At 59.8% G+C, this 54,996-nt stretch carries 58 protein-coding genes and 1 other RNA gene (2 of these 59 running past the window's edge); 23 read left to right on the forward strand and 36 right to left on the reverse strand.

Annotated elements, in window-relative coordinates; genetic code table 11:
* The 3 genes from dagF to ACSBQV_RS16480 all read left to right on the forward strand — a co-directional run.
* Window positions 1-294, forward strand: partial view of a 2-dehydro-3-deoxy-phosphogluconate aldolase gene (dagF, locus tag ACSBQV_RS16470; protein WP_099783919.1) — the end only. The gene continues 447 nt to the left of window position 1, outside the view; the window shows 294 of its 741 coding nt (coding positions 448-741); its start codon lies beyond the left edge, outside the window; the stop codon is at window positions 292-294.
* A gap of 285 nt (window positions 295-579) precedes the next feature.
* The gene (locus ACSBQV_RS16475) at window positions 580-1,794 is read left to right on the forward strand and encodes a lactonase family protein (protein WP_099784117.1); all 1,215 of its coding nucleotides are present in this window, start codon (window positions 580-582) and stop codon (window positions 1,792-1,794) included.
* A 51-nt stretch (window positions 1,795-1,845) separates the two neighbouring features.
* Window positions 1,846-3,762: a BglG family transcription antiterminator gene (locus tag ACSBQV_RS16480; protein WP_099783921.1), complete on the forward strand. Its 1,917-nt coding sequence runs from the start codon at window positions 1,846-1,848 to the stop codon at window positions 3,760-3,762.
* Between the two features lie 4 nt (window positions 3,763-3,766).
* Here the strand turns inward: ACSBQV_RS16480 and ACSBQV_RS16485 are convergent, their stop codons facing one another.
* The 13 genes from ACSBQV_RS16485 to ACSBQV_RS16545 form a co-directional block, all read right to left on the reverse strand.
* A complete protein-coding gene (locus tag ACSBQV_RS16485; RefSeq protein WP_033644489.1) occupies window positions 3,767-4,189 on the reverse strand; it encodes a helix-turn-helix domain-containing protein in 423 nt (140 codons plus the stop codon).
* On the reverse strand, window positions 4,186-4,497 hold the full coding sequence (locus ACSBQV_RS16490) for a type II toxin-antitoxin system HigB family toxin (protein WP_004937033.1): 312 nt from the start codon (window positions 4,495-4,497) through the stop codon (window positions 4,186-4,188). Before ACSBQV_RS16490 ends, ACSBQV_RS16485 begins: the two co-directional genes overlap by 4 nt.
* A 294-nt stretch (window positions 4,498-4,791) precedes the next feature.
* Window positions 4,792-5,064, reverse strand: a complete 273-nt coding sequence (npr, locus tag ACSBQV_RS16495; RefSeq protein WP_004937034.1) for a PTS phosphocarrier protein NPr — start codon at window positions 5,062-5,064, stop codon at window positions 4,792-4,794.
* Window positions 5,061-5,915: an RNase adapter RapZ gene (rapZ, locus tag ACSBQV_RS16500; RefSeq protein WP_015379177.1), complete on the reverse strand. Its 855-nt coding sequence runs from the start codon at window positions 5,913-5,915 to the stop codon at window positions 5,061-5,063. Before rapZ ends, npr begins: the two co-directional genes overlap by 4 nt.
* 127 nt (window positions 5,916-6,042) lie before the next feature.
* Window positions 6,043-6,504, reverse strand: coding sequence for a PTS IIA-like nitrogen regulatory protein PtsN (gene ptsN, locus ACSBQV_RS16505; RefSeq protein WP_016930212.1), 462 nt, complete (start codon window positions 6,502-6,504; stop codon window positions 6,043-6,045).
* Window positions 6,505-6,659: 155 nt separating this feature from the next.
* Window positions 6,660-6,947, reverse strand: a complete 288-nt coding sequence (gene hpf, locus ACSBQV_RS16510; RefSeq protein ID WP_004937038.1) for a ribosome hibernation promoting factor — start codon at window positions 6,945-6,947, stop codon at window positions 6,660-6,662.
* A gap of 23 nt (window positions 6,948-6,970) precedes the next feature.
* Window positions 6,971-8,404: an RNA polymerase factor sigma-54 gene (gene rpoN / locus ACSBQV_RS16515; protein ID WP_099783925.1), complete on the reverse strand. Its 1,434-nt coding sequence runs from the start codon at window positions 8,402-8,404 to the stop codon at window positions 6,971-6,973.
* A gap of 52 nt (window positions 8,405-8,456) precedes the next feature.
* Window positions 8,457-9,182, reverse strand: coding sequence for an LPS export ABC transporter ATP-binding protein (gene lptB / locus ACSBQV_RS16520; protein WP_004937040.1), 726 nt, complete (start codon window positions 9,180-9,182; stop codon window positions 8,457-8,459).
* Window positions 9,183-9,188: 6 nt separating this feature from the next.
* Complete coding sequence (lptA, locus tag ACSBQV_RS16525; protein ID WP_025160121.1) at window positions 9,189-9,728, reverse strand: lipopolysaccharide ABC transporter substrate-binding protein LptA; 540 nt, start codon at window positions 9,726-9,728, stop codon at window positions 9,189-9,191.
* Window positions 9,697-10,275, reverse strand: coding sequence for an LPS export ABC transporter periplasmic protein LptC (gene lptC / locus ACSBQV_RS16530; protein ID WP_033644491.1), 579 nt, complete (start codon window positions 10,273-10,275; stop codon window positions 9,697-9,699). The genes lptA and lptC overlap by 32 nt, the downstream gene beginning before the upstream one ends.
* Complete coding sequence (gene kdsC / locus ACSBQV_RS16535) at window positions 10,272-10,826, reverse strand: 3-deoxy-manno-octulosonate-8-phosphatase KdsC (protein WP_099783929.1); 555 nt, start codon at window positions 10,824-10,826, stop codon at window positions 10,272-10,274. Before kdsC ends, lptC begins: the two co-directional genes overlap by 4 nt.
* A 17-nt stretch (window positions 10,827-10,843) precedes the next feature.
* The gene (gene kdsD, locus ACSBQV_RS16540) at window positions 10,844-11,830 is read right to left on the reverse strand and encodes an arabinose-5-phosphate isomerase KdsD (protein ID WP_089197493.1); all 987 of its coding nucleotides are present in this window, start codon (window positions 11,828-11,830) and stop codon (window positions 10,844-10,846) included.
* Between the two features lie 16 nt (window positions 11,831-11,846).
* Window positions 11,847-12,824, reverse strand: coding sequence for a calcium/sodium antiporter (locus ACSBQV_RS16545; protein ID WP_033644493.1), 978 nt, complete (start codon window positions 12,822-12,824; stop codon window positions 11,847-11,849).
* Between the two features lie 302 nt (window positions 12,825-13,126).
* Between ACSBQV_RS16545 and mlaF the strand changes: the two genes are divergently transcribed.
* The 7 genes from mlaF (at window position 13,127) to murA (ending at window position 17,938) form a co-directional block, all read left to right on the forward strand.
* Window positions 13,127-13,942, forward strand: coding sequence for a phospholipid ABC transporter ATP-binding protein MlaF (mlaF, locus tag ACSBQV_RS16550; protein ID WP_033644494.1), 816 nt, complete (start codon window positions 13,127-13,129; stop codon window positions 13,940-13,942).
* A 4-nt stretch (window positions 13,943-13,946) separates the two neighbouring features.
* Window positions 13,947-14,729 carry a lipid asymmetry maintenance ABC transporter permease subunit MlaE gene (mlaE, locus tag ACSBQV_RS16555; protein WP_033644495.1) on the forward strand — a complete coding sequence of 261 codons (783 nt, stop codon included), beginning with the start codon at window positions 13,947-13,949 and terminating at the stop codon, window positions 14,727-14,729.
* A gap of 4 nt (window positions 14,730-14,733) precedes the next feature.
* Window positions 14,734-15,282 (forward strand): outer membrane lipid asymmetry maintenance protein MlaD, encoded by a 549-nt coding sequence (mlaD, locus tag ACSBQV_RS16560; RefSeq protein WP_033644497.1) that lies wholly within the window; start codon window positions 14,734-14,736, stop codon window positions 15,280-15,282.
* 14 nt (window positions 15,283-15,296) lie between these two features.
* Window positions 15,297-15,926 (forward strand): phospholipid-binding protein MlaC, encoded by a 630-nt coding sequence (mlaC, locus tag ACSBQV_RS16565; protein WP_033644498.1) that lies wholly within the window; start codon window positions 15,297-15,299, stop codon window positions 15,924-15,926.
* The gene (mlaB, locus tag ACSBQV_RS16570) at window positions 15,926-16,228 is read left to right on the forward strand and encodes a lipid asymmetry maintenance protein MlaB (RefSeq protein WP_094143378.1); all 303 of its coding nucleotides are present in this window, start codon (window positions 15,926-15,928) and stop codon (window positions 16,226-16,228) included. Before mlaC ends, mlaB begins: the two co-directional genes overlap by 1 nt.
* Before the next feature lie 140 nt (window positions 16,229-16,368).
* Entirely contained in the window at window positions 16,369-16,623 is a 255-nt protein-coding gene (ibaG, locus tag ACSBQV_RS16575) for a BolA family iron metabolism protein IbaG (protein WP_025304370.1), read from the forward strand.
* 55 nt (window positions 16,624-16,678) lie between these two features.
* Window positions 16,679-17,938 (forward strand): UDP-N-acetylglucosamine 1-carboxyvinyltransferase, encoded by a 1,260-nt coding sequence (murA, locus tag ACSBQV_RS16580; protein ID WP_019453131.1) that lies wholly within the window; start codon window positions 16,679-16,681, stop codon window positions 17,936-17,938.
* A gap of 71 nt (window positions 17,939-18,009) precedes the next feature.
* On the opposite strand, the gene degS is transcribed toward murA, so the two are convergent.
* The 3 genes from degS to zapG form a co-directional block, all read right to left on the reverse strand.
* Window positions 18,010-19,068: an outer membrane-stress sensor serine endopeptidase DegS gene (degS, locus tag ACSBQV_RS16585; protein ID WP_033651254.1), complete on the reverse strand. Its 1,059-nt coding sequence runs from the start codon at window positions 19,066-19,068 to the stop codon at window positions 18,010-18,012.
* Window positions 19,069-19,156: 88 nt separating this feature from the next.
* The gene (gene degQ, locus ACSBQV_RS16590) at window positions 19,157-20,527 is read right to left on the reverse strand and encodes a serine endoprotease DegQ (protein WP_025304368.1); all 1,371 of its coding nucleotides are present in this window, start codon (window positions 20,525-20,527) and stop codon (window positions 19,157-19,159) included.
* 173 nt (window positions 20,528-20,700) lie between these two features.
* Complete coding sequence (gene zapG / locus ACSBQV_RS16595) at window positions 20,701-21,102, reverse strand: Z-ring associated protein ZapG (RefSeq protein ID WP_004937074.1); 402 nt, start codon at window positions 21,100-21,102, stop codon at window positions 20,701-20,703.
* A 231-nt stretch (window positions 21,103-21,333) separates the two neighbouring features.
* Here zapG and zapE point away from each other — a divergent pair, with 231 nt between their 5' ends.
* The 5 genes from zapE (at window position 21,334) to sspB (ending at window position 25,046) form a co-directional block, all read left to right on the forward strand.
* Window positions 21,334-22,461, forward strand: coding sequence for a cell division protein ZapE (gene zapE / locus ACSBQV_RS16600; protein WP_072626925.1), 1,128 nt, complete (start codon window positions 21,334-21,336; stop codon window positions 22,459-22,461).
* A 275-nt stretch (window positions 22,462-22,736) separates the two neighbouring features.
* Window positions 22,737-23,165: a 50S ribosomal protein L13 gene (gene rplM / locus ACSBQV_RS16605; protein WP_004937079.1), complete on the forward strand. Its 429-nt coding sequence runs from the start codon at window positions 22,737-22,739 to the stop codon at window positions 23,163-23,165.
* Window positions 23,166-23,180: 15 nt separating this feature from the next.
* Window positions 23,181-23,573, forward strand: a complete 393-nt coding sequence (gene rpsI, locus ACSBQV_RS16610) for a 30S ribosomal protein S9 (protein ID WP_004937080.1) — start codon at window positions 23,181-23,183, stop codon at window positions 23,571-23,573.
* 325 nt (window positions 23,574-23,898) lie between these two features.
* Entirely contained in the window at window positions 23,899-24,540 is a 642-nt protein-coding gene (gene sspA, locus ACSBQV_RS16615) for a stringent starvation protein SspA (protein ID WP_004937082.1), read from the forward strand.
* A gap of 5 nt (window positions 24,541-24,545) precedes the next feature.
* The gene (gene sspB / locus ACSBQV_RS16620) at window positions 24,546-25,046 is read left to right on the forward strand and encodes a ClpXP protease specificity-enhancing factor (protein ID WP_025304365.1); all 501 of its coding nucleotides are present in this window, start codon (window positions 24,546-24,548) and stop codon (window positions 25,044-25,046) included.
* 62 nt (window positions 25,047-25,108) lie between these two features.
* Here sspB and ACSBQV_RS16625 read toward each other — a convergent pair whose 3' ends face one another.
* From ACSBQV_RS16625 to gltB, 3 genes are all read right to left on the reverse strand, one after another.
* A complete protein-coding gene (locus tag ACSBQV_RS16625; protein WP_099783931.1) occupies window positions 25,109-25,588 on the reverse strand; it encodes a hypothetical protein in 480 nt (159 codons plus the stop codon).
* 164 nt (window positions 25,589-25,752) lie between these two features.
* Complete coding sequence (locus ACSBQV_RS16630; RefSeq protein WP_033644505.1) at window positions 25,753-27,171, reverse strand: glutamate synthase small subunit; 1,419 nt, start codon at window positions 27,169-27,171, stop codon at window positions 25,753-25,755.
* Window positions 27,172-27,178: 7 nt separating this feature from the next.
* Window positions 27,179-31,648 carry a glutamate synthase large subunit gene (gene gltB, locus ACSBQV_RS16635; protein WP_434991469.1) on the reverse strand — a complete coding sequence of 1,490 codons (4,470 nt, stop codon included), beginning with the start codon at window positions 31,646-31,648 and terminating at the stop codon, window positions 27,179-27,181.
* Window positions 31,649-32,340: 692 nt separating this feature from the next.
* On the opposite strand from gltB, the gene ACSBQV_RS16640 reads away from it, so the two are divergent.
* The 4 genes from ACSBQV_RS16640 to mtgA all read left to right on the forward strand — a co-directional run bounded on the left by ACSBQV_RS16640 (window position 32,341) and on the right by mtgA (window position 37,330).
* Complete coding sequence (locus ACSBQV_RS16640) at window positions 32,341-33,279, forward strand: TIGR01212 family radical SAM protein (protein ID WP_099783935.1); 939 nt, start codon at window positions 32,341-32,343, stop codon at window positions 33,277-33,279.
* 92 nt (window positions 33,280-33,371) lie between these two features.
* Entirely contained in the window at window positions 33,372-35,711 is a 2,340-nt protein-coding gene (gene arcB, locus ACSBQV_RS16645) for an aerobic respiration two-component sensor histidine kinase ArcB (RefSeq protein WP_033644509.1), read from the forward strand.
* Window positions 35,712-35,948: 237 nt separating this feature from the next.
* The gene (gene elbB, locus ACSBQV_RS16650; protein WP_033644510.1) at window positions 35,949-36,602 is read left to right on the forward strand and encodes an isoprenoid biosynthesis glyoxalase ElbB; all 654 of its coding nucleotides are present in this window, start codon (window positions 35,949-35,951) and stop codon (window positions 36,600-36,602) included.
* Window positions 36,599-37,330, forward strand: a complete 732-nt coding sequence (gene mtgA / locus ACSBQV_RS16655) for a monofunctional biosynthetic peptidoglycan transglycosylase (protein ID WP_033651258.1) — start codon at window positions 36,599-36,601, stop codon at window positions 37,328-37,330. The genes elbB and mtgA overlap by 4 nt, the downstream gene beginning before the upstream one ends.
* Before the next feature lie 57 nt (window positions 37,331-37,387).
* On the opposite strand, the gene ACSBQV_RS16660 is transcribed toward mtgA, so the two are convergent.
* From ACSBQV_RS16660 to ACSBQV_RS16680, 5 genes are all read right to left on the reverse strand, one after another.
* On the reverse strand, window positions 37,388-38,950 hold the full coding sequence (locus ACSBQV_RS16660) for a S10 family peptidase (protein ID WP_099783937.1): 1,563 nt from the start codon (window positions 38,948-38,950) through the stop codon (window positions 37,388-37,390).
* Window positions 38,951-39,066: 116 nt separating this feature from the next.
* Window positions 39,067-39,642, reverse strand: coding sequence for a division/outer membrane stress-associated lipid-binding lipoprotein (dolP, locus tag ACSBQV_RS16665; protein WP_021505102.1), 576 nt, complete (start codon window positions 39,640-39,642; stop codon window positions 39,067-39,069).
* Window positions 39,643-39,651: 9 nt separating this feature from the next.
* Complete coding sequence (diaA, locus tag ACSBQV_RS16670; protein WP_004937103.1) at window positions 39,652-40,242, reverse strand: DnaA initiator-associating protein DiaA; 591 nt, start codon at window positions 40,240-40,242, stop codon at window positions 39,652-39,654.
* A 51-nt stretch (window positions 40,243-40,293) separates the two neighbouring features.
* The gene (locus ACSBQV_RS16675; RefSeq protein ID WP_089192279.1) at window positions 40,294-40,647 is read right to left on the reverse strand and encodes a YraN family protein; all 354 of its coding nucleotides are present in this window, start codon (window positions 40,645-40,647) and stop codon (window positions 40,294-40,296) included.
* On the reverse strand, window positions 40,644-42,683 hold the full coding sequence (locus ACSBQV_RS16680; protein ID WP_033651260.1) for a penicillin-binding protein activator: 2,040 nt from the start codon (window positions 42,681-42,683) through the stop codon (window positions 40,644-40,646). The genes ACSBQV_RS16675 and ACSBQV_RS16680 overlap by 4 nt, the downstream gene beginning before the upstream one ends.
* A 62-nt stretch (window positions 42,684-42,745) precedes the next feature.
* Here ACSBQV_RS16680 and rsmI point away from each other — a divergent pair, with 62 nt between their 5' ends.
* Window positions 42,746-43,609 carry a 16S rRNA (cytidine(1402)-2'-O)-methyltransferase gene (rsmI, locus tag ACSBQV_RS16685; protein WP_004937108.1) on the forward strand — a complete coding sequence of 288 codons (864 nt, stop codon included), beginning with the start codon at window positions 42,746-42,748 and terminating at the stop codon, window positions 43,607-43,609.
* Between the two features lie 41 nt (window positions 43,610-43,650).
* Window positions 43,651-44,028, forward strand: an RNA gene (rnpB, locus tag ACSBQV_RS16690) — RNase P RNA component class A.
* A gap of 57 nt (window positions 44,029-44,085) precedes the next feature.
* Here rnpB and ACSBQV_RS16695 read toward each other — a convergent pair.
* On the reverse strand, window positions 44,086-44,787 hold the full coding sequence (locus tag ACSBQV_RS16695; RefSeq protein ID WP_099783939.1) for a pirin family protein: 702 nt from the start codon (window positions 44,785-44,787) through the stop codon (window positions 44,086-44,088).
* Between the two features lie 107 nt (window positions 44,788-44,894).
* On the opposite strand from ACSBQV_RS16695, the gene ACSBQV_RS16700 reads away from it, so the two are divergent.
* Window positions 44,895-45,791 carry a LysR family transcriptional regulator gene (locus ACSBQV_RS16700; RefSeq protein ID WP_025304355.1) on the forward strand — a complete coding sequence of 299 codons (897 nt, stop codon included), beginning with the start codon at window positions 44,895-44,897 and terminating at the stop codon, window positions 45,789-45,791.
* Window positions 45,792-45,842: 51 nt separating this feature from the next.
* Here the strand turns inward: ACSBQV_RS16700 and ACSBQV_RS16705 are convergent, their stop codons facing one another.
* The 11 genes from ACSBQV_RS16705 to ACSBQV_RS16755 form a co-directional block, all read right to left on the reverse strand.
* Window positions 45,843-46,829, reverse strand: coding sequence for a glutathione S-transferase family protein (locus ACSBQV_RS16705; RefSeq protein ID WP_033651262.1), 987 nt, complete (start codon window positions 46,827-46,829; stop codon window positions 45,843-45,845).
* A gap of 71 nt (window positions 46,830-46,900) precedes the next feature.
* Entirely contained in the window at window positions 46,901-47,296 is a 396-nt protein-coding gene (locus ACSBQV_RS16710; protein WP_033644519.1) for a DoxX family protein, read from the reverse strand.
* 295 nt (window positions 47,297-47,591) lie between these two features.
* Window positions 47,592-47,879 carry a YqjK-like family protein gene (locus ACSBQV_RS16715; protein WP_004937121.1) on the reverse strand — a complete coding sequence of 96 codons (288 nt, stop codon included), beginning with the start codon at window positions 47,877-47,879 and terminating at the stop codon, window positions 47,592-47,594.
* On the reverse strand, window positions 47,876-48,277 hold the full coding sequence (locus ACSBQV_RS16720) for a phage holin family protein (protein ID WP_015379160.1): 402 nt from the start codon (window positions 48,275-48,277) through the stop codon (window positions 47,876-47,878). The genes ACSBQV_RS16715 and ACSBQV_RS16720 overlap by 4 nt, the downstream gene beginning before the upstream one ends.
* A 2-nt stretch (window positions 48,278-48,279) precedes the next feature.
* Window positions 48,280-48,585 (reverse strand): DUF883 family protein, encoded by a 306-nt coding sequence (locus ACSBQV_RS16725; protein WP_004937125.1) that lies wholly within the window; start codon window positions 48,583-48,585, stop codon window positions 48,280-48,282.
* A 164-nt stretch (window positions 48,586-48,749) separates the two neighbouring features.
* Window positions 48,750-49,121: a DUF1090 domain-containing protein gene (locus ACSBQV_RS16730; protein ID WP_033644521.1), complete on the reverse strand. Its 372-nt coding sequence runs from the start codon at window positions 49,119-49,121 to the stop codon at window positions 48,750-48,752.
* Window positions 49,122-49,361: 240 nt separating this feature from the next.
* Window positions 49,362-49,736, reverse strand: a complete 375-nt coding sequence (mzrA, locus tag ACSBQV_RS16735) for an EnvZ/OmpR regulon moderator MzrA (RefSeq protein WP_099783941.1) — start codon at window positions 49,734-49,736, stop codon at window positions 49,362-49,364.
* Window positions 49,733-50,413 (reverse strand): DedA family protein, encoded by a 681-nt coding sequence (locus tag ACSBQV_RS16740; RefSeq protein ID WP_033644523.1) that lies wholly within the window; start codon window positions 50,411-50,413, stop codon window positions 49,733-49,735. Before ACSBQV_RS16740 ends, mzrA begins: the two co-directional genes overlap by 4 nt.
* 136 nt (window positions 50,414-50,549) lie before the next feature.
* The gene (locus ACSBQV_RS16745; protein ID WP_033644524.1) at window positions 50,550-50,996 is read right to left on the reverse strand and encodes a hypothetical protein; all 447 of its coding nucleotides are present in this window, start codon (window positions 50,994-50,996) and stop codon (window positions 50,550-50,552) included.
* A gap of 186 nt (window positions 50,997-51,182) precedes the next feature.
* Window positions 51,183-51,959: a transcriptional regulator ExuR gene (exuR, locus tag ACSBQV_RS16750; RefSeq protein ID WP_033651265.1), complete on the reverse strand. Its 777-nt coding sequence runs from the start codon at window positions 51,957-51,959 to the stop codon at window positions 51,183-51,185.
* Window positions 51,960-52,078: 119 nt separating this feature from the next.
* Window positions 52,079-53,377 (reverse strand): MFS transporter, encoded by a 1,299-nt coding sequence (locus ACSBQV_RS16755; RefSeq protein ID WP_025304349.1) that lies wholly within the window; start codon window positions 53,375-53,377, stop codon window positions 52,079-52,081.
* 284 nt (window positions 53,378-53,661) lie between these two features.
* Between ACSBQV_RS16755 and uxaC the strand changes: the two genes are divergently transcribed.
* A protein-coding gene (gene uxaC / locus ACSBQV_RS16760; protein ID WP_117187582.1) for a glucuronate isomerase crosses the window boundary here: on the forward strand, window positions 53,662-54,996 show its 5' portion. Its footprint extends 78 nt past the window's final position; only the first 1,335 of its 1,413 coding nucleotides appear in the window; it begins with the start codon at window positions 53,662-53,664; its stop codon lies beyond the right edge, outside the window.

Below are 54,996 nucleotides of genomic sequence, written 5' to 3' on the forward strand. Positions count from 1 at the left end.
CTGCTGAAAGACATGGGCGGCAGCTCCATCAAGTATTTCCCGATGGGCGGCCTGAAGTGCAAGGACGAGTACCAGTACGTCGCCAAGGCCTGCGCCGAGCATGACTTCATGCTGGAGCCGACCGGCGGCATCGATCTGGAGAACTTTGAGCCGATCGTCGAGATCGCGCTGGCGGCCGGCGTGAAACGCGTGATCCCGCATATCTACAGCTCGATCATCGACGCCGCCAGCGGCGACACGCGGCCGCAGGACGTGAAAACCTTGCTGGCGATGACCAAAAAGCTGGTGAGCTGAACGCGTAATGGGATGAGGTAAACGCTGGGAGGCGAAGGTTTTCCCGTGGCGCGGCATGCCGCGCCGTTACCTATAGCCTATAGCTTTCAAGTTGCAGCTAGGCGGCAAGCGCAGGAGCCCCAGGAGCTTACTTAAGTAAGTGACTGGGGTGAAAAATCTGCCGGGAGCAGATTTAAACGCTGCTTGCAGCGGCCCCGAAGGGGTGAGGCCCATGGATGGGCCGAGTAACTGCGCAGCCAACAACGCTGCGGCTTGAAAGATGACGGGTATATACTGAGGACTACTATGCGAAACTGGCAGGCTCCAACCCGACGCGCCGCGTTGTTCCTGGCGCTGCTGGCCGTGACCGGCCCGGCGCTGCATGCTGAGGATGCAATGAACTCCACGTCATCTCATTTTGCCTATATCGGCACCTACAATCCCAACGGCGAAGGCGTTTACCGAGTGCGGGTCGATCCGGCCAGCGGCGCGCTGAGCCACGCCACGCTGGTCAGCAACGTGCCGAATCCGGCGCAGCTGACGTTGGGCGCTGATGGCAAAACGCTGTATGTCGCCAGCGAAGTGGCCGATTTCAACGGCGGCAAGCACGGCGGCATCACCGCCTACCGGATCAATCCGGCCGATGGCGCACTGACGCAGCTCAACCAGGTGGATTCGCAGGGGGCAGGGCCGGTGTATCTTACCTCGACGCCGGACGGGCGGCATCTGCTGGTGGCGAACTACGTCAGCGGCAGCGTGGCGGTCTTCCCGATTGAAGCGGACGGCAGCCTGGGCGCCGCCAGCTCGGTGCAGCAGCAACAAGGCCCGGCGGGCGCGGCCAAACCGGCGGCGGCGGTGAACGGCAGCTTCGCCATCAGCGATCACAACGGCCCGCATGCCCATATGATCGCCAGCGATCCGAGCGGCAAGTTCGTGTTCTCCACCGATCTGGGATTGGATCGCATCTATCAATGGCGCTTTGACGCCGCGAGCGGCCGGCTGACGCCGAACGATCCGCCGTGGATCGCCGCCTCTTCCGCCGGCGCGGGGCCGCGTCACTTTGTGTTCCATCCGGACGGCGAAACCGTGCTGCTGGTGAACGAAGAGGCCTCGACGTTGACCAGCTACCGTTTTGATCGCCAAAAAGGTACTCTGAAACAACTGCATGCGGTTTCCGCGCTGCCCGCCGACTATCAGGGCACCAGCTTCGCTTCGGGGCTGGCGCTCAGCAAGAACGGCGGCACGCTGTACGTCGCCAACCGACTGCATAACAGCATTGCCCAGTTCAGCGTGGGCGCTGGCGGTGAGTTGAAACCGGTAGCGGAAACCTGGACGCGCGGCGATTATCCGCGTTCGCTGGCGCTGAGCCCGGATGGCCGCTATCTGTATGCGTTGAACCAGCGCAGCGATAACGTCACCCGCTTCAGCGTCAACCCGACGGACGGCAAACTCAGCTTTGTGGGCGGCTATCTGCCGATCGGCAGCCCCTCGCAAATGGCGTTCCTGCCGCCGGCGAAGTAACCCGTGGCCCGCCCGGTTCGCCGGGTGGGCCACCTGATTGACGGACACAGAATGGTGCGATTTCCTTACCCGCGTTTGGCTTACTTGTTCGATGCTTTGCAAACCGAGACTTTGCCGCAGGATGAGCTGGCGAAGCGTTTCGCCGTGTCTACCCGCACGGTGCGGGCGGATATCACCGCGCTGAACGAGATCCTGGACAAATACGGCGCGCGCTTCGTGCATAGCCGCGGGGCAGGCTATCGTTTGCAGGTCGATAATGCTGCGCTGTTCAGCGCCCTGCAGCATCAGGAGCGCCGCAAACACGCCACCCCGCGCAGCGCGCAGGAGCGGGTGCATTATCTGCTGGTGCGTTTTTTGACCTCAGCCTTCTCCCTCAAACTGGAAGATTTGGCTGACGAGTGGTTCGTCAGCCGCGGCACGCTGCAAAACGACATGGCTGAGGTGAGAGAGCGTCTGGCGCACTATCAATTGACGATCGAAACCAAGCCGCGTTACGGCATGAAGCTGTTCGGCGCGGAGATGGCGATCCGCGCCTGCCTGACCGACCTGCTGTTCCAGCTGCAGCTGGCCGACGCCGAGAACCCGCTGCTCAACAACGAGATCCTGCTGCAGCCGCAGGTGGCGGCGTTCGCCGGATTACTGCACCCGCTGCTGTCGCAATATGCCATTCGTCTGACCGACGAGGGCGAGCAGTACCTGATTTTCTACTGTGCGGTGGCGCTGCGGCGCATCAACGATGGCTATCCGCTGTCGGACTTCGAGGTGGAGGACGGCGACGAGGCGGTGCGCCAGGTGTCGACCCGCCTGGCGGCGGAGCTGCGTGCGGCCTCCGGCAAAGAGATCTCGATGGCCGAAGAGGCCTATCTGCGGGTCAACATCGCCGCGCGCCGCGTGCAGGACGTGCAGCCGACCGAAATCAACGCCGACGATGAAGAAGCGCTGGTGGACTACATTCTTTCCTACATCAACGCACACTATAACTACAACCTGCAGGGCGACGAGCAGCTGCGGGCCGATCTGCTTACCCATATCAAGACCATGATTACGCGGGTGAAATACCAGATCAACATCCCCAATCCGCTGTTGGCCAACATCAAGCAGCACTATCCGATGGCTTACGACGTGACGCTGGCGGCGGTCTCCAGCTGGGGCAAGTACACGCCTTATACGCTGAGCGAGAACGAAATCGGTTATCTGGTGCTGCACATCGGCGTGGGGCTGGAGCGGCATTACAACATCGGTTATGAACGCCACCCGCAGGTGATGCTGGTGTGCGACACCGGCAACTCGACGGTGCGCATGATCCAGGCGCAGATTGCGCGCAAGTACCCGCAGCTGGTGATGACGCGCATCGTCTCGCTGCGCGATTACGAGATGCTCGCGCACATCGACGAAGACTTCGTGATTTCCAACGCCCGCATCGGCGAAAAGAACAAGCCGGTGGTGGTAATGTCGCCGTTCCCGACCGATTATCAGCTGGAGCAACTGGGCAAACTGGTGCTGGTGGATCGCACCCGACCGTACATGCTGGAGAAGTTCTTCGACGCCGAGCATTTCATGGTGCTCAACGAGCCGCTGACGCAGGCGGAACTGTTCAGCCGGGTGTGCGGCCAGCTGGAGCGGGAAGGGTACGTCGGCGCGGACTTTTATCCGTCGGTGGTCGAACGCGAGGCGATCGTCTCCACGCTGCTGGGCGAAGGCATCGCGCTGCCGCACTCGCTGGGGCTGCTGGCGAAAAAAACCGTGGTGGTGACGCTACTGGCGCCGCAGGGCGTCGTCTGGGGCGAGGGCGAGGTCGCGCACGTGATTTTCCTGCTGGCGATCAGCAAGAGCGACTATGAAGAGGCGATGGCGATCTACGAGCTGTTCGTCACCTTCGTGCGTGAACGCTCAATGAGCCGCCTGCTGGGCAGCGACAGCTTCGACAGCTTCAAAGCGGTGGCGCTGGACTGCCTGAGCCGGAGTTGAGGGGCTAATCTGCTTCCGGCAGGAACAGGGCTGGGGGCAGATTGAAGCGTTTGGCCAGCGCCATAATGTGCGGAATGGTCAGCGATCTTTTGCCGTTCAGGATTTGGTTGACCAACGACTTTTTGCCGATCTCATGTTCAAAATCACTTTGGCTGAGTTGGTGCTGTTCCATCAATACGCGAAGCGCGGCCACCCCCTGCGGGAGTTGGGCGATACGCTGGTTGAATGCGGTAAATTCGGCGCTGTTGTCTTCATATTCGGCGATTTTTTTTGCCAACATGTCAATCAGCGGATGGCGTTCATCGTTTTCCAGCAGATATTCCACCAATTCGAGCGCTTCTCGGTAGTCTTGCTGAGCGTGGCTGCCCTGCAATAAGGGTACGGCGCGCAGTAGCGCATCGGCCGCCTTAATGGCATCTGTAATCATGACGAACTCCTTCGATAGTGCTGCATCAGCTTGTCGTATTCGGCGTGGCTAACGATATGCTTTATGAAGACTTTCTGTGTCTCGAAGCTGGCAAAGAACAAGATCCGCAGGTGGTTGCCGCCGACGTCAATGACCCACCATTTCTCTTTGTACTTCATACGATCGAGCGAAGGAAAAAGCGCTTTTAACTCGTCCGGCGTGCGGAACTCACCCCGTCGCAACGCTTTATAAATGGCCTCGAGAGCAGTGGCTTCATTGGGATATTGCTTCGTTGCGTTATTGAACGGTTCCCTGGAAATGATATGCATCGTTCCTTCGATTCCTACCCGGTGAACATTATAGCGACTGCCGGTGAAGTTCACAAATTGTAAACTTTCTGTTGTCCCGCAAGCAAAGCGTGGGGAAACATCCGCCTGTTGTCTGTTTTTGCGTTACACACTATTGCTATTACCGTGGTGGGGGTAAATCCATAACGTGAATTTACAGGCGGTTACGGCTGATTCTGGAAGCGGATTCGCAAAATGAGAAACGGGAGGGCTACGTTATGGGAGGGGCGGAGGCAACACATGCGCCGAGGCGACGCATGGGAAGAGTCTCAGCGACTAATCTTCATCAAACCCGGAGTTGAACAGCTCGACCACCGCCGCCAGCGCGTTGACTTCATCGGGGCCGGTCGCTTCGACTTCGATGTGCCGACCCTGGGCGGAGTCCAGCATCAGCAGCGCGATGACGCTGCTGGCTTCGGCTTCGGTGCCGCTTTCGTTGCGCAGCATCACTTCGGCGTCGAAGCTTTGCACCAGTTCGAACAGTTTCATCGCCGGGCGCGCGTGCATGCCCAGCTTGTTTTTGATTTCAACCGTCTGTTTGACCGTCATTGCTTGCGCTTTTCCAGCGTGCGGTGGCGCGATTGCACGTTCTTGCCGCGCGAGCGGAAGTAATCGGCCAGCTGTTCCGCCACGTACACCGAACGGTGTTTGCCGCCGGTACAGCCGATGGCGACCGTCAGGTAGCTGCGATTGTTGGTTTCCAGCATCGGCAGCCACTGTTCCAGATAGCTGCGGGTCTGGTAAATGAAGTTATGCACTTCGGTATGGCGATCGAGGAACGACGCTACCGGCTTGTCCAGACCGGTCATCGGCCGCAGCTTCGGATCCCAGTGCGGGTTAGGCAGGAAGCGCACGTCGAACACGTAGTCGGCGTCGATCGGAATGCCGTGCTTGAAGCCGAAGGATTCGAACACCATCGTCAGTTCGCGCTCGCGCTTGCCGAGCAGGCGGGTGCGCAGCATTTCGGCCAGTTCGTGCACCGACATTTCCGAGGTGTCGATAATCAGGTCAGCCCGCGAGCGCAGCGGTTCGAGCAGATCGCTCTCTTCGTCGATCGCGCTTTCCAGCGACAGGTTTTTGCTGGAGAGCGGGTGCAGGCGGCGGGTGTCACTGTAACGGCGGATCAGCGTGTTGCGATCGGCGTCGAGGAACAGCAGCTGCGGCGAGAAGCTGTCCGGCAGCTGAGTCATCGCGTATTCGAACACTTCCGGCGATTCCGGCATGTTGCGCACGTCGATGCTGACCGCCGCGGAGATATTGCGTTCCGCCAGCGTATTGGCGAGCTGCGGCAGCAGAACCACCGGCAGGTTGTCAACGCAGTAAAAACCCATGTCTTCCAGCGCCCGCAAGGCGACGGATTTTCCGGAACCGGAACGGCCGCTGACAATCATCAGCACCATGTGGCAACTCCCCTGGCATCGCGGCGGCGTTCATCGCCACCGTTAAACTTTGTTATTCCGGCCGCAGCCGGATCCATCATCGTAAAACAGTATCGTTATCCGGGCTGGAAGTCACGCCGGCCGGGCATCACTCGGTGATGATTTGGTAAAGTTCTTCGTCGCTCTGCGCGGCGCGCAGGCGGCGGCATACGGTTTTGTCTGCCAGGCGTTTGGCGACCAGCGACAGCGTATGCAAATGGGTTTTGCACTGATCGGCAGGCACCAGCAGCGCAAACAGCAGGTCGACCGGCTGATTGTCGATAGCGTCGAAAGCGATGGGTTGGTCGAGACGGATAAACACGCCAACGGCCCGCAGTGTGTCCTCTTCCAGTTTGCCGTGGGGAATGGCGATACCGTTGCCGATACCGGTGCTACCCATGCGCTCCCGGGTGAGAACCGCGTCAAACACCACCTGCGAAGGCAGATTGAGCTGTTTGGCGGCCAGTTCGCTGATAATTTCCAAAGCCCGCTTCTTGCTGGTGCAGTGTACCGAGCTTTTGGTGCACTCGATGTTTAACACCGAGCTTAATTGCATATATTCGTTGTTCATCTCATCTTCACTTAAAACCGCGCCGCCGGGCGAACCCGGCAAGGCGGTTTTTCGTCGGTTTTGACCCTGATTACCGTTCGGCGCGTCACCCATGCGGGTCACGCGCCGAAGGGAGAGGTGGCGACGGATGCCGCCTCACGGAATGGGTCAGGGTGTCAGTGTTGCTTCAATTTGTCTTTATGTTTGTTCAATTGACGTGCCAATTTGTCGATCAGCGTATCAATTGCGGCATACATATTCTCGTCTTCCGAGGTGGCGTGCAACTCGCCTCCATTCACGTGCACCGTTGCTTCCGCAATTTGCTGCACTTTTTCCACACTTAATACAACATACACCTGATTGATGCGATCAAAATACTGTTCGAGTTTGGCGAACTTGTTGTTCACGAACTCGCGCAACGGATCGGTGATTTCGATGTGGTGTCCGGTAATGTTGAGCTGCATAGTGTCTTCCTTCTCAATAGAGGTCAAACCAACTGTTTGCGTTGGTTCGACGGCGGGATGGACAAAGACTCTCGGTACTTGGCGACGGTGCGCCGGGCCACGATGATCCCCTGATCGGCGAGCAGGGTGGCCAGCTTGCTGTCGCTGAGTGGTTTGGCGGGGTTTTCCGCCGCAATCAATTTCTTCACCAACGCGCGGATCGCCGTCGAGGAGGCTTCGCCGCCGCTGTCGGTATTCACGTGGCTGGAGAAGAAATATTTCAATTCGAAAATGCCGCGCGGGCTGTGCAGAAACTTCTGCGTGGTGACGCGCGAGATCGTCGATTCATGCATCTCCACGGCCTGGGCGATATCCGCCAGCACCATGGGCTTCATAAACTCTTCGCCTTGCTCGAAGAACGCCTGCTGCTGATCGACGATGCAGCGGGTGACCTTCAGCAACGTCTCGTTGCGGCTCTCCAGGCTTTTAATCAGCCACTTGGCTTCCTGAAGGTTGCTGCGGATGAACTGGCCGTCGGCTTCGCTGCGGGCGCTGTTGCCCAGCGCGGCGTACTGCTGATTGATCTTCAAACGCGGCACGCTGTCGCTGTTGAGCTCGACCGTCCATTTGTTCTGCGTCTTGCGCACTAGCACGTCCGGAATGACGTATTCCGATTCGCCGGTATTGATTGACTGGCCCGGGCGCGGATCGAGCGACTGAATCAGCAGCATCGCTTCTTTCAGTGTATCTTCTTTTAGCCGGGTTGATCGCATCAGGCTGCGAAAGTCGTGGTTGGCCAACAGATCCAGATGCTCGCTGATGATCAGCCGCGCTTCGGCCAGATAAGGCGTATCTTTGGCGTATTGGGAGAGCTGCACCAGCAGGCAATCGCGCAGATCGCGCGCGGCGACGCCGATCGGATCAAAACGCTGCACGCGCTTCAGCACCGCCTCGACTTCCTCGAGGGTCACGTTCTCGTCGCCCAGGCTTTCCAGAATGTCTTCCAGCGGGACGGTGAGATAGCCGGTGTCATCCACCGCGTCGACGATGGAGGTGGCGATGGCGGCGTCGGTATCGGAAAACGGCGTCAGATCCACCTGCCACATCAGATAATCCTGCAGCGTTTGGGTGGTCTCGCCCTGATAGACCGGCAGCTCGTCGTCGCTGTAGTCGGTGCCGGTGCCGGACGGCGTGCCCGCGGTATAGATTTCATCCCAGGTGGCGTCCAGCGGCAGCTCTTCCGGCATGTCTTTCTGCTCCAAGGCCTCGCGGGTATCGAGCCCCTCGGTCTCCTGGGTTTCTTTGGCGTCGATTTCGTCGTGCAGATCGGTCTGTTCAAGCAGCGGATTGCTCTCCAGCGCCAGCTGGATCTCTTGCTGAAGCTCAAGCGTGGACAACTGCAGCAGGCGGATCGCCTGCTGGAGCTGAGGTGTCATGGCCAGCTGTTGGCTGAGCCTGAGTTGCAAACCTTGCTTCATAGTTTTCTGTCTACTTCCGTTAACGGTGTCGTCCCGCAGGACGCGCCGGCGCTTAGAGGCGGAACTCTTCGCCCAGATAAACGCGTTTAACCTGCTCGTCGGCCAGAATAGCATCCGGCGTGCCGTGGGCAATCAGTTTGCCTTGGCTGACGATGTAGGCGCGTTCACATACGTCCAGCGTCTCGCGCACGTTGTGGTCGGTGATCAGCACGCCCAGGCCGCTGTCACGCAGGTGCTCGATGATTTTCTTGATATCGATAACGGAAATTGGATCCACCCCGGCGAAGGGTTCGTCCAGCAGAATGAATTTCGGGTTGGCCGCCAGCGCGCGGGCGATTTCGACGCGGCGGCGTTCACCGCCGGACAGCGCCTGGCCGAGGCTGTCGCGCAGATGGGAGATATGGAACTCTTCCATCAGCTCTTTGGCGCGGTCTTCGCGCTGTTCGCTGGTGAGATCGGGACGGATCTCCAACACCGCCATCAGGTTGTCGTACACGCTCAGGCGGCGGAAGATCGACGCTTCCTGCGGCAGGTAACCGATGCCGCGGCGCGCACGGGCGTGCAGCGGCAACAGGCTGATGTCTTCCTCGTCGATCACGATGCGCCCGGCGTCGCGCGGCACGATGCCGACCACCATGTAGAAGGTGGTGGTTTTACCGGCGCCGTTCGGGCCGAGCAGGCCGACGATCTCGCCGGATTTCACTTTCAGGCTGACGTCTTCGACAACTTTACGGCCCTTGTAGGCTTTCGCCAGGTTTTCTGCGATGAGTGTTGCCATAAGTGATTAGTTACTCTTTTTTTGCCCGTTTTTGTCTTGCAACTGCGACGGTACCAGAACCGTTGTCACGCGTTTGCCTTTGTCGCTAAACGCCTGCATTTGCTGCTGTTGCACCAGATAGGTGATGCGATCGCCTTTCACGTTGCTGTCGAGCTGCTCCAGATAGGCGTTGCCCGTCAGGGTCACCAGCTGGGTCGCCACGTCGTAACGCACTTTCTGCGCGTGGCCTTTGACCGGCTTGCCGCTGTCCTGCATCTGGTAGAAGGTTACCGGGTTGCCGAACGCTTCAATATAGGTCTTATTCTGATCTCCGCCCGGACGGGTGACCACCACCTTGTCAGCGCGGATATCGATGGTGCCCTGTTTGATCACCACGTTGTCAGTAAAGGTGCTGACGTTGCTTTGCATATCCAACGACTGCTTGAGCGAGTCGATGCTGACCGGCTGGCTGGAGTCGGATTTCAGCGCCAGAGCAGGGGCGCTGGCGGCCAAAACTAAGCTGCCGATCAACAGATTACGGAGTTGGTTTTTGGTTCTGGATTTCATAGTTGGTCTTAACCTTATCAATCAGCTCAGCGGTTTTGGTCCGCAGGTTCCCACGCATTTTCATGCCGTTAGAGGTAAAATTGGTCCCGTAAAGCGTGACTTCGTCATCGGAGGTGACGTCCTGGGTGACCAGGTTTACCTGAGCGTTGTCCGTCTTAATTTTTTCCAGCTGCGAGGTGGTGGTCAGGCTGTTTACCTCGACGTGGCCATACAGATACAGCATCCGGTCTTTTGTCAGTTTGGCGCGATCGGCGCGAACTGACCAGGTGGCCACCGCATTCTCGTCGAACAGCGTCATCACCGGCTGGGTGAACCAGCTCAGCTCGCCGGCGGTGTAATACTTCGCGTCTTCCGCCACCAGCTTATAATTCAGTTTACCGGCCGGATTGTACACCACGGTGACCGTGTGCTGGCTCTGGTAGGTCGGATCCTGATCGTTAGCCGGGCCAGGAGCCGTATCGTCGCTGAAGTCCGTCATGTTCCAGCCGATCAGCGCCAGAACGATCACCGTCAACAGGATGGTGATCCAAAGTTTGGTTTTACTCATATCGACAGCCCTTTGGCGTCCTCCAGCTTATTTTGAGCCAAAAGAATGATGTCGCACAGTTCGCGCACCGCGCCGCGGCCGCCGGCAATGCGGGTGACGTAGTGGGCTCGCGGCGTCAGCAGCGGATGGGCGTCCGCGACCGCGACCGCCAGGCCCACCTGCGCCATCACCGGCCAGTCGATCAGGTCATCGCCGATATAGGCGACCTGATCCGCCGTTAACGACAGTTTATCCAACAGTTCGCGGAAGGCCAAAAGCTTATCGGATTGCCCCTGATACAGATGGGCGATGCCGAGCGTTTGCGCGCGGTCTTCCAGCAGCTTGGCGGAGCGACCGGTAATGATCGCCACCTCGATGTCGGAGGTTTTCAGACAGCGGATGCCGTAACCGTCGCGCACGTTGAACGCCTTCAATTCTTCACCGTTGTTGCCCATGAAGATCAGGCCGTCCGACAGTACGCCGTCAACATCGCAAATCAACAGGCGGATGTTCCCGGCACGCGCCATAACCTCTTGTTCTACCGGCCCGTAGCAGGTTTCTACCATACCCATTCCGTTCTATTCCTTAATTAAACGACGCCGGCGCGCAGCATGTCATGCATATGTACCACACCCAGCAACTGGTCGCCATCGGCAACCAGCAGTGCGGTGATGTGGCGTTGCTGCATCAGATTCAGCGCATCGACCGCCAGGATGTTGGGACGCACCCGCACGCCGCCCGGCGTCATGACATCGGCGATCTTGGCTTCGTGCAGGTTGATGCCCATATCGAACACCCGGCGCAGGTCGCCATCGGTAAAGATGCCGGCGATTTTCATCAGATCGTCGCAGATCACCGTCAGACCCAGATTTTTGCGGGTGATTTCCAGCAGCGCGTCGCGCAATGAGGCGTCGGCGCTGACGTGGGGCATTTCGTCGCCGCTGTGCATGATATCGCTAACCCGCAGCAGCAGCTTGCGGCCGAGTGCGCCGCCCGGATGCGACAGTGCGAAATCTTCCGGCGTGAAACCGCGCGCCTTCAGCAGCGCGACGGCCAACGCATCGCCCATCACCAGCGTGGCGGTGGTGCTGGTGGTCGGCGCCAGCCCCAGCGGGCAGGCCTCCTGCGGCACCTTGATGCACAGGTGGATGTCCGCCGCCTTGCCCATCGAACTTTCCGGATTGTTGGTCATGCAGATGAGGGTGATCCGCTGCCGTTTCAACACCGGGATCAGCGCCAGGATCTCGCTGGACTCACCGGAGTTGGAGATGGCGAGCACGATATCCTGCGGAGTGACCATGCCCAAATCGCCATGGCTGGCTTCCGCCGGGTGAACGAAGAATGAGGGGGTGCCGGTGCTGGCGAAGGTCGCGGCGATCTTGCAGCCGATATGGCCGGATTTGCCCATGCCCATCACCACCACTTTGCCGCCGCAGGCGGCGATCGTTTCGCAGGCGCGGGTGAAGTCTGCGTTGATGTAGCTGTCGAGCTGAGCCAGCCCGTCACGCTCTATCTGAAGCACTTCTTTGCCGGCCTGTTGAAAATCGAAGCCCGGTTGCAACTCAATGTTCGACATACTCATTCCCGTCGGTTTAGCCGAAAGTACTGAAAGGGTTAAAGAACAGCACCGCAAGATACGCAATAAAGCCGCATAATAACAGCGCGCCGGCCAGGTGGCCGATGCGGTGTTTGCGGCCGATGCACAGCACGCTCAGCAGCACGCTGGCCGCCAGCATCACCCAGTAATCGCGCTGGAAGGCGGCGGCGTCCACGCTGCCCGGCGACAGCAGGGCGGGGACGCCCAGCACGATCACCGTGTTGAAAATATTGGAGCCGATGATATTGCCAATCGCCATATCATCTTCGCCCTTTAATGCTCCGGCGATGGACGTGGCCAGTTCGGGCAGGCTGGTGCCGATGGCGATAATGGTCAAGCCGACCACCAGTTCGCTCAGGCCGAAATAGTGCGCGATCACCGTCGCGTTATCGACCACCATTCTGGAAGAGAGCGGCAGAATGATAAACGCCAGCACCAGCCACAGCACCGCCACGGTATTGCTGCTGTCCTGCGGCAGTTCGGCGATCTGCTCCATGGTCAGGCTGTCGCTGCCCTCGCGCTGCGCCAGCCGGGCGATTTTCAGCATCAGCAGGATGAAACCGGCGGCGGCGGTCAGCAGCAGCACGCCGTCCAGCCTGCTCAGGGTGCCGTCCATCAACACGAAACCGCACAATACTGTGACCGCTAACATCAGCGGCAGTTCGCGCCGCAGTATTTCCGATCGTGCAGCCAGCGGGTGAATCAGCGCTGCGACGCCCAGGATCAATAAAATGTTGGTGATGTTGGAACCTAATACGTTGCCAACGGCCATATCTATCTGCCCGTTCAGCGCGGCGGTGGTGGACACGATCAGCTCCGGCAGTGAAGTGCCGATGCCGACGATGGTCATGCCGATGATCAACGGCGGCACGCCAAGCGAACGGGAAATCACGGCAGCACCATAAACTAAGCGGTCTGCACCATACACCAGTAGAAATAAACCAACGATTAATAATGCTATTGCGAGAAACATGCAGGGTCCTTTGTCGGGTATTATCCCGGTTCGTTGGTTAAAGCCGTCAATGCGGCGGTATTGCTTGCCCTCCGGTGCGTGCGCTTGAGCGCAGCAACGGTTTTTCCCGGCTAATTGTTGAACACTTTCGTTTTTTTTCGTTATGGCGCCAATTTTGACCGGGTGGCGCGGAAAAGTAAAACCAATGGCATCATTGGTTGCGAAATGGCAGTAAGTTTTTGTAAAGATGAGACGGATTGCGCCCATTGCTTTAACATCACGGGTAGATTCAGCAAAAGATGAGTCGTAAAGGGTCCATTAACATGCTCCAAAAGGCAGATAATTTGGTCGAAGTGCGCGACATGAGCTTCTCGCGCGGCGACCGGCGGATATTTGAAGACATCAACCTGACGGTGCCTCGCGGTAAGATCACGGCGATTATGGGGCCGTCGGGCATCGGCAAAACCACGCTGCTGCGTCTGATCGGCGGTCAGCTGACGCCGGACCGCGGGGAGATTTGGTTTGACGGCGACAACATTCCCGCGTTGTCCCGCCGTCAGTTGTACGACGCGCGCAAAAAGATGAGCATGCTGTTCCAGTCGGGCGCGCTGTTCACCGATTTGACCGTATTCGAAAACGTGGCCTACCCGTTGCGTGAGCACAGCAACCTGCCTGAGCCCCTGCTGCGCAGCACGGTGCTGATGAAGCTGGAAGCGGTCGGGCTGCGCGGCGCGGCGCAGCTGATGCCCAATGAACTCTCCGGCGGCATGGCGCGCCGGGCGGCGTTGGCGCGCGCGATCGCGCTGGACCCGGAAATGATCATGTTCGACGAACCTTTCGTCGGCCAGGATCCGATCACCATGGGGGTGCTGGTCAAGCTGATCGACGAGTTGAACCATGCGCTGGGCATTACCTGCATCGTGGTGTCGCACGACGTGCCGGAGGTGCTGAGCATCGCCGACTACGCCTATATTGTGGCCGATCACCGGGTGATTGCCGAAGGCACCACGCAGCAATTGCAGAACAATCCTGATGCGCGCGTGCGCCAGTTCCTGGATGGTATAGCGGATGGACCGGTGCCGTTCCGCTATCCGGCCGGGGATTATCAGACTGAACTGCTAGGCTTAGGGAGTAAATAAGCTCATGTTATTAAGAGCGTTAGCGTCTCTGGGGCGCAGTGGCATCAACACCAGCGCCAGCTTCGGCCGCGCCGGGTTGATGCTGTTCAACGCGTTGATTGGCCGGCCGGAACCCGGCAAGCAGTGGCCGCTGTTGTTGAAACAGCTCTACAGCGTCGGCGTGCAGTCGCTGCTGATCATCATGGTTTCCGGGCTGTTTATCGGCATGGTGCTGGGCCTGCAGGGCTATATCGTGCTCACCACCTACAGCGCCGAGGCCAGCCTCGGCATGATGGTGGCGCTGTCGCTGCTGCGTGAACTGGGACCGGTGGTGACGGCGCTGCTGTTCGCCGGCCGCGCCGGTTCCGCGCTCACGGCGGAAATCGGCCTGATGAAGGCGACGGAACAGATCTCCAGCCTGGAAATGATGGCGGTCGATCCGCTGCGGCGCATCGTGGCGCCGCGTTTCTGGGCGGGGATGATCAGCATGCCGCTGCTGACCATCATCTTCGTGGCGATCGGTATTTGGGGTGGCTCGGTGGTCGGCGTGGATTGGAAGGGCATCGACAGCGGCTTCTTCTGGTCGGCGATGCAAGGCGCCGTAGAGTGGAAAAAAGATCTGCTCAACTGCCTGATCAAGAGCGTGGTGTTCGCCATTACCGTAACCTGGATTGCCATTTTCAACGGGTATGACGCCGTGCCTACCTCTGAAGGGATTAGCCGGGCGACGACGCGTACCGTGGTGCATTCGTCACTGGCGGTGTTGGGATTGGATTTCGTGCTGACCGCACTGATGTTTGGGAATTGATTCGATGCAAACGAAGAAGAGTGAAATCTGGGTTGGGGCATTCATGCTGATCGCGCTGTGCGCCATCGTGTTTATCTGCCTGCAGGTGGCGAACCTTAAATCGATCGGCAGCGAGCCGACCTACCGCGTTTACGCGACGTTCGACAATATCGGTGGCCTGAAACCGCGTTCGCCGGTGAAGATCGGCGGCGTGGTGATCGGCCGCGTGGCGGACATCGAACTCGATCCGAAAACCTACACGCCGCGCGTGGCGCTCGATATCCAGAAAAAGTACGACGAAATCCCGGATACCAGTTCGCTGGCGATCCGCACCTCCGGCCTGCTGGGCGAGCAATATCTGGCGCTTAACGTGGGCTTCGAAGATCCTGATATGGGCACCACCATTCTGAAAGACGGCGGCACCATTCAGGACACTAAATCAGCCATGGTTCTGGAAGATCTGATCGGCCAGTTCCTGTATAAAAGCGGCGGTCAGGACAGCGCCAAACCGGGAGACGCGGCCGCTGAGCCGGCTGCCGGCGCTGCACCGCAACCCGCTGTTCCAAATCATTAAGAGAGGATACCTGCATGTTTAAACGTTTACTGATGGTGGCTCTGCTGGTGGTTGCGCCGCTGGCGAGCGCAGCCGACCAAACCAATCCTTACAGCATGATGCAAGACGCGGCGCAGAAGACCTTCAGCCGTTTGAAGAACGAACAGCCGAAGATCAAGCAGGACCCGAACTACCTGCGCTCCATCGTGCATCAGGAACTGATGCCGTTCGTGCAGGTGAAATACGCCGGCGCGCTGGTGCTGGGCCGTTACTACAAAGATGCGACGCCTGCGCAGCGCGAAGCTTACTTCACCGCTTTCCAGGCTTACCTGGAGCAGGCTTACGGCCAGGCGCTGGCGATGTACCACGGCCAGACTTACCAGATCGCGCCTGAACAGCCGCTGGGCAACGCCGACATCGTGGCCATTCGCGTCACCATCATCGACAACGGCGGCCGCCCGCCGGTGCGCCTGGATTTCCAATGGCGCAAGAACAGCAAAACCGGCTACTGGCAGGCGTATGACATGATCGCCGAAGGCGTCAGCATGATCACCACCAAGCAAAACGAGTGGGCGTCTACGCTGCGTACTCAGGGCATCGACGGCCTGACCAAACAGCTGCAGGCCGCTGCCGCGCAGCCCATCTCGCTGGACAAGAAAAACTGATGTCGGCAGCGCTCAGCTTCGAATCAGAGCAGCAGACGCTGATCCTGCGCGGTGAACTGGACCGTGAAACGCTGCTGCCGTTGTGGCGGCAGCGCGGCGCGCTGATGGCGGATAAAACCGCGATCGACGTGGCGCAACTGCAGCGCGTGGACTCCTCCGGGCTGGCGCTGTTGCTGCATCTGCAGGAAGAGCAGCGCCAACGCGGCGTCGCGCTAAAAATTTTCGGCGTCACCGAGCGTCTGAAAACGCTGATCGCGCTCTACAACCTGCAGGCGATAATGCCTGTCGATACCGCCGGTTAGCGGCGTTTTACACCGCCTTTGCGTGGTTAAACGATACAAAGCCTCTGTTATGCAGGGGCTTTTTCTTTAGTTTAAGAAAACATCGTATTCCACTAAGATACTAGGCTGTTTATGATCCTTTAGCGGCAGAACTGGATACTATGGAAACCAACGAGATTAAAGACGTGCTGATGCAGGCATTGGCACTGGATGAAGCGCACGTGACGGGCGACGGCAGCCATTTTCAAGCGATCGTGGTCGGCGAACTGTTCGCCGGCATGAGCCGCGTCAAAAAACAGCAGACGGTTTACGCACCGCTGATGGAATACATTGCGGACAACCGCATTCATGCCTTGTCTATCAAGGCGTACACCCCTGAAGAGTGGCAGCGAGACCGCAAACTCAACGGATTTTAAGGCTGTTTGCCCTGCCGGGCGGGCAGCTTCAGATTAGATAACAGAGAGTAGTCAGATGGATAAATTTCGTGTGCAGGGTCGGACCCGCCTGAGCGGTGAAGTGTCTATTTCCGGGGCCAAAAACGCCGCCCTGCCGATCCTGTTCGCCGCCCTGTTGGCGGAAGAGCCGGTCGAGCTGCAGAATGTCCCCAAGCTGAAGGACATCGACACCACCATTAAACTGCTCAGCCAGTTGGGCACCAAGATTGAGCGCAACGGTTCGGTCTTCGTGGACGCCAGCGGCGTGAACGAGTTTTGCGCGCCTTACGATCTGGTGAAAACCATGCGCGCTTCCATCTGGGCGCTGGGGCCGCTGGTGGCACGTTTCGGCCGCGGCCAGGTTTCCCTGCCGGGCGGCTGCGCGATCGGCGCGCGTCCGGTCGATCTGCACATCACCGGCCTGGAGCAGTTGGGTGCCGAGATCAAGCTGGAAGAAGGTTACGTCAAGGCGTCCGTCGATGGCCGTCTGAAAGGCGCGCACATCGTGATGGACAAGGTGAGCGTGGGCGCGACCGTGACCATCATGAGCGCCGCGACCCTGGCAACCGGCACGACCGTTATCGAGAACGCCGCGCGTGAGCCGGAAATTGTCGATACCGCCAACTTCCTCAATACGCTGGGCGCGAAGATCAGCGGCGCAGGCAGTGACAAGATCACCATCGAGGGCGTCGAGCGTCTGGGCGGCGGCGTGTATCGCGTGCTGCCTGACCGTATCGAGACCGGTACCTTCCTGATCGCCGCCGCGGTTTCCGGCGGCAAAGTGATGTGCCGCAACACCCGTCCGGATACGCTGGATGCGGTGCTGGCCAAGCTGCGTGAAGCCGGTGCCGATATCGAAGTGGGCGAAGACTGGATCAGCCTGGACATGCACGGCAAGCGCCCTAAAGCGGTCACCGTGCGCACCGCGCCGCACCCGGGCTTCCCGACCGACATGCAGGCCCAGTTCAGCCTGTTGAACCTGGTGGCGGAAGGCACCGGCGTTATCACCGAGACCATCTTCGAAAACCGTTTCATGCACGTGCCGGAATTGATCCGCATGGGGGCGCACGCGGAAATCGAGAGCAACACCGTGATCTGCCATGGCGTTGAACAGCTGTCCGGTGCTCAGGTGATGGCGACCGATCTGCGCGCTTCCGCCAGCCTGGTGATCGCCGGCTGCATCGCCGACGGCGTGACCGTCGTCGATCGCATCTACCATATTGATCGCGGCTATGAGCGTATTGAAGACAAGCTGCGCGCGCTGGGTGCGAACATCGAGCGTGTGAAAGGCGAGTAAGGCATTAACGCCGGCGCGGCTGCGTCGGCAGGATGAAAATCAAAGGGCCGGCTATCAATGCCGGCCCTTTTTTAATTGCTGTCTTCCGGGAATTCACCCACCGTCATTTTCAACGTAATGCGCTTGCCGTCACGCAGCACAATAACCGGTATCTCGGTGCCCGGTCTGATCTCCGCCACCTGATCCATGGTCTCCAGCACGGACACCGCCGGTTTGTTATCCACGTTGATGATGATGTCGTTGATCTGGAAGCCGGCGCTGCTCGCCGGGCCGTTCGGCGTAATCTCGGTCACGATGATGCCTTGAAGGCGATCGATGCCGGAATTGGACGAGCGCAGCGGAATGATCTCTTTGCCCTGAATGCCGAAATAGCCGCGGATGACGCGGCCGTCGCGGATCAGCTTGTCCATGATTTTGGTGGCCAGTTCGATCGGAATGGCGAAGCCGAGGCCCTCCGGCGTTTCGCCGTCGGTAATTTTGTCATAGGTCAGGGTGTTGATGCCGATCAGCTCGCCCAGCGAGTTGACCAGCGCGCCGCCGGAGTTGCCGCGGTTGATGGAGGCGTCGGTCTGCAGGAACGTCTGTCGGCCGGTGGTGCTCATACTGATGCGGCCGGTGGCGCTGAGGATGCCCTGTGTGACGGTCTGCCCCAGGTTATAGGGGTTGCCGATCGCCAGCACGACGTCGCCGACGTGGGCAACGCGATTTTTATTGGTCGGGATCACCGGCAAATTGCCGGGATCGATCTTCAGCACCGCCAAATCGGTCAGGCCGTCCGAGCCGACCAACAGCGCTTCGTAGCGGCGGCCATCCTGCAACACCACGGTGATCTGCTGAGCGTCTTTGATCACGTGGCGGTTGGTGATGATATAGCCGCGTTCATTCATGATCACGCCGGAACCGAGCGACAGCACGTTGGCGGCGCCGTTCAGGTTGCGGTTGTAAATGTTCACCACGGCGGGCGCGGCGCGGCGCACCGCTTTGTTGTAGCTCACTGGCGTTTCGTCGCTGGTGCTCTCAGGTTTGTCTGCAAACAGGCCGTTGGAAGAACGCAGCATGGGCAGTGCGGCCAACAGCAGGCCGGCAACGATGAGACCGATAACGACAGAACGCAAGAGCTTAGCAAACATGGAGTTTTCGTGGTGTGGTGAACGATGTTCGGAGGATAGCATGAGTTAACCGGGCGCAGTATGTCACCGAGCCCGGTTTTTGCACAAATTAACGCAGCAGCAGATAAATGGTTTCGTTGCCGCGCACGATATTGAGCGCCATCACCGGTGGCTTGGCCTCCAACACTTTACGCAGCGTGGTGATGTTGTCCACGCGCTGACGGTTGACGCCGATGATCACGTCGCCTTTCTGCAGGCCGATCTGCGCCGCCGTTGACCCTTTATCCACGTTCTCCACCTTCACGCCCTTGTCGCCGCTCGGCAACGCGCCATTGCTGAGGGAAACACCCTGCAGCGCCGGCGACAGCGTTTCGGCGTTGGTCGAGGCGCTCTCGCTGTTGTCCAGCGTGACCGAGACTTCCTGCGGTTTGCCATCGCGCAGCAGGCCCACCTTGAGGGTTTTGCCCGGCGCGGTGGTGCCGACTTTGGCGCGCAGTTCGGCGAAGCTGCTCACCGGTTTACCGTCGACGGAGACCAGGATATCCCCGGCCTTGATGCCCGCCTTGGCGGCGGCGGATTTCGGCAGCACTTCGCTGACGAAGGCGCCGCGCTGCGCGTCGGTGTTGAAGGCTTTGGCCATATCCGGGGTCATTTCGCTGCCCTTGATGCCCAGCAGGCCGCGTTTCACTTCGCCGAATTCAATCAGCTGCTGGCTCAGGTTCTGCGCCATATTGCTCGGAATGGCGAAACCGATGCCAACGTTGCCGCCGCTCGGCGCCAGAATGGCGGTATTAATGCCGATCAGCTCGCCGTTCAGGTTAACCAGCGCGCCGCCGGAGTTGCCGCGGTTGATGGAGGCGTCGGTCTGAATGAAGTTTTCCAGCCCTTCCAGATTCAGGCCGGAGCGGCCCAGCGCCGAGATAATGCCGGAAGTGGCGGTTTGGCCCAAGCCAAACGGGTTGCCGACCGCGACGGCAAAGTCACCGACGCGCAGCTGATCGGAATCGGCCATCTTGATGGCGGTCAGGTTTTTGGTGTCGCTGAGCTGCAGCAGGGCGATGTCGGATTGCTCATCGCGGCCGACCAGCTTGGCGTCCAGCTCGCGACCGTCGTTCAACTGCACGCGGATTTTATCGGCGTTGTTGATGACGTGGTTGTTGGTCAGCACATAACCTTTGGCGGCGTCGATGATCACGCCGGAGCCCAGCCCTTCAAACGGACGGGAGCTTTGCTGCTGGCCGGGGAAGTTAGGGCCGAAGAAGCGTCTGAACTCTTCCGGCAGTTGTTGACGCTGCACCTGAGTGCCGGCGACATGCACGCTCACTACGGCGGGCAAGACTTTTTCCAGCATCGGCGCCAGGCTCGGCAGCGGCTGCCCCTGAACGGCGACGGGCAGGGCCGCGTTGGCCACCGGTACGGAGCTGAGCGTCAGGCCGAGGCTCATTGCCAATGCACTAAGAATTAACGACTTTTTCTTCATTGATTATAACTCTCTCAATACCTGCCGATGAAAATTTGATGATAAGGCAATCACCTTGTCATAGTGAAGGGTAAGACCGTGAATTTGCGTGCAAAGTTCAGTAAAGGTAATACGAGGGAAGGTCAAGACGGTAAACGGAGGAAGCCCGCGGGTGGCCCCGCGGGCGAAGGGGGTCAGTCGCGGCGCGCGCTTTGCCCGCGCAGCAGGCCGGAGGCGCCTTCCGAATAGTCGCGCGGCATTTCCACCGGCGCTTGATCGTTGTCTGCTTCCGCTTCGGTCAGGCGATAGCGGAACGGATTTTCCTGCATCGGCAGATCCGGCAGCAGGTTGTTCGAGCTTTTCGCCATGTGCTGATACAGCTGACGATAATCGCGCGCCATGTTGTCCAGCAGCTCGGCGCTGCGGGCAAAGTGGCCGACCAGCTCCTGACGGTACTCTTCCAGCTCGGTTTTGCTCTTGTCCAGCTCGTTCTGCAGGACTTGTTGTTGACGTAATTTACGGTTGCCAAAACGCATCGCCACCGCACCAATCACGATACCGACGACCAAACCAATCAGCGCATACTCCCAGGTCATGATGACTCCTATTTTGACTTCGTTGTTCCGCAGGGATTTTTCACTTAATAATATCCACTATAACCGTTAACCTTGTCCGAGTGGAATCCTGATGCGCTTCCACCTAATTTTTACAGGGTTTTCAGCGGCGCCCGCAGCGGGCATTTGTGGCGATAACGGTGCGAATCGGCATCAACTTGCCGCCAACGTTGGCTAAATAATTTCTAAGCGTTCTTAGGGAACATCGAACAGATGCAGGCACTATCACCGTTATCTCGCTACCAGCAGGCGCTGGATGCGGGGGAATATCAGGCCGATGAGGTTCAACGCCGGGCCGTCACTCAACTGGATCGCATTTATCAGGCTCTGTTGCAAAAGCCGGCGGCGAGCGCGCCTGCCGGTGGGCTGCGCGGTAAGCTCAGCCGCTTGCTGGGCAAGGGCGGCGACACGGCGCCGCAGCGCCCGGTGCAGGGGCTGTATATGTGGGGTGGCGTCGGGCGCGGCAAAACCTGGTTGATGGATATGTTCTTCCACAGTTTGCCGGGCGATCGCAAAATGCGTCTGCACTTTCACCGCTTCATGCTGCGGGTGCATGAAGAGCTGACCGAGTTGCAGGGGCGGGAAAACCCGCTGGAAATCGTCGCCGACGGCTTTAAGGCCGAGACCGACGTGCTGTGTTTCGACGAATTCTTCGTGTCCGACATCACCGACGCCATGCTGCTGGCCACGCTGCTGCAGGCGCTGTTCGCGCGCGGCATTACGCTGGTGGCCACGTCGAACATCCCGCCGGACGATCTGTACCGCAACGGTCTGCAGCGGGCGCGTTTCCTGCCGGCCATCGATCTGATCAACGAGTACTGCGACGTGATGAACGTCGACGCCGGCATCGACTATCGTCTGCGTACCCTGACCCAGGCGCACCTCTACCTGACGCCGCTGAGCGACCAGACGCGCGAGACGCTGGATCGGATGTTCGTTAAGCTGGCGGGCAAGGCGGGGGATGACGCGCCGGTGTTGCAGATCAACCATCGGCCGCTGCAGGCTATCCGTTCGGTGGACGGCGTGCTGGCGGTGGATTTCCACACACTGTGCGAAGAGGCGCGCAGCCAACTGGACTACATCGCGCTGTCGCGGCTGTATCACAGCGTGATCCTGTATAATGTGCGGGTGATGGGGCCGCTGAAAGAGAATACCGCGCGCCGTTTCCTGGCGTTGGTGGACGAATTCTACGAGCGGCACATCAAGCTGGTGATCGGCGCTGAAGCGTCGATGTTCGAGATCTATCAGGGGGTGCAGCTGAAATTTGAATTCCAGCGCTGCCTGTCGCGCCTGCAGGAAATGCAGAGCGAAGAGTACCTCAAGCTGCCGCATTTGCCCTGAGTCTGCCGGGCTTGCCGCCGCCGTATCGCCGGTTGTCCGCCGCCGGCGATAAATTTATTTTCCATTCAAAAACCGTTCGATCTTTGTGAGCGACTTCTCTATAATCTTGCGACCCCACGTTACAACAAAGTTTTTTTTCCCAAAAACTTTATAGTGCCGGCAATGGCTATTCGAAGGGGTAGGTTTGCTGGACTTGTATGGTCGTGTGAGCCTCAACTGTTTTCGAGCGTTTGGGTGTTCACCAACGTGTAACTAATTATTGGGTAAGCTTTCTAATGAAAACTTTTACAGCTAAACCAGAAACCGTAAAACGCGACTGGTACGTTGTTGATGCAGATGGTAAAACTTTAGGCCGTCTCGCTACTGAACTGGCTCGTCGCCTGCGCGGCAAGCATAAAGCGGAATACACCCCGCACGTGGATACCGGTGATTACATCATCGTTCTGAACGCTGACAAAGTTGCTGTAACCGGCAACAAGCGTACAGACAAAGTGTACTACCACCACACCGGCCACATCGGTGGTATCAAGCAAGCGACCTTTGAAGAGATGATTGCCCGCCGTCCTGAGCGCGTGATTGAAATCGCGGTTAAAGGCATGCTGCCAAAGGGCCCGCTGGGTCGTGCTATGTTCCGTAAACTGAAAGTTTACGCGGGCACCGAGCACAATCACGCGGCACAGCAACCGCAAGTTCTGGACATTTAATCGGGATTAATGGCAATGGCTGAAAATCAATACTACGGCACTGGTCGCCGCAAAAGCTCCGCCGCTCGCGTCTTCATCAAGCCGGGCAACGGTAACATCGTTATCAACCAGCGCAGCCTGGAACAGTACTTCGGTCGCGAAACTGCCCGCATGGTAGTTCGTCAGCCGCTGGAACTGGTCGACATGGTTGGCAAACTGGATCTGTACATCACCGTTAAAGGTGGTGGTATCTCCGGTCAAGCTGGCGCTATCCGTCACGGTATCACCCGTGCACTGATGGAGTACGATGAGACTCTGCGTTCTGAACTGCGTAAAGCTGGCTTCGTCACCCGTGACGCTCGTCAGGTTGAACGTAAGAAAGTCGGTCTGCGTAAAGCACGTCGTCGTCCGCAGTTCTCCAAGCGTTAATTTCCGCTGCTTCGGCAGTGCGATTTACGCAAAAAACCCGGTGCTTCACCGGGTTTTTTTATGCCTGAAATTCGCCTTCCCCGACTAAAATCTGTGGCATATCAGACAATTCAACATGAATTCGCCGCAGCGCCCCCACAAAACAAGCAAAATCTGGTAAACTATCACCCACTTTTGCGCCTGTTCGCCGTGCAGTTGACCTCCTGGGCCGGTTTTTTATGGGTTCGGGTCGCGCTGCGTGCTGCCGGCCTGCGGCAAGATTATTCAGGATAGCAGCCTGTCAGTTGGCTATTCGCAGTATTTTCTAGATAACTTGGAGGTTTTCATGGCTGTCGCTGCCAACAAACGTTCGGTAATGACGCTGTTCTCTGGCCCGACCGACATTTTTAGCCATCAAGTACGCATCGTACTGGCGGAGAAAGGTGTCAGCGTCGAGATCGAGCAGGTCGAAATGGATAACCTGCCGCAAGATCTGATTGACCTCAACCCTTATCAGACGGTGCCTACGCTGGTCGATCGCGAACTGACCCTGTATGAATCCCGCATCATCATGGAATACCTGGATGAGCGCTTCCCGCACCCGCCGCTGATGCCGGTTTACCCGGTTGCCCGTGGTGAGAGCCGTCTGATGATGCTGCGCATCGAGAAGAACTGGTACTCGCTGATGGACAAGATCGAGAAGAGCAGCGGTCAGGAAGCAGAATCCGCCCGCCGCCAGCTGCGTGAAGAGCTGCTGGCGATCGCGCCTATTTTCGGCCAGGCGCCGTATTTCATGAGCGAAGAGTTCAGCCTGGTGGATTGCTACCTGGCACCGCTGTTGTGGCGTCTGCCGCAGCTGGGCATCGAGTTGAGCGGCGCCGGCTCCAAAGAGTTGAAAGGCTACATGACCCGCGTCTTCGAACGCGACGCTTTCCTGGCTTCCCTGACCGAAGCCGAGCGTGAAATGCGCCTGCAAACCCGGGGCTAAGCGCGATGGACATGTCTCAGATGACGCCGCGTCGCCCGTATCTGCTGCGGGCGTTCTACGACTGGCTGCTGGATAACCAGCTGACGCCGCACCTGGTGGTCGACGTGACTCGCCCTGATGTTCAGGTGCCGATGGAGTTCGCGCGCGATGGCCAGATCGTGTTGAATATCGCGCCGCGCGCGGTAGGCAACCTGGCGTTGGGCAACGAAGACGTGCAGTTCAACGCGCGCTTCGGCGGCGTGCCGCGCCAGGTTTCGGTGCCGATGGCCGCCGTGCTGGCGATTTATGCGCGTGAGAACGGCGCCGGCACGATGTTTGAACCGGAAGCCGCCTACGATGAAAGCGAAGGCGTGTTCGAAGGTTTGGACAATGAGACGATCCCTTCGGAAACGTTGATGTCAGTGATCGACGGCGATCGCCCGGATACCGCGGAAGATGACGGCCCGGACGACGAACCGCCGCAGCCGCCGCGCGGTGGCCGCCCGGCGCTGCGCGTGGTGAAATAAGCCCGCGTGAACAAACGAAAAAGCACCCCGTGGGGTGCTTTTTTTTGCCCGGACGAAGTGGATCAGCCTTTCAAGGCGGCAATGCAGGCATCGCGCGGCGCGCTGAGATCGCCTACGCGCACGGTGGACAGCGCGCGGGCCGCGCGCTCACGGAAGCTGGTGATGGCGGTGTCGCCTTGCACTTCCGGCGGCGCGGTGCAGATGTCATTGAGCGGCAGATCGTTGCCTTTGTTGAGCGCCTGCAATACCGCCGCCGGGTTGTAGATCAGGGCGGCGGAGAGGGCAGATTTAATGCCGGCGGTAAATCCGGCATTGCCGCCGCCGGCCAGCTTGGGCGCCAGGGCAATCCAGCTGTCGTCCCCCAACCGGATGCTGTTTTCCACGGCGCCGAACTGCCCGGCCTTGCCCAACTGCGCCACGACCGGCCGCGCGCCGCGCGCTTCGATATTGTAACCAACCTCCTGCGAATCCAGCGCCAGGGCTGAGGCGCTGAAACTGACGGCCAGCAGCGCGCTGGCCAACAGGGAAATGGAGCATTTCATGTTCGCTATCCTTATCTCGGTGTCAGGCGCAGCCGCGCCCTGCAATGGTGCTAACTCAATACTATAGCGCGTTGAGGCAGTGAGGAGGGGGGAGGTTGTTACAAAGCGTGGCCGATTAAAACAAAGGCCCGGCAATGTGCCGGGCCTTTGGCGGTACGGAAGGTTTACACTTCCAGGTAGTTCATGATGCCGTCTGCCGCTTTGCGGCCTTCGGCGATCGCCGTCACCACCAGGTCGGAGCCGCGGACCGCGTCGCCACCGGCGAAGATTTTCGGGTTGCTGGTCTGGAATGCGTTGTCGCTGCCTTCCGGCGCCACGATGCGGCCCTGTTTATCGAGCTGCACGTCGTGCGCCGCCAGCCAGTCCATACGGTGTGGGCGGAAGCCGAACGCCATCACCACCGCGTCGGCGTCGATCACGTGTTCGGACCCCGGCACCTGCTCCGCCGCCTGGCGGCCGTTGGCATCCGGTGCGCCCAGCTGAGTGCGCACCATTTTCACCCCGGCCACGCGGCCGGCGCTGTTCAGTTCGATGCTCAGCGGCTGCAGGTTGAACTGGAAGTCCACCCCTTCTTCCCGCGCGTTCTTCACTTCGCGTTTGGAACCCGGCATGTTGGCTTCGTCGCGGCGGTAGGCGCAGGTGACCTGCGTCGCGCCCTGACGCACCGAGGTGCGCACACAGTCCATGGCGGTATCGCCGCCGCCCAGCACCACCACCCGTTTGCCTTCCATGCTGACATAAGGCTCGTGCTGCTCGGTTTCATACCCCATCAGCTGCTTGGTGTTGGCGATCAGGAACGGCAGCGCGTCGTACACGCCCTGCGCATCCTCATTCTCCAGCCCGCCACGCATCGATTGATAGGTGCCGACGCCGAGGAACACCGCATCGTACTCGCTCAGCAAAGTCTCCATGCTGACGTCTTTGCCCACTTCGGTATTCAGCTGGAACTCGATGCCCATCTCGCTGAAGATGCCGCGGCGTTTGACCATCACTTCCTTTTCCAGCTTGAAGGCCGGGATGCCGAAGGTCAGCAGACCGCCGATCTCAGGATGACGGTCATACACCACCGCCTTGACGCCGTTGCGGGTCAGCACGTCAGCGCAGGCCAGACCGGCGGGGCCGGCACCGACGATCGCCACGCGCTTGCCGGTCGGCTGCACGTGCGACATGTCCGGCTTCCAGCCCATTTCGATGGCCTTATCGCTGATGTAACGCTCGATATTGCCGATGGTGACCGCGCCGAACTCGTCGTTCAGGGTGCAAGACCCTTCGCACAGGCGATCCTGCGGGCATACGCGGCCGCACACCTCCGGCAGGCTGTTGGTCTGATGCGCCAGGTCCGCCGCTTCCATGATGCGGCCTTCGTTGGCCAGCTTCAGCCAGTTCGGGATGTAGTTGTGCACCGGGCACTTCCACTCGCAATACGGGTTGCCGCAGGACAGACAGCGGTCCGCCTGGGCTTTGGCCTGGGTTTCCGAAAACGGTTCGTAGATCTCGACGAACTCGATTTTGCGGATCTTCAGCGGTTTCTTAGGCGGATCAACACGCTGCAGGTCGATAAATTGATAAACGTTCTGGCTCATTAATGACCTACCTCTTACACTGCGCCTGCACCCGCAGCTCGGCTGCGGAACGGCTACGGTGACCCAACAGCGCTTTGACATCGCTGGACTTCGGTTTGACCAGGGCGAACTTCGGCGCCCACTCCGGCCAGTTGGCCAGGATCTCTTCCGCGCGGGAAGAGCCGGTCGCCTGCACGTGTTCGGTGATCAGGCCGCGCAGATGCTCCTCATGGATCGCCAACTGATCGACATCCAGCACTTCCACCAGCTCCGGGTTCACGCGCTTGCGGAACTCGCCGTCTTCGTCCAGCACGTAGGCGAAGCCGCCGGTCATGCCGGCGCCGAAGTTGATGCCGGTTTTACCCAGCACGCAGACGATGCCGCCGGTCATGTATTCGCAGCCGTTGTCGCCGATGCCTTCCACCACGGTGATGGCGCCGGAGTTGCGCACCGCGAAACGCTCGCCCGCGCGGCCGGCGGCGAACAGCTTGCCGCCGGTGGCGCCGTACAGGCAGGTGTTGCCGACGATGCTGGCTTCATGGCTGCGGAAGGCGGAGCCGATCGGCGGACGCACCGCGATGCTGCCGCCGGCCATGCCTTTGCCGACATAGTCGTTGGCGTCGCCGGTCAGGGTCAGCTCGACGCCGCCGGCGTTCCAGACGCCGAAGCTCTGCCCGGCGGTGCCGGAGAAGTGCGCCTTGATCGGATCGGCCGCCATGCCCTGATCGCCGTGCACGTTGGCGATAGCGCCGGACAGCATGGCGCCCACGGAGCGGTCAGTGTTGCGAATGTCGAAGTAGAAGGTTTTACCCTGTTTCGCTTCGATATGCGGCTGTGCCTGCGCCAGCAGCTCTTTGTTCAGCAGGCCCTTGTCGAACGCCGGGTTGCTGCTTTCGGTGCAGTACACCGCTTTACCCGGATGCGGCGTGGCGGTTTTCAGCAGCGGCGACAGATCCAGCTTGTTCTGCTTGGCGGAAATGCCGTCCAGCTCGGTCAGGAACTCGGTGCGGCCGATCAGATCCACCAACTGGCTCACGCCAAGTTGCGCCATGATCTCGCGGGTTTCACGCGCGATAAACTGGAAGTAATTCGTCACGCGTTCCGGCAGGCCGTGGTAGTGATCGCGGCGCAGCTTGTCGTCCTGCGTCGCGACGCCGGTCGCGCAGTTGTTGAGGTGGCAGATGCGCAGGTATTTGCAGCCCAGCGCCACCATCGGCCCGGTGCCGAAGCCGAAGCTTTCCGCGCCCAGGATCGCCGCTTTGACGATGTCCACGCCGGTTTTCAGGCCACCGTCCACCTGCAGGCGGATCTTGTGGCGCAGACCGTTGGCCACCAGCGCCTGCTGGGTTTCCACCAGGCCCAGTTCCCATGGGCAGCCGGCATATTTCACCGAGGACAGCGGGCTGGCGCCGGTGCCGCCGTCGTAACCGGCGATGGTGATCAGATCGGCATAGGCTTTCGCCACGCCGGTGGCGATGGTGCCGACGCCCGGCTCGGACACCAGTTTCACCGAGATCACCGCCTTCGGGTTGACCTGCTTCAGATCGAAGATCAGCTGCGCCAGATCTTCGATCGAATAGATGTCGTGGTGCGGCGGTGGGGAGATCAGCGTCACGCCCGGCACCGAGTAACGCAGTCTGGCGATGTACGGGGTGACTTTGTCGCCCGGCAGCTGGCCGCCTTCGCCCGGCTTGGCGCCTTGCGCCACCTTAATCTGGATCACGTCGGCGTTCACCAGGTAGGCCGGCGTTACGCCGAAGCGGCCGGAGGCCACCTGTTTGATGCGCGACACCTTGTTGGTGCGGTAGCGCGCCGGATCTTCGCCGCCTTCGCCGGAGTTGGAGAAGCCGCCGAGGCCGTTCATGGCGATCGCCAGTGACTCGTGCGCTTCCGGGCTCAGCGCGCCGATCGACATCGCCGCCGTGTCGAAGCGTTTGAACAGCGATTCCGCCGGTTCGACCTGATCGACCGGGATCGGTTCGCCTTTCGGCGTGATGGCCAGCAAATCGCGCAGCATGGCGACCGGCCGCTCGTTCACCAGCTTGGCGTAAGCCTGATAGTCGCTGTACTCGCCGCTGTGCACCGCTTTTTGCAGCGAGTTCACCACGTCCGGGTTGTAGGCGTGGTATTCGCCGCCGTGCACGAATTTCAGCAGGCCGCCTTGCTCCAGCGGTTTGCGTTTCAGCCAGGCGCGCTTGGAAAGGTTCTGCAGATCCTGCTGGAAATCGCTGAAGCTGGCGCCGCCAATGCGGCTGACCACGCCCTGGAAGCACAGATCCGCCAGATCGCGGTGCAGGCCGACCGCTTCGAACAGCTTGGAGCAGCGGTAAGAGGCGATGGTCGAAATGCCCATCTTGGACATGATCTTGTACAGGCCTTTGTTGATGCCGTTGCGGTAGTTCAGCATCACGTCGCGGTATTTCTTGTCGATCGCCTGGCTGTCCACCAGCTTGGCCAGGGTTTCATACGCCAGATACGGATAGATGGCGGTCGCGCCGAAGCCGAGCAGTACGGCGAAGTGGTGCGGATCGCGGGCGCTGGCGGTTTCAACGATCAGGTTGGCGTCGCAGCGCAGGCTTTTTTCCACCAGGCGGGTTTGCACGGCGCCGACTGCCATCGGAGCAGGCACCGGCAGGCGGCCGGGCGCGATGGCGCGGTCGGACAGCACCAACAGCACCGCACCTTCACGCACCTTGCGTTCCGCTTCGTCGCACAGGGCGCGAATGGTCTGCTCCAGATCCTGCTGCTGCGGATCGAAGGTCAGATCGAGGGTCTCGGCGCGATAGTATTCGCCTTCCAGCGTGGTGAGCTGTTTGAAATCGGAGTACAGCAGGATCGGCGATTTGAAGCTCAGGCGGTGCGCCTGGCCTTCGGCTTCGCAGAACACGTTCATTTCGCGGCCGATGCTGGTGGCCAGCGACATGACGTGCGCTTCGCGCAGCGGATCGATCGGCGGATTGGTGACCTGCGCGAACTGCTGGCGGAAATAGTCGTAAACGATGCGCGGCCGGCTGGAGAGCACGGCGAACGGGGTATCGTCGCCCATCGAACCGGTGGCTTCCTGGCCAATTTCGCCCAGCACGCGGATCACCTGATCCAGCTCTTCACTGCTGTAGCCGAACTGTTTCTGATAGGTTTCGAGCTGCGCGTCGTCGAGCTCGCGGCTGCCGACCTGATCGTCCGGCAGATCTTCGAACGGCACCAGGCGTTTGACGTTTTTCTCCATCCACTCTTTATACGGGTGGCGGCTTTTCAGATCGTTGTCGGTTTCCGCCGAGTGCAGGATGCGGCCGCTGCGGGTGTCGATCACCATCAGCTCGCCGGGGCCGACGCGGCCTTTTTCCACCACTTCATCCGGCTGGTAATCCCAGATGCCGACTTCGGAGGCGCAGGTGATCAGCTTGTCTTTGGTGATCACGTAGCGCGCCGGGCGCAGGCCGTTGCGATCGAGGTTACAGGCGGCGTAGCGGCCGTCGGACATCACGATGCCGGCCGGGCCGTCCCACGGCTCCATGTGCATCGAGTTGAAGTCGAAGAAGGCGCGCAGATCGCCGTCCATGTCCGGGTTGTTCTGCCAGGCCGGCGGCACCAGCAGGCGCATGGCGCGGATGAGATCCATCCCGCCCGCCAGCAGCAGCTCCAGCATGTTGTCCAGCGAACTGGAGTCGGAGCCGGTTTCGTTGACGAACGGCGCGGCGGCCTGCAGATCCGGGATCAGCGGCGTTTGGAATTTATAGGTACGGGCGCGCGCCCACTGGCGGTTGCCGGTGATGGTGTTGATTTCGCCGTTGTGCGCCAGGTAGCGGAACGGCTGCGCCAGCGGCCAGCGCGGCACGGTGTTGGTGGAGAAGCGCTGGTGGAACAGGCAAATGGCCGACTCCAGGCGCAGGTCCGCCAGATCGAGATAGAAGCGCGGCAGATCCGCAGGCATGCACAGGCCTTTATAGATCGTCACCAGGTTAGAGAAGCTGCAGACGTAGAAACTGTCGTCCTCCACGCGTTTCTCGATGCGGCGACGCGCCACGAACAGGCGGCGCTCCATATCACGCGGGCGCCAGCCGGCCGGGGCGTTAACGAAGATTTGCTCGATGCGCGGCAGGGAGGAGAGGGCGATTTCACCCAGCACGTCCGGGTTGGTCGGCACTTCGCGCCAGCCGACGATCGACAGCGTTTCGTTTTGCAGCTCTTCTTCCACGATGCGGCGGCTGAGGCGCGCTTCCTCTTCATTCTGGCTGAGGAACATCATGCCGACGGCGTAGTTCTTGGCCAAACGCCAGCCGCGCTCTTCCGCCACCATGCGGAAGAAACGATCGGGTTTTTGCAGCAACAGGCCGCAGCCGTCGCCGGTCTTGCCGTCGGCGAGGATCGCGCCGCGGTGCTGCATGCGGGCCAGCGCGTGAATGGCGGTGCGCACCACCTTGTGGCTAGGTTCGCCTTCTATATGGGCGATCAGGCCGAAACCACAGTTGTCCCTCTCTTGGGATTTATCGTACAACATATCGTGAACCTCCCCAGGCTCTGCGTGACTCTCACAACCTACTGCGAGGGGGCTTCCCAATTTCAGGCAGAAGTCCAATCAGCAAGTTAACCCCGCCAATCTGCTTTTCCGCCCTCCATCAATGGCCTCTCGTGACGGTCTCACAAGTGGTATAGGACTTGTTTTAAGAGGGAGTCTTCAATTACTGCATAAATATGACGAGACGTTTGCCCGTCCAGAAAGCTTCCAGCGGACTTCCAACTTAGCGAGAAAGAATTCGCAGGTCAAATGTGGGCTTAAGATAGATTCTTATCGAATTAATGATGTTTATTTATTTGAAAAATAAGTATTTTAATGCATTTTTGCACTATCGTGGGGCAACGCCGATCCCCGCAGAAGTGTGAGCTGTCTCACTATAGTGCAACCCCTTAATCTCTGCACCATGCTAGTGCGGGGGGGTAATGTCAGAATTTTATTCTATAAGATATTGCTTAGTTGATGTTTATGACTATTTTTCACCGTGTTGTCATATTGCCGTTAACGGTTGCGTGACGATTAGAATAATTCATCAGAATTAGAGTGAATTGATTTGCGTTTATGATGAATAGTTATGCCTGATGGCGCCTTGCGGGGAAAGCGTTGATCTCTGTCATCGCGGGAAAAACCGTTTCTTATTAGCATCGCGGCTTTGAACACAGAGAAGCACCAAGATTATGCAGTTGCCGCAATTAGTCAATATGTTTGGCGCGGATCTCCAGCGCCGCTATGGCGAAAAGATCCATAAACTCACGCTGCACGGTGGATTCAGCTGCCCTAACCGCGACGGCACGTTGGGGCGCGGTGGCTGTACGTTCTGCAATGTCGCCTCGTTCGCCGATGAAGCGATGCAACGCCAGAGCATTGCCGAACAGCTGGCGCAGCAGGCCGCTCGGGCCGATCGGGCGCGGCGCTATCTGGCCTATTTCCAGGCCTATACCAGCACCTATGCGGAGGTTGAACGGCTGGCGTCGATGTATCGGCAGGCGTTGGCGCAGAGCGCCATGGTCGGCCTGTGCGTCGGCACCCGGCCGGACTGCGTGCCGCCCGCTGCGCTGGATCTGCTGACGGGATACCGCGAGCAAGGCTATGAAGTGTGGCTGGAGCTGGGGTTGCAGACGGCGCACGATAAAACGCTGAAGCGCATCAACCGCGGCCATGATTTTCGCTGTTATCAGCAGACGGCGCGGCTGGCCCGGCAGCGCGGGCTGAAGGTGTGCTGCCATCTGATCGTCGGGCTGCCGGGAGAAACTCAGCGCGATCATCTGCTCACGCTGCAGCGGGTGACGGAGACCGGCGTGGATGGCATCAAACTGCATCCGCTGCACGTCGTCACCGGCAGTACCCTGGCGCGGGCGTGGCATGCCGGGCGGTTGCCCGAACTGGCGTTGGAAGCTTACGCCGTCAGCGCCGGGGAGATGATCCGCCATACGCCGGGCGGGGTGGTGTACCACCGTCTTTCCGCCAGCGCCCGTCGGCCGACGCTGCTGGCGCCGCTGTGGTGCGAAAACCGCTGGAGCGGCATGCAGGCGGTCGGCGCTTATCTGCAGCAATACGGCGGGCAGGGCAGCGCGCTGGATGAAAAGCGGCGCTACCGCCCCGGAATGCCGCTCTGAAGTGCAATCTTTGCCACACTTCGGCGTTTGCCGCCTTATCTCATCGCGGTTTTACGGTATGATTCAAAAGATTGTGTCTGATGGGAGCCGCTATGAAGCAAATCCGGGTGTTGGCCCAGTACTACGTTGATTTAATGGTGAAACTGGGGTTGGTGCGCTTCTCGCTGCTGCTGGCCTCGGCGCTGGTGGTGCTGGCGATGGTGGTGCAGATGGCGGTGACCATGCTGCTGCGCGGCGAAGTGGAAAGCATCGACGTGGTGCGTTCAATCTTCTTCGGTCTGTTGATCACCCCGTGGGCGGTCTACTTTCTCTCGGTGGTGGTGGAACAGCTGGAAGAGTCGCGCCAACGGCTGGCGCGGCTGGTGGACAAGCTGGAAGAGATGCGCCACCGCGATCTGGAGCTTAATCAGCAGCTCAAAGACAATATCAGCCAGCTGAATCAGGAGATCGCCGACCGTATCAAAGCGGAAGAAGAGCGCCTGCAGGTGATGGAAAAGCTGACGGAAGAGATGGAGCAGCGCGAGCAGGCGCAGATTGAGCTGGGCCAGCAATCGGCGCTGCTGCGTTCCTTCCTCGATGCCTCGCCGGATTTGGTCTACTACCGCAACGAAGACAAAGAGTTTTCCGGCTGTAACCGCGCGATGGAACTGCTGACCGGCAAGAGCGAGAAACAGCTGATCGGCCTGACGCCGTTCGACGTCTACGGCCAGGAGATCGCCGAAAAGGTCATTGAGACCGACGAGAAGGTGTTCCGCCACAACGTTTCGCTGACCTACGAACAATGGCTGGTGTATCCCGACGGCCGCAAGGCCTGTTTCGAGCTGCGCAAGGTTCCGTTTTACGACCGGGTGGGCAAACGCCACGGGCTGATGGGCTTCGGCCGCGATATTACCGAGCGTAAGCGCTACCAGGACGCGCTGGAGAACGCCAGCAGGGAGAAGACCACCTTTATCTCCACGATCAGCCACGAGCTGCGTACGCCGCTTAACGGCATCGTCGGCCTGAGCCGCATTTTGCTCGATACCGAGCTGAACGACGAGCAGCTGAAATACCTGAAGACCATTCACGTCAGTGCCATCACCCTCGGCAATATCTTCAACGACATTATCGAAATGGACAAGCTCGAGCGGCGCAAGGTGCAGCTCGACAACCAGCCGGTGGACTTCACCGGTTTCCTGGCGGATCTGGAGAACCTCTCGGGCCTGCTGGCGCAGCCGAAAGGGCTGCAGTTCATCATGGAGCCGCAGACGCCGCTGCCGCAGCAGATCGTGACCGACGGCACGCGCCTGCGGCAGATCTTGTGGAACCTGATCGGCAACGCGGTGAAATTTACCCAGCAGGGGCAAATTGTGGTGCGCGTGCGGCGCGAGGCGCAGGAGAAGCTGGTGTTCGAAGTGGAAGACTCGGGCATGGGCATCCCGCAGGACGAGCAGGACAAGATCTTCGCCATGTATTATCAGGTGAAAGATCAGCGCGGCGGCCGTCCGGCCACCGGCACCGGCATCGGGCTGGCGGTCTCCAAACGGCTGGCGCAGAGCATGGGCGGCGACATTACCGTGCGCAGCGAACAAGGGCACGGTTCTTGCTTCACTTTGACCATCAAGGCGCCGGCGGTGCAGGAAGCCGTCAGCGCGGCGCCGGAGGAAGAGGAGCTGCCGTTGCCGGCGCTGCACATCCTGCTGGTGGAAGATATCGAACTGAACGTGATCGTGGCGCGCTCGGTGCTGGAGAAGCTGGGCAACAGCGTCGAGGTGGCGATGAACGGCCACGACGCGCTGGCGATGTTCGATCCGGACGAGTTCGATCTGGTGCTGCTGGACATCCAACTGCCGGACATGACCGGGCTGGATATCGCCCGGGCGCTGCGCGAGCGTTACGCCGGACAGGCGCTGCCGCCGTTGGTGGCCCTGACCGCCAACGTGCTGAAAGACAAAAAAGAGTATCTCGAGGCGGGCATGGACGATGTGCTGAGCAAGCCGCTGTCGGTGCCGGCGCTGACCAAGGTCATCAAACACTATTGGGATCATCAACCTTCTCACACTTCTAAGAAAACGGAGCACAAGGCGATGCAGATTAATGAGTCGTTACTCGATACCGCGATGCTGGAGCAGTACATGGACCTGGTTGGCCCGCAGTTGATCCATCAAAGTCTGGAGATGTTCGAACAGATGATGCCGGGTTATCTGGCGGTGCTGGATTCCAATATGACGGCGCGCGATCAGAAAGGCATCACCGAGGAAGGGCACAAGATCAAGGGCGCCGCCGGTTCGGTCGGCCTGCGTCACCTGCAGCAGTTGGCGCAACAGATTCAAACGCCGACGCTGCCGGCCTGGTGGGATAACGTGCAGGACTGGGTAGATGAGCTGAAGCAAGAGTGGCGCAACGACGTGCAGGTACTGCGGGCTTGGGTAGAGAACGCTGAAAAAAAATGACCCCGACGTGAGCCGGGGTGCGCGAATATTGCGCCAACACCAGGGAAATTGTGAACCTGCGTATTGGTTTCAGTGTTCTGGTCGAGCAGGTTGTAGCGAATTCCTAAACATCATACAGCCAACAACATAGCAAATGTAAGCGCTCTTGTTAGAAGATTCATTAAAATGTGTGATGTAGATTAGTGTTTGTCAACTCCGAGCACGAACCAGTTGACAGCAGCGACAGGAGGAAGAGTGATGAAAAAGGTGGGTGTAGTCCTCAGCGGCAGCGGCGTTTATGACGGTACGGAGATCCACGAAGCGGTGCTGACGCTGCTGGCGCTGGACCGTGCCGGCGCGCAGGCGGTGTGTTTTGCGCCTGATAAACCGCAACGCCATGTTATTAATCACTTATCTGGTGAGGAGATGGCGGAATCGCGCAACGTCCTGATTGAATCGGCGCGCATTGCCCGCGGCGCAGTGCAGCCGTTGGCGCTGGCCGAGGCCGCGCAGCTGGATGCGCTGATTGTGCCCGGCGGCTTTGGCGCCGCCAAGAATCTCAGCAATTTCGCCGAGGCCGGCGCGGAATGTTGGGTCGATGAAGCGTTAGCGCGTCTGACGCGCGAGATGCATAAGGCCAACAAACCAATTGGCCTGATGTGCATCGCACCGGCGCTGTTGCCGAAGCTGCTCGATCAACAAGCGCGGCTGACCATTGGCAACGATCCCGACCTGGGAGAAGTGATTGACGCCATGGGCGGCGAGCCGGTGATTTGCCCGGTGGACGACATCGTGGTGGACAGCGAGCACAAGATCGTGACCACGCCAGCCTATATGCTGGCGCCGTCGATCGCGCAGGCGGCCGTCGGCATCGATAAACTGGTGGCGCGGGTGCTGGAACTGGCTGAATGAGCAAATCGGTCGGCGGATGGCGGCGGCTGCGTCCGTGGTATTGGCTGAAACGCGGCGTCATCGCGATTATCGGCCTGTGGGTGTTGGGCATTGTGGCCTTCGCCTTCCTGCCGGTGCCGTTTTCCGCCGTGATGGTGGAGCGGCAGATCAGCGCCTGGCTGAGCGGCGACTTCGGCTACGTCGCTCATTCGGACTGGGTGTCGATGGACGACATTTCGCCGCAGATGGCGCTGGCGGTGATGGCGGCGGAAGATCAGAAGTTTCCAGACCATTGGGGCTTCGATGTGGCGGCCATTGAAAAGGCGCTCAGCCACAACGAGAAGCGCCCGACGCGCATTCGCGGCGCGTCCACGCTGTCGCAGCAGACCGCTAAAAACCTGTTTCTGTGGGATGGACGCAGCTGGCTGCGCAAAGGGCTGGAGGCCGGGCTGACGTCGGGCATCGAATTGGTGTGGACCAAGCGGCGTATTCTGACGGTGTATCTGAACATCGTGGAGTTCGGCGACGGGGTGTTCGGCGTGGAAGAGGCTTCACAGCGCTTTTTCCATAAGCCGGCCAAGCGCCTGACCGCGGCCGAAGCGGCGCTGCTGGCGGCGGTATTGCCGAATCCGCACCGCTTCAGGGCCGATGCGCCGTCCGGCTATGTGGCGCAGCGACAGCAGTGGATTATGCGCCAGATGCGCCAGTTGGGTGGGGAAGGTTTCCTGAAAGAGAACAAGCTGGATTAACCAAGCGATACCCTGCTTTCGGGCAAGGTATCCCTCTCTTCGGTGGCTAATGCCGCATCAGGGCTTTTCGCTGATAAATGCAGTTAAATCCGCGTGCATCTTTTTAAGCGATAGTTCATCCACGTACGGCATATGCCCGGTGTCATACCAATAGAAACGGATATTGTCGCGTAATTTGGGCGACACGGGCAGATGGCTCATCTCATATTTGGCGATGAAGTAAGGGGTGGCCAGGTCGTAAACCCCGCCAATCACCATCACTCTCATTGTCGGAGTCATTTTCATCACTAGCGACAGGTTCGGCAACACGTTAAATGATCTGTCCCGGCTGTTGCTGGACATGTTCCAGTCATAGACCTCATTGGAAAATGCGCGATAGTTTTGGTCGGCGCTAAAATGCAGCGTTTTGCCAAGATAATCGTGGAATTGCGCGACGTAGGCGGAAGTAATTGCACTGACGTTGGGATCGTAGTTGGACGTTTCAGCGATATTATCCAGCGACGGCCCACGATAGCGGGTATCGATTCTGCCAATGGTCTCGTCTTGGCTGCGCAACAGTTGCTTGGCGAAGACCGGTCCACTCAGGCGCAAATTGGCCTTGAGCCAATAATCGGCCGGAATGCCGGTAAATTGGTAAAGCTGCTCGGCGAGCGTTTGGCGATCTTTTTCAGGCAGATTGGCACCTTGCAGCAAGGCTGGGGCATAAGTCCCCAGCGCAAACTGCTCGGCCTGGTCTAACAGGGTTTTCAGGCTCTGGTGTTTGCCCGGCAGCCGCTGGTGGTACCATGCGCTGGCTGCGTAGGTTGGGAGCGCCAGATAGTAAGGTTGATCGACGCCGGGGTTTTGATTGGGATCGTCGACGTTATTGTCGTAGTTCAGAAACTGCGACATCAGGATAATACCGTTAAGATCGATATTCTGATTTTTTAGCGTCTCGGCCAATACCACCGAGCGGGTAGTGCCGTAGCTTTCACCCAATAAATATTTAGGTGAGTTCCAGCGTTGGTAATGCGTTAAAAACTGAACGATAAATTGAGAAAAAGCCTGAGCATCACCGTTGACGCCATAGACGTTGCTGGCACTCTGTGCTTTTTGCTGCGCTCTCTCCGGCTGGCTGGCGGCACTGCTGGAAAAGCGGCTGTAACCCGTTCCGGGGGCATCGATAAACACCAGATCGCTGACGTTGAGCAGACTGTATTGGTTATCGGTGAGTTGGTAAGGCGCCAGCTGTGTTTTCTCTGGCTGAGTAGCGATAACCCGTTTAGGCCCCAGCGCCCCCATATGCAGCCACAGCGAGGCGGAGCCCGGCCCGCCGTTGTAGATAAAGGTAATCGGCCTACTTTCGTTCTTATTCTCATTCTTTTTGAAATACGCAACATAGAACATGCCGGTCACGGGATCTTCCGGATCCTCTTTACTCAATTCCAGCACCCCGGTTTGCGCCTGATAATTGATTTTTACCTGGTCGACCGTGATCGCGCCTTCAGTAGCAACGGTTTGACCGGTCATCGGGGGCGGGGCATGTTCGGCGCGGGGCGTATCCTGAGTGGGATTGGCGGCGGAAACTCCGGCGGTGAATAAAGAAACGGCAGTGAGAAAACCGATTAAAATTCTGTCCATTTGAATTTTATCCGTAATGAAGTGAGAGATTACTTTAAACGCGGCTCATTAAACCAGGGTAAAACAGCGGGAAGCGTACAGAAAAGCGGCAAGGGGAAGCCCCCTTGCCTGAAGGATCATTTCACATAGGTAAAGGCGGTCGTGACGTGCTTCACGCCGCTGACCTGGCTGGCGATCTGCGCCGCCGACTGCCCTTCCTGCTGTGTGACCAGGCCCAGCAAGAACACTTCGCCGTTTTCGGTGGTGACTTTCACGTTGGACGATTTCACCGTATCGCTGGTCAACAGCTGCGAACGCACTTTGGTGGTGATCCAGGTGTCGGAGGACGCGGTGCTCAGGCTGACCGGCGTGCCCTGGCGAATTTCGTTATACACTTCGGTCGTGCCTTCCACGCCCATGGCGATCTGCTTGGCGCGCGCGGTGAGATCGGCGTTAGGCGACTGGCCGGTCAACAGCACCTTGCCCTGATAGGCGGTGGCGACCACCCGGGCCTCTTTCTTCAACTGCTGGTCTTTGCTCAGGGCGCTTTCTACCCTGGCTTCCAGCGTGCCGTCATCCACCTGGGTCCCTACGCTGCGCGGGTCGGTGGCGGTTTTGGTGGCGACGGCCGCACTGCCGACGACGACGCCGGCGATACAGCCTTGCAACAGCAGGGCGCTGGACAGCACTGCAAATGTGGCTTTTAGCTTCATCTCAGTTCCTTAATCGTCCTGGTGGGGGAATAACGTATTGTCTATCAGGTCGCACAGGCAGTTTACGGTCAGCATATGCATTTCCTGAATGCGCGAGCTGCGGTGCGACGGGATGCGGATCTCGACATCCTGCTGGCCGAGCAATCCGGCCAGTTCGCCGCCGTCGTAGCCGGTGAGCGCGACGATGGTCATATCGCGCGTGACGGCCGCCTCGACCGCTTTCACAATATCACGGCTGTTGCCGCGGGTGGAAATCGCCAGCAGCACGTCACCGGTGTGCCCGAGTGCGCGTACCTGCTTGGCGTACACTTCGTCGTGCAGCCGATCGTTGCTGATCGCGGTCAGCACCACGTTGTCGGCGTTGAGGGCGATGGCCGGCAGGCTGGGGCGCTCGGTTTCAAAACGGTTGATCATGCTGGCGGCGAAGTGCTGTGCGTTGGCCGCCGAGGTGCCGTTGCCGCAGCACAGGATTTTGTTGCCGTTGAGTAAGGATTGAACCAGCGTCATCGCAGCGCGGGAAATGGCGTCAGGTAACGCTTCCGCCGCCGCGATCTGGGTTTGGATGCTTTCGGTAAAACAGACTTTAATTCTATCCAGCACGTTGTATTAATCCACTAAGTCAAAGGGCCGGTCTGCGCCGCAAAACCCCAATTAATCCGCATTGAAGGCGTTGGGTATCCATTCTAACTGGCTACCGGTAATGGCCAAAACATCAAAACGGCAAGATGATGTGTCAAAACTGGCGCCGCGCCCCGCCAGCCAGACGGCGGCGGCGTGCAGCAACCGTTGTTGTTTGCGAGAGGTAACGCTGGCGGCCGCGCCGCCGAAGGCGTCGTTGCGGCGGTAGCGCACTTCGACGAACACCCAGGTGGCGCCGTCGCGCATGATGAGGTCGAGCTCGCCGCCGCGCACCGCAACGTTGGCGGCGCAGAAGGTGAGCCCGGCGCGTTCCAGATGACGGCGGGCCAGTAACTCATAGCCCGCCCCGGCGGCGCGTGGGTTCAAGAGACCGGCACGACCGTACCCTGACGATATTGCAGCCAAGGCAGCTTGCGGTTGATCACGCAGTTCGGCGACGCGCTCAGCGTGCCGGTGGTGCCGGAAACCTGGAAGCCCGGCAGCTGGCGCATTTCAGCAAAGTGGTTGGCCAATGTCCAGGCATCCATCCCCATCGCATACAGGCGCACCAGCGAGTAATCGTTGCGGAAACGCGCGCTGGCCTGCTGCAACAACTGAGGGTTTGAGCCCGCCAGCAGAGGAATATCGCTGAACTGCAGACCCTCCATTTCCAGACGGAAGTCCGGGCCGGCGCCGGCCTGGTAGCTGCGCGAGCTGGCGTACATCGCCGGTTTGCCGCGCGAGCTAGTGGCCATGTCGATCATCGGTTTGATCAGCGTCAGTTGGGACTGGGTAGCGACGATATACACCGCGTCGACGCTGCCGCCGGTAGCGGCGGGCACGTCGCTCGGCGGCGCCGGAATGGTCAGCCCGGCGATGGTTACGCTCTGCGGCGCCGGGGCGCTCGACATCGGCGTGCCGGTCATGCGGATGCCGCCGCTGTTCACCATCTGGCGCAGTTCACCGGCGGAGCCGATGTCCTGACGCAGCACGGTTTGCCCGCCTTGCTTCTGCCATTCCTGGTTAAAGGCCTTGGCGACGCGATCGCCGAAGGCGCCGCGCGGCACCAGCAGCAGCGGTTGACGTTTCTGTTGTTCCCAGATGTGGCGGGCGGCGTCGCGCGCTTCATCTTCCGGCGACAGGGCGAAGTAACAGATGTTCAGATTGTCCTTCGGCGTTTCGGGCTGGTTGAGCGCCAGCACGTTTAGCGTGGTGGTGCTGGCGGACAGCTGATCGACGTTCTCTTTCAGCAGCGGCCCGACCACCAGAGTGGCGCCATCCTGCTGCGCCTGGCTCAGCAAGGCGGCCAGCGGCTGGCTGGTGGTGTCGTACACTTTGACCTGCGCATTAGCGGCCTGCAGCGGCGTTATCGGCGCGCTGGACGGCGTAGCGGGTTGCGCGGCGGTCACGGCCGGCTGGCTCTCTTGCGCCGAAGGGCTGACCGCGCCGTTGGCGTTGATGTCACCGGCAGCGGCCTGATCGGCCGGCGCCGTTTGGGCCGGCGCGCCGGCCGGTTGCGCGGCTTGAGGCTGCGGCGCCGGCAGGGAACCGCCGTTTTTCGCCGCTTCGAACCCTTGCTGGATGGCGTCGGCGAACACTTTCGCCTGGCCGTTCAACGGCAGCAGCAGGGCGATTTTCGAGGTGGAGGCCTGGGTGAAGTTCAGCACCTGATTCAGGCGAGCCGGCAGCGTTTTGGCCGCCGGGTTCTTCGGATAACGGTTCTGCCAGTCTTTGATGCCGGCCTTCAGCAGATCGGGATCCTGCTTGTTGTCCTGATAGACGCGCAGCAGATCCAGCCAGCCTTGCAGCACGTTCTCGTCGGCGTTGATCACCAGGCTGTTCATCTCCTGCGGCGTCAGCTGCAGCAGGGCCTGCCAGGTTTGATCCAGATTGTCCTGGTGCGCCTTGCCGGTCAGCAGCGGCTCCTGGGCGATATAGGCGCGGATCAGCGGCAGCGATGCTTTGCCCTGATTGGCGGCGATCTGCGCCTGGTAGTAGCGCACCTTTTGATTCGGCGACAGCGCACCGCTGTCCAGGTGGCCCAGCGTGCTGCGGGCGCTGACGTAGCTCTTGTTGGCGATCTGCAGTTCGGCGGTCAGCAACTGGCGTTCGGTCTGCTGTGCGCCGCTGAGGTTTTTCGGCAGCTGATTCAACTGGTCGCCGGCCTGCGGCAGTTTTCCTTCACGCAGCAAGGCGCGAATAGCAAGTAATTGCCAGTCAGCCTTGTTATCATCGCTGCTTTGCTGCAACTGCTGCAGGTAGTAATCGGAGCTGGCGCTCGCTTCGTCCTGTATATTGGCGGGCGGCGTTTGCGGGGCCCGACTCGGACAGCCTGCCAGGAAAAGGGCGGCCGCGATGACTGCGGTAAGTCGGACAGGCTTGGAACGCCCTGCTTTGGTACGAACGAATGTTGAGGAAAGCATACTGTATCCAGTGATGTTTTTTTCAAGATGCTCAATATTAAATCGGCAACCCGGATGAAACAATGAATCAACACCAACAATCAGTCATTTCTGCATCAACGCTGTATGTGGTGCCCACCCCAATCGGCAATCTGGGCGATATTACCCACCGCGCGTTAGAGGTACTGAAAAGCGTTGATCTGATCGCGGCGGAAGACACGCGCCATACCGGATTGCTGCTGCAACACTTCGCGATCAACGCGCGTCTGTTCGCGCTGCACGACCACAACGAACAGCAAAAGGCCGATCAGCTGCTGGCGAAACTGCAGGAAGGCCAGAGCATCGCGCTGGTTTCCGACGCCGGCACGCCGCTGATCAACGATCCCGGTTATCACCTGGTGCGCCGCTGCCGCGAGGCCGGCATTCGCGTGGTGCCGCTGCCGGGCGCCTGCGCCGCCACTACCGCGCTGTGCGCCGCGGGCGTCGCTTCCGACCGTTTCTGCTACGAAGGTTTTCTGCCGGCGAAAACCAAGGGGCGCAAGGATACGCTGATGGCGCTGGCGGAGGAACCGCGCACGCTGATTTTCTACGAATCCACTCACCGCCTGTTGGAAAGTCTGCAGGACATGGTCACCGTCTGGGGCCCACAGCGCTATGTCGTGCTGGCGCGCGAGCTGACCAAAACCTGGGAATCCATCCACGGCGCGCCGGTGGGCGAGCTGCTGGCGTGGGTGCAGGAAGATGAAGTGCGCCGCCGCGGCGAAATGGTACTGATCGTCGAAGGCCACAAGGCGCAGGAGGATGCGCTGCCGCTTGAGGCGCTGCGCACGCTGGCGCTGCTGCAAAAAGAGTTGCCGTTGAAAAAGGCGGCGGCGCTGGCGGCGGAAATCCACGGCGTGAAGAAAAATGCGTTGTATAAGCACGCGCTGGAGCAACAACAGCCGTAAAGCGGTTGACCTGCCGCCGCCGCGACGCTACTATCCGCGCCGGAGTTGACCAGACAGTCGCCGCTTCATTGCCGTCCTCTTCGGGGAGACAGATGGAGGGGAGGAAAGTCCGGGCTCCATAGGGCAGGGTGCCAGGTAACGCCTGGGAGGCGCAAGCCTACGACTAGTGCAACAGAGAGCAAACCGCCGATGGCCCGCGCAAGCGGGATCAGGTAAGGGTGAAAGGGTGCGGTAAGAGCGCACCGCGCGGCTGGCAACAGTTCGTGGCACGGTAAACTCCACCCGGAGCAAGGCCAAATAGGGGTTCACATGGTACGGCCCGTACTGAACCCGGGTAGGCTGCTTGAGCCAGTGAGCGATTGCTGGCCTAGAGGAATGACTGTCCACGACAGAACCCGGCTTACCGGTCAACTCCCTCGACAAAAGAAAACCCCGCGCAACGTCAGTTGCGCGGGGTTTTTCGTTTTCCGGCCGGCTTACACCGGCAGATCAATCAGCAGCGCGCGCAGCGGCGTCTCGGCGCGGATCGTCAGGCGATTCTCCTCGCGCACGAAGGCGCCGTCGCCGCAGGTCAGGCGTTGTTCCTCGTGGCGCTCGCCGGTGGCGGCGATGGTGCCGTGTATCGACTGCAGATAAGCGCGCGGCCCGTTAATCGTCAGCGTTTGTTCTTCGCCCGGCTGCAGATCGAGATGATGGATCCAGACCTGTTGACGCAGCTGCAGGCTGCCCTGCGCGCCGTCCGGCGAAGCCAACAGCAGGCTGCCTGCCGCCGGCAGCGCCAGGCGCTGCACCCGTTCGTTGCTGCGTTCCGGGCAGGCGTCCAGCCACAGCTGCAGGCGGGTGAGCGGCGTATCGCCGCTGACGTTCTGCTCGCTGTAGCTCAGGCCCGGGTGGGTGGCCAACAGCAACGCTTCGCCGGCTTTAACGCGCGTGGTGTTGCCGTCGCTGTCGCGGTATTCCGCCTCGCCCTGCAGGATCAGGTTCAGGATATCCACGTTGGGATAGGTGCGCGGCTGGAACGACGCGCCCGGCGCCAGCACCTCCTGATTCAGCACCCGCAGCGACGCGTAGCCCATCAGTTTGGGATCGAAGTAGTGACCAAAGGAAAAGGTGTAGCGAGCCTGCAGCCAACCAAAGTCAGCTTGCCCGCATTGTTGTGCTGTTCTGCATGTAATCATGGCAATCGGCTCTCTAAATTCATTATCCAAATGGTAAGCATCTGGACGTCGGATTGTTAGCCAGTTAATCTGGTCGGCATATTCAAATTTCCTGACAGAGGGATGCGATGGCCAGAGATCGGGCGCTCACGCTTGAGGCATTAAGGGTGATGGATGCAATCGACCGGCGCGGCAGTTTCGCCGCAGCCGCCGACGAATTGGGCCGGGTGCCGTCGGCACTCAGCTACACCATGCAAAAATTGGAAGAAGAATTGGACGTGGTGCTGTTCGACCGTTCGGGCCACCGCACCAAGTTCACCAACGTGGGGCGCATGTTGCTGGAACGCGGTCGGGTGCTGCTGGAGGCGGCCGATAAGCTGACTACCGACGCCGAAGCGTTGGCGCGCGGTTGGGAAACTCACCTGACTATCGTCAGTGAAGCGCTGTCGCCGCCGAGCCTGCTGTTCCCGCTGGTCGACAAGCTGGCGCTGAAGGCCAACACCCAGGTGTCCATTTTCACCGAGGTGCTGGCGGGCGCTTGGGAGCGGCTGGAGCAGGGGCGAGCCGACATCGTGATCGCGCCGGACATGCATTTCCGCGCGTCGTCGGAGATCAACACCCGCAAACTGTATAAGGTGATGAGCGTTTATGTCGCCGCGCCGGATCACCCGATCCACCTGGAGCCGGAGCCGCTTTCCGAAGTGACCCGCGTGAAGTACCGCGGTATTGCGGTGGCCGACACCGCCCGTGAGCGCCCGGTATTGACCGTACAGCTGCTGGACAAGCAACAGCGCCTGACGGTGAGCACCATTGAAGACAAACGCCTGGCACTGCTGGCCGGGTTGGGGGTGGCGACCATGCCGTACCCGATGGTGGAGAAAGATATCGAAGCCGGGCGGCTGCGCGTGGTCGGGCCGGAATACAGCCGCGAAGCCGACATCATCATGGCTTGGCGGCGCGACAGCATGGGGGAGGCGAAAGCCTGGTTCCTGCGTGAGATTCCGCGCCTGTTCGCGCAGCGTTAACGTCGGTTGGATGAGATCCCCTTGCCGGGCGGCAAGGGGATTTTTTTCGCCTTAACCGAAGCGCTGGTCGCGGCCGTGTGGCTCGTCCAGATCCTGCGCCGGCCCGATGGAAATGATGCCGTGCGGGTTGATGGTGGCGTGGCTGCGGTAGTAGTGGTTGCGAATGTGCGGCAGGCTGACCGTCTCGGCGATGCCCGGCATCTGGTAGATGTCGCGCAGGAAGCCGTACAGATTGAGGTAGTCGCTGATGCGGTGTTTGTCGCACTTGAAGTGGGTGACGTACACCGGATCGAAACGCACCAGCGTGGTCCACAGACGCAGATCGGCTTCGGTCAGCCGATCGCCGGTCAGGTAACGATGCTGCCCCAGGATCTGCTCCAGGCGTTCCAGCGCGTTGAATACCCCGTTGACCGCTTCGTCATAGGCTTCCTGGCTGGTGGCAAAACCGGCCTTGTACACGCCGTTGTTCACTTGATCGTAAATCCAACCGTTAAGCTCATCGATCTTGCCGCGCAGCGCGGTCGGGTAGTAGTCGCCTGCCCGAGCGCCGACGCCGTCAAACGCGCTGTTGAACATGCGGATGATGTCGGCGGACTCGTTGCTGACGATGGTTTGCCGCTGTTTATCCCACAGCACCGGTACGGTCACGCGCCCGCTGTAGTGCGGATCGGCCCGCAGGTAGATCTGGTACAGGAAGTCGGCGTGATACAGCGGATCGCCGGTGGTTTCAGGAAAATCCTGGCCGAAGGTCCAGCCGTTTTCCAGCATCAGCGGGTGCACCACCGAGACCGGAATGATCTGCTCCAGCCCTTTCAGTTTGCGCATCAGCAGCGTGCGATGCGCCCAGGGGCAGGCGAGAGAAACGTACAGGTGATAACGGCCCGCTTCGGCCTGGAAGCCGCCCACGCCGTGTTCGCCCGGCTGACCGTCGGCGGTCACCCAATTGCGAAACTGAGCGGTTGAACGTTTGAAACGGCCGCCGGTAGATTTGGTGTCATACCAGATGTCTTGCCAAACGCCATCGACGAGTTGTCCCATGGGAATCTCCTTGGTGTCCGAGTTAAAAAACGACAGGGCCCGGCATGCCGGGCCCTGAATGACAGTTTAGATTACCATTTCTTGTTCAGAAGACGGTCGATGCTGAAGCCGCCCGGGCCTGCGACCGCCAACACGATGAAGCCGCCGGCGATGGTCAGGTTTTTCATGAACATCAGCTGGTTTACTTCGTTCGCAAAATCAGTGTGGAACAGCAGCGCGGTCAGGATGGTGAAACCGGCGGTGAACAGCGCCACGGTGCGGGTCAGGAAACCGAACAGGATCGCCAGACCGCCGCCAAATTCCAGCAGGATGGTCAGCGGCAGCAAGAAGCCAGGCACGCCCATCGATTGCATGTACTGTTGGGTACCGGCATATGCGTCACCCATTTTGCCGTAGCCTGCCACGATAAACAGGATTGGCATCAGAATACGAGCAACCAACAAACCTGTATCTTCTAATTTTTTCATCATCTACTCCAAAGTGTTTTTGTATGCCTGTTCGGCGGAAGCCATGTCAACGAGCGGTATATCAGGACGTTCGCCCTGTCCGGCTCGTATCGTATTGATGGAGTGAATGTTAAGCGGGAAGTGCTCAGGTTGTTAGCAAGTAAAACTGTCGTAATTTTTCAAAAAATCTGAATCTTTAGCGTGCTAATAAAATGCCGCCGATCAGCAGGTTGCCCGGCCCCGGGGTTGGACGCGTCGTATCAGGAGAGAAAATGCGGGCAGAGCAACAGGAGGTTTGAAGGAAAGACGAGCAGGCCTACTTGGCAGAAAACGTCTTTTTAAACAGACGGATAGCGCTCCACGCACCGAAAGCGCGACGCGACCAGCGGATCATCTTGCTGGGGTGGCGGATGCCGTACAGCGCCATGACGCTGGAACCGAGCACCAGATAGCGGCGCAGGCCAAACACCGTTTGCCAGCCGCGGTCAATGCGTTCGGTCTTTTCCAGCCACAGAGACTTGTGTTCGGCCAGATCCAGACGCTGTTGCTGGATCTGCCGAATCAGCCTCTCTTTTTTCCATTCCAGATAGCGGCGGCGGCTCATGGCTCTCGCTCCAGTTCGGCGCGATCGAGCTCCAGTTGCTTGCGCGTGGCGCCCAGCAGCGTGGTGCGACGGGCCTTGACCAGCGTCCAGATGGTGCCGACTACGGCGAGGAACAGCAGCACGCCGGTTGTCGCGCCCAGCGCCACCAGCCGATAGACCGGATCGATGGCCCAGAAGATCAGGATCAGCAGGCTCATCAAACCGAAGGCGGTGAACAGCAGCGTCATGCCGGCCATGATCAGCAACTGAATGAGGTTGGCTTTCTCCTCTTCCAGCTCGACTACCGCCAGCCGGACACGGGTTTCCACCATGCCGACCAGGATCGTGATGATGCGCTGACCGATATCCAGGACCCCTTTAGCGGGGCCCTGCGCGCGCACTTGCGGTTGTTCAGCCATGATTAACGACGCGCGAGCAGCACGCCCAACACCACGCCGACCGCCGCGCCGATACCGATGCCGGTCCACGGGTTGTCGCGCACATAGTCGTCGGCCTGGCCGGCGATCTGTTTGGTTTGCGAAGCCAGCTTGTCACCGGCGTCGCTCAGGCGAGCGCGAGTCTCTTTCAGCGCGCCTTCCGCCTTCGAGCGCAGCTTCTCCAGCTCGGCTTTCGGCTTGTCGGTGGAGGAGTTCAGCACTTCCTCCAGCGTATCGGCTAAGGACTTCAGTTCAGCGCGTAAGTTTTCTGCATTTGAATCATGTGCCATGTGATTATTCCTTAACGTTTATTTCGACAGACTTTTAACATAGCGGATTTTTTCGCCGGAGCAAAGGGGTGATGACCAGCAGATAACACCAGGCATCAATTCCATATGCTTAAGAAATCCCGTGTGATGGGGCTCTCATCGATAAATCCGCTGGTGTAAAAAAATTATTCCGCCTGGGCGCGTTTCAATTCAGCCTGCGCTTCGGCCAGCTTTTGCTGCTTCTTGGCGACCTTGTCCAGCTTGCCGGTTTGTTGCGCTTCTTTCAGCTCTTCCCGGCGCTCGTCCACCTTGCGCTGTTTCTCTGCGATATTTTTCTGGCGTTCGGCCTGCAGGCCGGCTTCGGTGCAGTGGGTCTGCACTTCGCTCAGCGCTTTTTTCAGCCCATCCACGCGGTGGGTGTTGCCGTGCTGAGTCGCGTAGTCGATTTGCTGCTGGATATTTTGCGCTTTGGCGGCGCAGCCGCCCTCAGCGGCCGATGACAGCGTCGGCAGCGCGCAGAGTGGCAGCAGCAGTAACAGTGAGTGGCGAAATTTCATTTCTCAGTTCCTTTTCATGGGATGCCTGAACAGGCATCCGCTTTCCTGACTGCCTGAGGCGGCAGCGCGAGAGGAGGGCGTTCATCGCCGGCTGAAGTTATCCTTCAGCATAGCCATGAAACCGGCGCGCCCCCAAAGAATCAGCCGAAATTCGGCGCGACTGATTGTTTTTTGAGCTAAATGATGCGAATGAAAATGAAGATAACGGCAATGAAAGGAATCCCCTTCATTTTAAGGGGATTATCCCAGATTGAGTGGGGAGCGCGCAAATTCGCGCACCCAATGCGTTGGCACGGGAGATTCGCTCAGCACGATGTGGTAACCGGGAGGCAGGATGGTTTGCAGCGCTTCGCGCGCCAGCAACTGCTGCTCCGGCGAATCCAGACGGATAACCAAGCCATCGCCTTCCGGCGTGATGCTTTTGATGCGGATACCGCGCTCATCCAGGCGCTGGTAAACATAAAAACCGTCGGGCAGCGACAGCCCTTGCTGGCTGGCGCGAATGCGCAGCTCGCTCTCGGTGCGCACCATGCAGGGCACCAACAGCGTCGCCAGCGCCAGCAGGGCGAGCGCGATCATCAGGACGTATTGCCAGCGCGGGCGCTTTGCTGTCACGCCCCTTTCCCCGGGTTCTGGCCGCTGGCGCGTTTCTTGCGCCACAGCACGATCAGCGAGCCGACCAGGCCGACCACCAGCAACACCAGCGGCAACATCATCAGGCAGAACATCAGTTGATCTTCATACTTGCGGAACACTGGGGTTTTTCCGAGGGCGAAGCCCAGTGTCGTCAGGATCAAGACCCACAGCAGGCCGCTCATCCAGTTGAAGAACTGGAAGCGTGCGTTGCTCAGGCCGGACAGGCCGGCGATGGTTGGCAGCAGGGTGCGCACGAAGGCCAGGAAGCGGCCGACCAACAGGGCGGAAAGGCCGTGGCGGTGGAACAGGTTATGCGCTCGCTGATGGTAGTGGGCCGGCAGATGCGAAAGCCAGCCTTGCACCGTTCGCGTATTGCCGAGCCATCGGCCCTGTATGTAACTGACCCAGCACCCCAGGCTGGCGGCGACGGTCAGGATAACGATGGTCAATGGGAAGCCCATGGTGCCTTTGGCGATCAGCACGCCGACCAGGATCAGCAGGCTGTCGCCCGGCAGAAAAGCGGCCGGCAGCAGGCCGTTTTCCAAAAACAGGATCATGAACAGCAGGATGTAGAGGGTCCACACCAACGAAGGGTTCGCCAGCGTCTCAAAATCCTGCTGCCATAAGGCATGTATCAGTTCTTTAATGATGTCCATCCGGTGTTCCTAAAACGTCATTGTTTATTTTTATCTCAGCGGCGGAGCGGGCGTGGGCTGAAAGCGCGCGGCGATCCTGAATGCTGATAACGATGAAACGGCGTTGCTTTAAGGTTTCTAAGCGGTGCGACACCGGTCATAGGTGGTAAGTCAGCGTGCCACGGTACTGCATGTTGCTTTCTTTCCAGCCGGCCTGCCGACTTTGTTGCCTGGAGGCGTCCAGCATCCAGTCGACCTGGGCAAGCCGGTTGGGGGCCGGGGTGTCCTGGCGGGGGAAACGAATTCGGTAGCCCGGCTCTGCGGCCAGGGTATAGACCGGCGCCGGCAGGGAGGACGCGAGCAGCGAACCGGGGAAAGAGTACGCTCTGGGCAGCAGCAGCGGCAACTTGCCGGGCGCTTTGCGGCGCGCTTCGGCCGGCGCCCGATACACATGATCATAGGGGGAAAGCGCCGGCTCCGCCAGCAGCGGCAGGCTGCTCAGCGCGCTGGGGGTGGGCTTGGATGACGCCACGCATAGCTGTTGGCCGGAGACCGAACCGGTCCAGCAGAAAAGAGCAATCAGCATGGCAAACAACCAGCGCATTTATTCGCGTCCCGCCCCCGCAGCAATGGGTAAAAAAGTGGGCTAACTCTACCAAAATAGCACGATTGGCAACAGGGAAATCTACGTTGCCGACGGTGAAATAGTACACGGCAAACGGCGGTTCCGGCATCGATTCAGCGGATTTTACATTACCTGACATAAGCCGACGGTTTTTGACCGCCGTGGCTATTTCTGCTCGTGGCTCACGCCGTCCAGATGCACCACCGGGTTCTCGGCGAACAGATAGCGGTCGGCGTTGTATTCGAAGTCGTCGCTGGTGGCGTTGAACAGCATCTGCTTGGTGTTCTCCAGGTGCTGCCACATCGCCAGTTTGGCGGCGTAAGGATCTTTGCGCATCAGCGCCTTGAGGATCTGATCGTGATCGTCGCACCAGCTGGCGATCGAGCGTTCGTCGATATGCTCGTGCAGTTTCTTCCAGTAAGGGTTGTTGACCCGCTGCACCCACATTTTTTCCACGATGGTGGCCATGGCGGTGTTCTGGGTGGCCAGCGCCACCTGCACGTGGAACTTCAGATCCCACTGCGAGTCGCGGAAACGGTCTTCTTTGCGGGCGTGCTCCTGGATCTCCATCAGTTGCACGATATCCTGCTTGGTCACCTGGGTGGCGGCGAATTCGGCGATGTTGCTTTCTATCAGCTGGCGCGCCTGCAGCAGCTCAAACGGGCCGGCGGTGGCGAACTCGATGCTGTCGCCCGGCACCACCAGGTGCTTTTGCTGGTTGGACACCACGTGGATCCCGGATCCCTTGCGCACGTCCACATAGCCTTCCACTTCCAGCATGATGATCGCCTCGCGCACCACGGTGCGGCTGACATTCATCTCTTCGGCGATGTATCGCTCGGCCGGCAGCTTGTCGCCTACCGGGTAACGGCCGCTTTCGATGCGTTGCTTCAGCTCGGCGGCCAGTTGCTGATACAGGCGTCTGGTTTCAGTGAATTCCATAGTGAATGCTCTATAACGGTGCGGTGGGAAGGGGCGCGTGGCCATCGGATTTGTTATACCACTTATTCGGCACCGCTGCCAGAGGAGCAAGGGGCCCGGCGCAGCGGCCGGGCGGGGGATCAGCTGCGCGCCGGGGTGGGCTGCAGCGCGGCCGGCTGCGGTTCGGCGGCCGGGCGGTTTTGCAGCACCGTCCAGATGACGATGGCGCCGAGAATGTCGAAGACCGACAGCGCGGCGAACAGCGGGCTGAAGCCGAGGGTATCTGCCAGGGCGCCGACCACCAGGGCGAACAGCGTGCTGGCGGTCCAGGCCGCCATGCCGGTCAGCCCGTTGGCGGTCGCCACCTCATTGCGGCCGAACACGTCGGAAGAGAGGGTGATCAACGCGCCGGACAGCGCCTGATGGGCGAAGCCGCCGACGCACAGCAGCGCGATAGCCGCGTAAGGGCTGGTGAACAGGCCGATCATGCCGGGGCCGATCATCAACACCGCTCCCATCGTCACCACCAGCTTGCGCGAGACGATCAGGTTGACCTTGAAATACTTCTGGAACAGCGGCGGCAGATAACCGCCGACGATGCAGCCGAGATCGGCGAACAGCATCGGCATCCAGGCGAACATGGCGATCTCTTTCAGGTTAAAACCGTAGGCCTTGAACATGAACAGCGGGATCCAGGCGTTGAAGGTGCCCCACGCCGGCTCCGCCAGAAAGCGCGGCAGCGCGATGCCCCAGAACTGGCGGTTGCGCACGATCTGCCAGGCGGACATCTTTTTGGCGTTAGAGGTCTGGTGCTGCGCTTCCTGGCCTTCGAGGATGTAACGGCGTTCTTCCTGGCTCAGTTTCTTCTGATCTTTCGGGTGTTTGTAGAACAGCAGCCAGCAGATGGCCCAGATCAGGCTCAGCACGCCGGTGATGATGAACGCCATCTCCCAGCTGTGCGCGACGATGGCCCATACCACCAGCGGCGGGGCGATCATGCCGCCGATCGACGAGCCCACGTTGAAATAGCCGACGGCGATCGAACGTTCTTTGGCCGGAAACCATTCGCTGCTGGCCTTCAGCCCGGCGGGGATCATCGCCGCTTCCGCCATGCCGACCGCGCCGCGCGCCAACGCCAGCCCGCCCCAACTGTTGGCCAACGCGGTGCCCATGCAGAACAGCGCCCACAGAATGGCGAACATGGCGTAACCGACCTTGGTGCCCAGCACGTCCAGCACGTAGCCCGCCACCGGTTGCATCACGGTGTAGCACGCGGAGTAGGCGGCGACGATATAGGAATACTGTTGGGTGGTGATGTGCAGCGTATCTTCCAGCGTCGGCGCCGCCACGGCGATGGCGTTGCGGGTCAGGTAACCCAGCACGGTGCCGATGGTCACCAGTCCGATCATGTACCAGCGTAACCCTTTAATTTTACGCATCCGAAGTGTCTCCCCGTTTGAAGGTGTGGCCGTCGATGCGGCTGGCGAGACAATAACCTGTCATACAGGTTTAAAAGTTGAGTGATATCACAAAAGGAATTATTCGCCTGAGTGATACTGTGGCCGGTGAAACAGGGCATTTTTGCCGGTAAATTGAGCGAAAAAAGGCGTGGAGAGAGGATGAACGGTAGACCTCGGGAAAAATTTGCTGGACGCTAGTGAAAATTGGTGTGATAACTTTTGTGATTCGAACCCCGTGCCGCACGGCAAGTAAGGAGCCCGAGATGGCGACGTTTTTGAGCGAAGATTTCCTGCTGGACAGCGAATTTGCCCGGCGCTTGTATCACGACTACGCGGCGCAGCAGCCGATTTTCGATTACCACTGCCATTTGCCGCCGCAGCAGATCGCGGAGAATACCCGCTTCAGCAACCTGTACGATATCTGGCTGCGGGGCGATCACTACAAATGGCGGGCGATGCGCACCAACGGCGTGGCGGAGCGGTTATGCACCGGCGATGCGGGCGATCGCGAGAAATTCGACGCCTGGGCCGCCACGGTGCCGCACACCATCGGCAACCCGCTCTATCACTGGACGCATCTGGAGCTGCGCCGCCCGTTCGGCATCACGGATATGCTGTTGTCGCCGGCCACGGCGGATGAAATCTGGCAGCGCGGCAATGCGCTGCTGGCGCAGGATGCGTTTCGCGCGCGCGGCATCATGCAGCAAATGAACGTGAAAATGGTCGGCACCACCGACGATCCGATCGACGATCTGCGTCATCATCGGGCGATCGCCGACGATCGCAGTTTCGCTATCAAAGTGCTGCCGAGCTGGCGGCCGGACAAGGCTTTCACCATCGATGCGCCCGGCTTCAACGACTATCTGCAGCAGTTGGAGGCGGCGGCGGACACCGCCATCGGCCGCTTTAGCGCGCTGTGCGACGCCCTGTACAAGCGCATGGATTACTTTGCCGCCCACGGCTGCAAGGTGGCCGATCATGCGCTGGACGTGGTGGTGTTCGGCGAGGCCGATGAAGCGGCGCTGGATGCGATCCTGCTGCGCCGCCTGAACGGCGAGCTGCCGACGCCGGAACAGAGCGCCCAGTTCAAAAGCGCGGTGCTGCTGTTTTTGGCCGGCGAATACCGGCGTCGCGGCTGGGTGCAGCAGTATCACATCGGCGCGCTGCGCAATAACAACAGCCGCATGTTGGCCGCCGTCGGGCCGGATATCGGCTTCGACTCGATCAACGACCGGCCGCTGGCGGAACCGCTGTCGCGGCTGCTGGATGCTCAGGCGCGGCAGGGCGGTCTGCCAAAAACCATTCTCTATTGCCTCAATCCACGCGATAACGAAGTGATCGGCACCATGATCGGCAATTTTCAGGGGGAAGGCACGCCGGGCAAGATGCAGTTCGGCTCCGGCTGGTGGTTCAACGATCAGAAGGACGGCATGCAGCGCCAAATGACGCAGCTGGCCCAGCTCGGGCTGCTGAGCCGCTTCGTCGGCATGCTGACCGACAGCCGCAGCTTCTTGTCTTATACGCGCCATGAATACTTCCGCCGCATCCTTTGCCAGATGATCGGCCGCTGGGTGGCGGACGGCGAAGCGCCGGCGGAT

The sequence above is a fragment of the Serratia sp. B501 genome (genome assembly GCF_051172315.1).
GTDB classification, from domain to species: Bacteria; Pseudomonadota; Gammaproteobacteria; order Enterobacterales; family Enterobacteriaceae; genus Serratia; species Serratia ureilytica.

What these genes read in the sequence shown, in the direction of transcription:
- dolP (WP_021505102.1), bottom strand. Translation starts at nt 39,642, where the DNA reads ATGAAGCTAAAAGCCACATTTGCAGTGCTGTCCAGCGCCCTGCTGTTG.
- ACSBQV_RS16630 (WP_033644505.1), bottom strand. Translation starts at nt 27,171, where the DNA reads ATGAGCCAGAACGTTTATCAATTTATCGACCTGCAGCGTGTTGATCCG.
- ACSBQV_RS16710 (WP_033644519.1), bottom strand. Translation starts at nt 47,296, where the DNA reads ATGAAAAAATTAGAAGATACAGGTTTGTTGGTTGCTCGTATTCTGATG.
- arcB (WP_033644509.1), top strand. Translation starts at nt 33,372, where the DNA reads ATGAAGCAAATCCGGGTGTTGGCCCAGTACTACGTTGATTTAATGGTG.
- lptC (WP_033644491.1), bottom strand. Translation starts at nt 10,275, where the DNA reads ATGAGTAAAACCAAACTTTGGATCACCATCCTGTTGACGGTGATCGTT.
- sspB (WP_025304365.1), top strand. Translation starts at nt 24,546, where the DNA reads ATGGACATGTCTCAGATGACGCCGCGTCGCCCGTATCTGCTGCGGGCG.
- ACSBQV_RS16755 (WP_025304349.1), bottom strand. Translation starts at nt 53,377, where the DNA reads ATGCGTAAAATTAAAGGGTTACGCTGGTACATGATCGGACTGGTGACC.
- ACSBQV_RS16715 (WP_004937121.1), bottom strand. Translation starts at nt 47,879, where the DNA reads ATGAGCCGCCGCCGCTATCTGGAATGGAAAAAAGAGAGGCTGATTCGG.
- rplM (WP_004937079.1), top strand. Translation starts at nt 22,737, where the DNA reads ATGAAAACTTTTACAGCTAAACCAGAAACCGTAAAACGCGACTGGTAC.
- ACSBQV_RS16490 (WP_004937033.1), bottom strand. Translation starts at nt 4,497, where the DNA reads ATGCATATCATTTCCAGGGAACCGTTCAATAACGCAACGAAGCAATAT.
- ACSBQV_RS16725 (WP_004937125.1), bottom strand. Translation starts at nt 48,585, where the DNA reads ATGGCACATGATTCAAATGCAGAAAACTTACGCGCTGAACTGAAGTCC.
- mlaF (WP_033644494.1), top strand. Translation starts at nt 13,127, where the DNA reads ATGCTCCAAAAGGCAGATAATTTGGTCGAAGTGCGCGACATGAGCTTC.
- mtgA (WP_033651258.1), top strand. Translation starts at nt 36,599, where the DNA reads ATGAGCAAATCGGTCGGCGGATGGCGGCGGCTGCGTCCGTGGTATTGG.
- ACSBQV_RS16730 (WP_033644521.1), bottom strand. Translation starts at nt 49,121, where the DNA reads ATGAAATTTCGCCACTCACTGTTACTGCTGCTGCCACTCTGCGCGCTG.
- zapG (WP_004937074.1), bottom strand. Translation starts at nt 21,102, where the DNA reads ATGACCTGGGAGTATGCGCTGATTGGTTTGGTCGTCGGTATCGTGATT.
- degS (WP_033651254.1), bottom strand. Translation starts at nt 19,068, where the DNA reads ATGTTTGCTAAGCTCTTGCGTTCTGTCGTTATCGGTCTCATCGTTGCC.
- ACSBQV_RS16625 (WP_099783931.1), bottom strand. Translation starts at nt 25,588, where the DNA reads ATGAAATGCTCCATTTCCCTGTTGGCCAGCGCGCTGCTGGCCGTCAGT.
- ACSBQV_RS16720 (WP_015379160.1), bottom strand. Translation starts at nt 48,277, where the DNA reads ATGGCTGAACAACCGCAAGTGCGCGCGCAGGGCCCCGCTAAAGGGGTC.
- kdsD (WP_089197493.1), bottom strand. Translation starts at nt 11,830, where the DNA reads ATGTCGAACATTGAGTTGCAACCGGGCTTCGATTTTCAACAGGCCGGC.
- mlaD (WP_033644497.1), top strand. Translation starts at nt 14,734, where the DNA reads ATGCAAACGAAGAAGAGTGAAATCTGGGTTGGGGCATTCATGCTGATC.
- degQ (WP_025304368.1), bottom strand. Translation starts at nt 20,527, where the DNA reads ATGAAGAAAAAGTCGTTAATTCTTAGTGCATTGGCAATGAGCCTCGGC.
- elbB (WP_033644510.1), top strand. Translation starts at nt 35,949, where the DNA reads ATGAAAAAGGTGGGTGTAGTCCTCAGCGGCAGCGGCGTTTATGACGGT.
- ACSBQV_RS16485 (WP_033644489.1), bottom strand. Translation starts at nt 4,189, where the DNA reads ATGATTACAGATGCCATTAAGGCGGCCGATGCGCTACTGCGCGCCGTA.
- ACSBQV_RS16745 (WP_033644524.1), bottom strand. Translation starts at nt 50,996, where the DNA reads ATGCGCTGGTTGTTTGCCATGCTGATTGCTCTTTTCTGCTGGACCGGT.
- rpoN (WP_099783925.1), bottom strand. Translation starts at nt 8,404, where the DNA reads ATGAAGCAAGGTTTGCAACTCAGGCTCAGCCAACAGCTGGCCATGACA.
- mlaB (WP_094143378.1), top strand. Translation starts at nt 15,926, where the DNA reads ATGTCGGCAGCGCTCAGCTTCGAATCAGAGCAGCAGACGCTGATCCTG.
- ACSBQV_RS16705 (WP_033651262.1), bottom strand. Translation starts at nt 46,829, where the DNA reads ATGGGACAACTCGTCGATGGCGTTTGGCAAGACATCTGGTATGACACC.
- ACSBQV_RS16660 (WP_099783937.1), bottom strand. Translation starts at nt 38,950, where the DNA reads ATGGACAGAATTTTAATCGGTTTTCTCACTGCCGTTTCTTTATTCACC.
- ACSBQV_RS16480 (WP_099783921.1), top strand. Translation starts at nt 1,846, where the DNA reads ATGGTGCGATTTCCTTACCCGCGTTTGGCTTACTTGTTCGATGCTTTG.
- gltB (WP_434991469.1), bottom strand. Translation starts at nt 31,648, where the DNA reads ATGTTGTACGATAAATCCCAAGAGAGGGACAACTGTGGTTTCGGCCTG.
- ACSBQV_RS16695 (WP_099783939.1), bottom strand. Translation starts at nt 44,787, where the DNA reads ATGATTACATGCAGAACAGCACAACAATGCGGGCAAGCTGACTTTGGT.
- kdsC (WP_099783929.1), bottom strand. Translation starts at nt 10,826, where the DNA reads ATGGGTATGGTAGAAACCTGCTACGGGCCGGTAGAACAAGAGGTTATG.
- mlaE (WP_033644495.1), top strand. Translation starts at nt 13,947, where the DNA reads ATGTTATTAAGAGCGTTAGCGTCTCTGGGGCGCAGTGGCATCAACACC.
- ACSBQV_RS16700 (WP_025304355.1), top strand. Translation starts at nt 44,895, where the DNA reads ATGGCCAGAGATCGGGCGCTCACGCTTGAGGCATTAAGGGTGATGGAT.
- ACSBQV_RS16740 (WP_033644523.1), bottom strand. Translation starts at nt 50,413, where the DNA reads ATGGACATCATTAAAGAACTGATACATGCCTTATGGCAGCAGGATTTT.
- ACSBQV_RS16545 (WP_033644493.1), bottom strand. Translation starts at nt 12,824, where the DNA reads ATGTTTCTCGCAATAGCATTATTAATCGTTGGTTTATTTCTACTGGTG.
- lptA (WP_025160121.1), bottom strand. Translation starts at nt 9,728, where the DNA reads ATGAAATCCAGAACCAAAAACCAACTCCGTAATCTGTTGATCGGCAGC.
- ACSBQV_RS16475 (WP_099784117.1), top strand. Translation starts at nt 580, where the DNA reads ATGCGAAACTGGCAGGCTCCAACCCGACGCGCCGCGTTGTTCCTGGCG.
- rpsI (WP_004937080.1), top strand. Translation starts at nt 23,181, where the DNA reads ATGGCTGAAAATCAATACTACGGCACTGGTCGCCGCAAAAGCTCCGCC.
- mlaC (WP_033644498.1), top strand. Translation starts at nt 15,297, where the DNA reads ATGTTTAAACGTTTACTGATGGTGGCTCTGCTGGTGGTTGCGCCGCTG.
- ptsN (WP_016930212.1), bottom strand. Translation starts at nt 6,504, where the DNA reads ATGAACAACGAATATATGCAATTAAGCTCGGTGTTAAACATCGAGTGC.
- lptB (WP_004937040.1), bottom strand. Translation starts at nt 9,182, where the DNA reads ATGGCAACACTCATCGCAGAAAACCTGGCGAAAGCCTACAAGGGCCGT.
- exuR (WP_033651265.1), bottom strand. Translation starts at nt 51,959, where the DNA reads ATGGAATTCACTGAAACCAGACGCCTGTATCAGCAACTGGCCGCCGAG.
- zapE (WP_072626925.1), top strand. Translation starts at nt 21,334, where the DNA reads ATGCAGGCACTATCACCGTTATCTCGCTACCAGCAGGCGCTGGATGCG.
- murA (WP_019453131.1), top strand. Translation starts at nt 16,679, where the DNA reads ATGGATAAATTTCGTGTGCAGGGTCGGACCCGCCTGAGCGGTGAAGTG.
- hpf (WP_004937038.1), bottom strand. Translation starts at nt 6,947, where the DNA reads ATGCAGCTCAACATTACCGGACACCACATCGAAATCACCGATCCGTTG.
- ibaG (WP_025304370.1), top strand. Translation starts at nt 16,369, where the DNA reads ATGGAAACCAACGAGATTAAAGACGTGCTGATGCAGGCATTGGCACTG.
- rsmI (WP_004937108.1), top strand. Translation starts at nt 42,746, where the DNA reads ATGAATCAACACCAACAATCAGTCATTTCTGCATCAACGCTGTATGTG.
- sspA (WP_004937082.1), top strand. Translation starts at nt 23,899, where the DNA reads ATGGCTGTCGCTGCCAACAAACGTTCGGTAATGACGCTGTTCTCTGGC.
- ACSBQV_RS16680 (WP_033651260.1), bottom strand. Translation starts at nt 42,683, where the DNA reads ATGCTTTCCTCAACATTCGTTCGTACCAAAGCAGGGCGTTCCAAGCCT.
- rapZ (WP_015379177.1), bottom strand. Translation starts at nt 5,915, where the DNA reads ATGGTGCTGATGATTGTCAGCGGCCGTTCCGGTTCCGGAAAATCCGTC.
- ACSBQV_RS16640 (WP_099783935.1), top strand. Translation starts at nt 32,341, where the DNA reads ATGCAGTTGCCGCAATTAGTCAATATGTTTGGCGCGGATCTCCAGCGC.
- npr (WP_004937034.1), bottom strand. Translation starts at nt 5,064, where the DNA reads ATGACGGTCAAACAGACGGTTGAAATCAAAAACAAGCTGGGCATGCAC.